This window comes from Nocardia arizonensis (assembly GCF_001310275.1).
Taxonomy (GTDB): domain Bacteria; phylum Actinomycetota; class Actinomycetes; order Mycobacteriales; family Mycobacteriaceae; genus Nocardia; species Nocardia arizonensis.
The window spans coordinates 57,207-108,327 of the sequence record NZ_LGYZ01000123.1; the positions used below are offsets into that span (position 1 = coordinate 57,207).

The following is a 51,121-nucleotide window of genomic DNA, read 5'->3' on the forward strand; positions in this document are numbered from 1 at the left end:
CGCACAGGGTGGGTAACGGCGCCGCGGTGGAGCTGAACATGTCACCGACTGTACCGACACGTGTACCGATCGAGTCGGGTGCGCCGAACTACGTCGTCGGCGACCGCGCGCGACTCAGCGATGAATGGGCCCGTCGAGGCCGTCCAGCGGTCGCGCCGAACCGCCGTCGCGCACGGCGAGGATCTGCGCGGCGATGGATATCGCGGTCTCCTCGGGGGTGCGGGCGTTCAGGTCGAGGCCGAGCGGACTGCGTAGCCGCCGCAGGGCCGCGTCGTCGACGCCTGCCGCGCGCAGTCTGCCGAGCCGTTCGACATGTGTGCGGCGCGAGCCGAGCGCGCCGACGAAGGCCAGGTCCGCGCCGAGTGCCACCGCCAACGCGGGGACGTCGAATTTGGCGTCGTGGGTCATGACGCACACCACCGTGCCCGCACCGAGTCGGCGGGCGGCGATCTCCGAGGTCAGGTAGCGATGCGGCCAGTCGACGATCACCTCGTGCGCGGCGGGGAACCGCGCGGCCGTCGCGAAGGTCTCGCGGGCGTCGACCACGGTGACCCGGTAGCCGAGTTGGCGGCCGGTGCGGCTCAGCGCGCGCACGAAGTCGTCGGCGCCCGCCAGGATCATGCGCGGCGGCGCGGCGAAGACATGCACGAAGGTCCGCGGCCGCGCGGCCCGATCCGGGCCGCCGACGAGACCGGAACGGCCGGTGCGCAACCGGGCCGCGGCGTCGCGGTCCACCCCGTGCCACGGTTCGCGCGCGTCGGGGCGCAGCAGGGTCCAGTCGCCGTAGTCGGTCAGCGTGGCGGCCAGTGCGATCGGTTCGCCCGCGTCGATCGCCCGGCGCAGGGCTCGCAGGATGGGCAGTCGTGCCGTGCCGACTCGTTCGACGAAGATCTCCAACTCGCCACCGCAGGGCAGGCCGATCTCGAAGTCGTCGAAGTCGGCGCCGGCGGTGTAGCCGAATCGCTCCAGGCTCGTGCGCCCGGTGGCGAGCACACCGCGAGCCGACTCCACCACCGCCGAGTCCACGCAGCCGCCCGATATCGAACCGGCCACCGCGTCCGCGCCGGTGACGACCATGGCCGCGCCCGGCTCCCGCGGACCCGCCCCGGTGGCGTCGACGACGCGGGCCAGGGCGACCGGGCCGTCCGCGAGCAGGTCGATGAGCTGATCCAGTATTGCGCGCACCGCATCCGCCCTTCCCGCGACCCCGCCCGGCACCTGATAGCGGCAATCGGACACTGCCGCACCTCGAGCGTAGTGACCGCCGGGCGAATCGGCGCGGTACGGATCAGTATCCGATGGGCCGGGCGATGCCGCGAGCTCGTGCCGCCTCCGCGGCGTTGCGGGCCCGCGCCGCCGCGGAGGCGGCACGCAGCGAGACCGGCATGGCGACGGCCGCGCGATCGGTGATCGCGTCGATATCCTCCTCCCGGGCCAGTCGGGCCTGGATATCGGCCACGGTCAAATTATTGCCCGTACCCGGCCTGCGCATCGTGCCGACGAGTACGCCCGTGAAGACCGAAACGAAGACGACCGCACCGATAACGACGATGAGGTTCACACTGCCTCCCCTGACACGCCAATAGTTATCGACTAGCAATCTATACAGCTACGGCGGTTCGCTAACACGGGGGTAGGCCGTGAGCTGCGACACATTCGTGTTCGCCGACCGTCCCGGTGTGGGATCGAGGTTCTACCCGCGGTCCCCGCTATCGGCGCGCATCCGTTGCCGGCGCGGGTATCGCCTTGTCGCAGGGGGTGATTCGCGGTCCGCGCGGCGTGGTCAACGTCGGGTGCGCTGCGCCGGACGCGGGTCGCCCGCGTCGTGCCGGTATACGGGAGTGAGCAGATCCGCGTCGACGGGTTCGCCGGTGGCCCGGTCGTAGCGCACCGCGATGAGCACCGAGAACAAGTGGTTCGCCGCGCGCTCGTGCAGGGTGGCCAGCCGGGTGGCGAGCAGCCGGATGGCGCCGAGCGATCCCGGCGGATGCAGGCCATCGATGAGCAGACAGGTACCGCGCCCGTCGGGGCGGGGTAATCGGGCCAGATAGGCGATATCGTGCGGTTCCGTACCGCCGGGGCGGTAGACCCGCCGCGCGGCGCGGTCCTCGATCCCGCGGCGCGCGTCACCCGCCCTGGTCACAGCGCGGCGCAGCCGCGGGTCGGCGGCGATGAGCTGGCGCAGGCTTGGTGACAGTTCGGGGCCGCCGATGACGACGAGGCCGTCGCGGTTCAGGTCGATGGGTCGCCCCGGCAGGAAGGTCTCCACCGACGCGCTGAAGCCGAGTTCGCGCAGCAGTTCGACCAGTCGCGTGCCCGCGCTCGGATCGGGTGCCCCGAGGATGCGTCCAGCGCGGATCTCGGGGACGAGCACCGTGAGTGAACCGTGTCCGAAGAACAGACCCTCCGGCGCAGGCCCCTGTGTGCTCACCTGATGGATGCGCGCGCGGGAAAGCCCCGCGGCGGCACCGATTCTGGCGAACGTCCAGCCCTCGGCGTGTAGTTCCCTGATGACCGCCCTGCGGATCCTGGTTAGTTCGTTGATCGTCTGTTGCGCCGCCGCCACCCCGTCGGTGGCCGCTTTGAGTCTTTCGACTTTGTCCTCGATCGCAAAGACTCGCGCCACGTCATCGGCCGACATGTGCGAAGTCTAGACAGGTGGACAGCCTCAGGTGTCTAGTCTAGTTGACATCGCGAACTTCGCGACGGCCCAGTCTGTTTCGCTTGTCAAGGGGGGCTTCGTCGGCGTTTCCCGAGCTAGTCGAGGCCATCGAGCGCCCGCGGGCGCGATCGGCGGCGGCGCTCATGTCGCGTCGGTATCGATCGGCGGTTGTTCATTGCGCTCCAACGGTTTCTCGAGCTTCGGCATCGGATAGTCCGGCATACCGCTGGCCGTGCCGAACAACTCGTCCTTGCTCGGCACCGCCTTGTCGAGATCGCGGAACAACGAATCATCGCCGTTGAGCAGATGTTTGGTGACCATCGAGCGCGGTGTCATCCCGCGCAACTCGTTGAGATCCGCCAGCGGCTTGCGCAACTCCTCGAACTCGGGCCCGAGTTCCTGCTTGAGTTGCTCCGTCGCGCCACTGGCGTAATCGCGAACCTGGCGGAGGCTGCGCGTGGTCCAGCGCACGGCGCCGGGCAATCGCTCCGGTCCGAGGATGACCAAGGCGGCCACGAGCAAGATCATCATCTCGCCCCACCCGATGTTGCTGAACACCGTCCCAGGCTACCGCAGCCCGACATGGACTTCGCGGCCGTCCGGTCGGTTCGGCACCTTGGTGAACAGCGGCCCAACCGCCGGGAAACCGGTGCCGACGGCATCCGGCAACTATTCGCTGTCCGATTGCCGAGCGGGTCAGTCCGATTCGAACTGCACCGGGATATCCACCCGGCGACCGTCGCGGATCACCTGCACCGTCACGGTCTTGCCGATCTCCTGCAATTGCTCGGCGACCGTGAACTCCTCGGAGCTGGTCACCGGTCGGTCACCGATCTGGACGATGACATCGCCCTCCACGATGCCCGCGCGCGCGGCCGGACCGCCGTCGCGCACATCGGCCACCACCGCGCCGCTCATGACCTCGTTGGCGACGGTCTTGGTGCGCACGCTCAGACCGATGGTCGGGTGGTGCATCTCACCGGAACGGATGAGGGTCTGGGCGACCTGGGTCATCACGTTCACCGGAATGGCGAAACCGAGGCCGACCGATCCGCCGGTCTCGCTGCGGATGGCGCTGTTGATGCCGATCACCCGGCCCCGCATATCGACCAGCGCGCCACCGGAATTACCGGGGTTGATCGATGCGTCGGTCTGCACCGCGTCGATCACCGCGTTGGTGTCGCTGCCCTCGCCCTGGAGTTTCACCGGGCGGTGCAGCGCGCTCACGATGCCGGAGGTGACGGTCTTGCTCAGGCCGAGCGGTGAGCCGATCGCGAGCACGTCGTCACCGACCTGCACGTCCTCGGACTTGCCGAGTTGGGCGACCGTGAGGTTCTTCACATCGACCTTGAGCACCGCGAGGTCGGTCTTGGGGTCGCGGCCGACGATATTCGCGGGCACCCGCGAACCGTCGGAGAAGGTGACCTGGATGGCGGCCCGATTGCTCTTGTCCTGCGCGGCCATCGAGACCACGTGATTGTTGGTGACGACGTAGCCGGAGCCGTCGATCACCACGCCGGACCCGGTCGCCCCGCTGTCGCCGACCGTTACCCGGATCGAAACCACCGACGGCAGTACGGCATTGGCGACCTGCGAGATCGGCCCGTGCGGCCGCTCGGTCTCCCCGGCCTGTTGCAGGGTCACCTTGCGAGAGGTGAGCGTGGTCGTCGCCTCCGCGGTGAGCCTGCCGACCAGGCCGCCGACGAGTCCGATGGCGAGCGCGAGCGCCGCGAGCACGGCCAGCGCCTTCGGGGCCACCCGGGAACCGAAGAGCACCTCGCGGGCGCTCAGCTTGCGCGAGCGGGGCAGCTCGTCCGTGACCGGGGTCGCCACGGCGGGCGCGCCGAGGCGCGCGGCCGAATGCGGATCGCGCCACGGGTCGCCCGGGCCCGCGGGCGCGGTGTCGGGCTCGCCCGCGTCGGGATCGCGCTGGAGCAGTTCGGTCGAACCCGCGGGGCGGCCGAACGCCTCGGCCAGCACGGCATCCGGGGGGCGGTTCACCAGTTCCGTACCGGCCCGTGGGCCGCCGGAGCCCGAAGCGAGTGGGGCGTGCGGGGTGAAGGAGCCGACCTGACCGGCCGGACGCGAGAAGGCGCCGGCGGTGTGTGGATCGACCTCGGGGCGATGGACCGGCCGGGGACCGAGCACGGGTGCGTCCGACGGCCTCAGGTTCCCCCTGTTGGCCGCCGAATCGGGGGTGTCGCCCACCTCGGGCGCGTCAGACACGGGTCCGGTGTTCGGTGATTCGGTGGTCACTCGCCAAACTCTACTTGCGCCACCAGGTGGTCCACCGGGTCGCGGTGAACGAATCGGTCAGAAATCCGAAAACCGCCTCGTTACGAGCGTTCCCGTGCCGTGCGCGATTCGGTGCGCCCGTACCGGGCAACTCCGCCAGCGGGATACGGGTGAGACTGTCGTGCAGGCCGGTGGGAATCGACACCTGACCGGACTGCCGCAGCGCGATGCGGGCCTGCTGCTGGGCCTCGACCTCGCCCGCACATTCGGGACAAAGGGAAAGATGTTGAGCGGCACGCAGGTAGGCGTTCATCCGCAGCTCGCCGTCCACATATGCCGCAACGGCCTCACTGGCCAGATGTTCGGTGGGACGGAACCGCGGCGAACGACCGGACGTGCTGGACTCGCCACTCATGCGGTGCTCACCCTTCCAACGACCGACAACATCCACCGTGTGGGTGCCGCCGATTTCCTATCGGACCGGCGGTGTCACCCGAAATTCGCGTCAGCGGCGAACCGCTGCTGAGATCCATTATGCGCAAGGTAGTCGCGCAGTGCCTGACGCCCACGGTGTATGCGGCTGCGCACCGTGCCGAGTTTGACCCCGAGTGTGGCGCCGATCTCCTCGTAGGACAGACCCTCGATGTCACAGAGTACGACGGCGGCGCGGAATTCAGGAGCCAGCGAATCCAACGCGGATTGCAGGTCGGGATCGAGTCGGGCGTCGTGGTAGACGTCCTCGGGGGTCGGCCCCTCGGCCGCCACCCGCTCGTAGTCCTCCGGCAGCGCCTCCATCCTGATCCGGTTGCGCCTGCGCACCATGTCGAGGAACAGGTTGGTGGTGATGCGGTGCAGCCAGCCCTCGAAGGTGCCGGGCTGGTAGTTCGACAGCGAGCGGAAGACGCGGATGAAGGTCTCCTGGGTGAGATCCTCGGCGTCCTGCGCGTCGCCGGACAGACGGTAGGCCAGTCGGTACACCCGATCGGCGTGTTCGCGCACCAACTCGTCCCAGGAGGGCATGGCGGCGCGGTCGCCGGTGGCGTCGAAGGCGGCGGTACCCGTCAGCGTCTCCGTGGCCGTCTCGGCGTTGTCGGCGATATCGACCTCGTCGAAGGCGACCTCGTCGAAGGACGGGACGCGCTCGGACAGTGTCGCGTATTCGGTCGACTCCGCCGGACGTGATGGCGGCGTCGCAGCCGGGGCTCCCTCGTCCGCGGAGCGCCCCGGTAGTGCCGCAAAGGAACCTTTGACCATGTGGATGGGGCTACCTCCTACTCGGGACCGTAAACAGCTCGGCACGGTCGCGGATATCCGTATCTCGGACCTCCGCTACGGGATACAACCGACACTGTGTATGTCGTTGTTCCCGGGTCCCGCGTATCACGGTCGTATGGTCTTGCGTGCTCATACTCTTTCCTGCCCCGATATGTCACGGGTGTGGAGATCCTGAGGGACACCTGAGAAAGTGCGGGTGGCGCGGTCACGATCGTGTCGCGGTCGCCCGACACCGCCCCCGCTGTCCGGGTCGGTAGCGGGTGCGACGGCGGGGGAGACAGCTAGCCTCATACCGTGGCATCGAACCTGGAGCGAAATCTCTCCTACGTGGAAGAATCCGTCGTGGAGGACGAGATCCTCGTCAGCGCGCGCGAACGGGCCACCGAACTGGGCGCGGCACCCGTGCCGCCGTCGGTCGGTGCGTTGCTCGGCATGTACGCCCAACTGCTCGGCGCGCGGGCGGTGGTCGAGGTCGGCACCGGCGCGGGCATCAGCGGACTGTGGTTGCTGGACGGCATGCGCGAGGACGGCACGCTCACCACGATCGATTCCGAACCCGAGCTCCAGCGCGCCGCCAAGGAGGCGTTCCGCACCGCCGACATCCCGCCCGCCCGCACCAGGCTGATCAACGGCCGGGCGCTGGATGTGCTGCCCCGCCTCGCCGACGGCGCCTACGACCTCGTGTTCATCGATGCCGCCCCGCTCGAGCATCCACAGTACGTCGGACAGGCGGTGCGATTATTGCGCGCGGGTGGGGCGATCCTGCTGCACAACGCCCTGCTCGGCGGTCGCGTGCCCGATCCGTCGCAGCGTGATCCGGCCACCCAGGCTGTGCGCGCGGCCACCAGGGCCATCGCCGAGGACCCCGAACTGACCTGCGTGCTCATCCCCGTCGGAGACGGATTGCTCTGCGCCTCGCGCGGCTGAACGGATACGCCGTCGACCGAATCGGCCGTGACAGGGAGAGTGCGGCGGGCGAGAATATGCGTCAGGTCCGCGCGCGCGGGTATGCGACAGCCAACCGAGAGTCAGAGGTACGACAATGGTTTGGCAACGTAGTTCCGAAGTCACCGAGACCGCCCACATCGGCCACATCGTCACCGAGCGTTCGGCGACGGGATGGCTGATGCTGATCCTGGGTGTGCTCGGCGCCGTGGTCGCGGTGGCGCTGATCGTCATGCTGCTGGTCAGCAATGCCGATTTCGACACCGGCCCGCCCAAGCAGCCGCCCGCGTCGGGTAGCTGCGAACCCTTCTGCGGCGCCGTCCCACCGCAGCCCGCTCCGGCTCCGGCGCCGTAGTCGCGGCCGTCGCGGTCCGAGGTTCGGAGACCGCCTTGCCGGGACGGTCGCGATGGTGAAGGGTGACGGCGGTGTTCCGCAACGACAAGGACCAAGACCGGGAGGAATGGGCGGGGGCGGGCATCGTCTTCGTGGTGATAGTTCTCGCCGCCGTCGCGGTGATGCTCTTGGTGAGCACCGCCGACTTCGGCGACCGCGACCGCCCCGCCACCCCGCGGACCCCGGGCCCCTGCGAACCCTTCTGCCCGAAACCCACGGCCACCGGGCAGCCGTAGCGGCGGATCCCGGGTGCGGGCCTCAGACCCAGACGCCCTTGCCGACGGTGACCACGCCGCCGTTGCTCAGCGCGAACCGGTCGCGATCCCGGTCGAGATCGACCCCGATGATCTCGCCCTCGCCGACGACCACGTTCTTGTCGAGTATGGCCCGCCGCACCACCGCGCCGCGCCCGATACGCACGCCGGGCATGAGCACGCTGCCCTCCACCGTCGCGCCGTCGTCGATGACCACATTGGAACTCAGCACCGAATTGCGGACCGTCGCCGCGGACAGGATGCTGCCCGCGCCGACAATGGATTCCTGGGCCAGTCCACCCTGGGCGAATTTGGCGGGCGGCAGGTTCTCCGCGGCCCCGCGGATCGGCCAGCGCTTGTTGTAGAGGTTGAACACCGGGTGCACCGAGACCAGGTCCATATGGGCCTCGTAGAAGGCGTCGATGGTGCCGACATCGCGCCAGTAGCCCCGGTCGCGTTCGGTGGCGCCCGGCACCTCGTTGTCGGCGAAATCGTAGACGGCGGCCTCGCCCGCGGCGACCAGCGCCGGAATGATGTCACCGCCCATGTCGTGGTCGGAATCGGAATTCTCGGCGTCGGCGCGAATGGAGTCGACGAGCACCTTGGTGGTGAAGACGTAGTTTCCCATCGACGCGAAGGTCACATTCGGATCGTCCGGCGTGCCCGGCGGATGGGCGGGTTTCTCCAGGAATTGCGTGATCCGGCCGTCGTCGTCGGAATCGATGCAGCCGAAGGCGCTCGCCTCGCTGCGCGGTACCCGGATACCGGCCACGGTCACGCCCGCGCCGGATTCGATATGACGCGAGACCATCTGCTCGGGATCCATCCGGTACACGTGGTCGGCGCCGAAGACCACGATGTAGTCGGGGTCCTCGTCGTAGATCAGGTTCAGCGACTGCATGATCGCGTCGGCGCTGCCGGTGTACCAGCGCGGGCCGAGGCGCTGCTGTGCGGGCACCGGGGTGATGTACTCACCCGCGAATCCTGACAGTCGCCAGGTCTGGGAAATATGGCGGTCAAGGGAATGCGACTTGTACTGGGTGAGCACGCATAGCCGTAGATAGCCCGCGTTCACCAAGTTGCTCAGGACGAAGTCGATCAGGCGATAGGCGCCCCCGAAGGGCACCGCAGGCTTTGCGCGATCCGCCGTGAGTGGAAACAGGCGCTTGCCCTCGCCACCGGCGAGCACGATCCCGAGTACGTGCGGCTGGCTCCTCACACGTGCCAAACTACCGTGAAGCGCGGGTGTGAGTGGCCCCTGCGGACCCGAGCGTCTACTTTGAAGCCGTGAGTTTCGGCACGGACGGCGGGCGTTCGGCGGCAGGATCCGGTGTGACGGCGGGATCCGGCGGGACCGGGCTGGGACGCGAACATGGGGCGCGGGACGCGGAAGCGGCTCCGGCGCACGAGCGGCTTCGGGTCGCGATGCTGACGCGGGAGTATCCACCCGAGGTGTACGGCGGGGCCGGTGTGCACGTGACCCAATTGGTGGCCCACCTGCGCCACCTGTCGGAGGTCACCGTGCACTGCATGGGCGCGCCGCGCGCGGATGCCGTCGTGCACCAACCCGATCCGATGCTCTACGCCGCCAATGCCGCCCTCCAGATGATGTCGGCCCAGTTGCGCATGGCCGATGCCGCCGGACACGTCGACGTGGTGCACTCGCATACCTGGTACACCGGTCTCGCTGGTCATCTGGCCGCGACGCTCTACGGCGTACCGCATGTGCTCACCGCGCATTCGCTCGAGCCGCGGCGGCCGTGGAAGGCCGAGCAACTCGGCGGCGGATACCGGTTGTCGTCGTGGTCGGAACGTAACGCGGTCGAGCACGCCGACGCGGTCATCGCGGTCAGCGAGGGGATGCGCCACGACGTGCTCGACGCCTATCCCGCGCTGGACGCGGATCGGGTCCACGTGGTGCACAACGGGATCGACGCGACCCTGTGGCATCCCGGGGAGCCCGAACCCGGTGCGCGGCCCGTGCTCGAGGAGCTCGGGGTGCGCCGGGACCTGCCGATCGCGGCCTTCGTCGGCCGGATCACTCGGCAGAAGGGCGTCGGGCATCTGCTCGCCGCGGCCCGCGATTTCGATCCCGATATCCAGCTGGTGCTGTGCGCGGGTGCGCCCGACACCCGGGAACTCGAGGTGGAGACGGCCGCGGCGGTGGATGAGCTCCGGCAGCGGCGCGGCGGCGTCTTCTGGGTCAGGGAGATGTTGCCCACCGATCAGATCCGCCAGATTCTCGCGGCGGCCACCGTTTTCGTCTGCCCGTCGGTGTACGAACCGCTCGGTATCGTCAATCTGGAGGCGATGGCCTGCGGTACCGCGGTCGTGGCCTCCGATGTGGGTGGAATTCCCGAGGTGGTGGTGGCGGACGATACCGGCCGCCTGGTGCACTACGATCCTTCGGCCGCGGCCGAGTACGAGCGGGGTCTGGCCGAAGCGGTCAACGAGGTGGCCGCCGACCCGGAACTGGCGAGTCGGTACGGCCGGGCCGGGCGGGCAAGGGCCATCGCCGAATTCGACTGGGACGCCATCGCGGCCCGCACGGTCGAGGTATACGACCGGGTCCGCAAGTACTGATTCGCTAGGCCCGAACGGCGTATTCGGCCACCACGACCGAGGCGGTGACCTCGGTGGTCGCGGGCAGCGCCGCGATGGCGCCGAGTGCGGAATCGTCGGCGTGGAATGCCGAGGGGCCCATGCCGACGACATGGGCGATATCGGCGTGCGACAGCGACATCGGATAGTCGACTACCGAGCGCCGCACCGGGTCGAATAGGCCCGCAAGGGATTCGCCGAGGCGGCGGTCCTTGTCCGGGTCCACCGTAACCATATTCAGCGGACCGACCAGTTCGGCGAGATGTCGCGTGGTGGGGCCGACGACGAGAAAACGCCCGTCGGGGCGCAGTATCCGGGCGACCTCGGCGGGATTGCGCGGAGCGAAGACGGCCAGCACCGTATCGAGGACGCCCTCGCGGATCGGCAGACCGCGCCAGGCATCGGCGAGTACGGATGCCGCGCGGGGATGGGCACGGGCACAACGCCGGGCCGCCGGTTTTGCCACATCCAGGGCGATACCGCGGGCCGTGGACAGCGCGCCGAGTACCTCGCTCAGGTAGTAGCCGGTGCCCGCGCCGATCTCGAGAACCGCCTCGACCGAGCCCCGCGCCATGACGGCCGTCACCACCGCCCGCGCGATGGGGTCGAAGAAGCCCGCGCTCTGAAAGGCCGCGCGGGCATCCAACATGGCCGCGGTATCGCCGCTCATCTTGGTGGACGCACCCGTCAGCAGGCTGACATAACCCTGTCTGGCGACGTCGAAGCTGTGTCCGCGCCCGCATCGCAACGCCCGGTCGCCCGCGTCCAGCGCGAGACCGCATTCCGGGCAAGCCAGCAGGGCGGCCACGTCGGCGAGGGCCCGATGCATGGGCAGCCTCATGCGCCCGGCGCGTACGGACTAGCTGGTGACACTCTTCAGTTCGTCGCCGAGCGCCGCTGCCTCGTCCGGCGTGAGTTCGACGACCAGACGCCCGCCACCCTCGAGTGGAACCCGCATGACGATTCCACGCCCTTCTTTGGTTGCCTCGAGGGGACCGTCCCCGGTGCGGGGCTTCATGGCCGCCATCCTCTGCTCCCTCCAGATCTGCGCGGTTTTCAGCGCACTTTCTTGGAACTCCAGTTGTCACCAACCAGTGAGCTCACCGGCATTTGGCGAGCTACACCGGTACCATTCTTCCCTATTGCCGTTGGGGACGGATACCTGAGTTCGAAATGTGACCCCCAGGTCGAGACTTCACCGGTCGGACGGCACCCAGCAATCACTCAGGTGGTCATCGACCATTCCCACGGCCTGCATCAATGCGTACGCCGTCGTCGGGCCGACGAAACGGAATCCGCGTTTCTTCAATTCTTTTGCCAGAGCGATGGATTCGGGACTGGTCGCCGGGACCTCGGCCGTCGAGCGCGGTCGCGGGCGCGACGGTGGCGCGAAGGACCATATCAGCTCGTCCAGACCGGACCGCAGACCGGCGGCAACTCTGGCGTTGGCGATGGCCGACTCGATTTTGGCCCGGTTTCGCACGATGCCGGTATCGGCGAGCAATCGATCCACATCCGCGTCGCCGAACTCGGCCACCCGTTCGATGGAGAATCCGGCAAATGCGATACGGAACGCGGGCCGCTTACGCAGGATGGTGATCCACGCCAAGCCGGACTGGAATGCCTCCAGACACATTCGTTCGAACATGGCGTCGTCACCGTGCAGTCGGCGGCCCCACTCGTGGTCGTGGTAGTCGCGGTAGAGCTGCGAACCCTCCGACCAGGGGCACCGGATTCGGCCGTCGGAGACGGGTGCGGGTGCGGCGGCGGTCACCGCGGATCGACCGTCGGTCCGGGCGTGTCCTCGGACAGGGGGCCGACGCGCGGGGCGCCCGGGGCCGGGATGTCCGGGGGCGCCGCCGGTTGCACGCCGGTGAGTCCCGCCAGCGGCGACGGCGTCTCGGCGGTCTCGCGGCCCGTTTCGGCTCCGCGGGCGGGCCGCGGCGGCAGCGGCGGCTGAGCGGGGAACGGCGACACGCCGCGCGGGGCGCCCGAGCTCACCGCGCCGCGGGTATGCGCCAGCTCCGACTGCAATTCATCGATCCGCGCGGCCAGCCGGGCCAGCGCCCAGTCGACCTCACCGGCCTTGTAGCCGCGCACCACCTGCTGGAAGCGCAGCGCGCGCACGTCGGCGCCGCTGATCCCCTCGGCGGGCAGCACCGTGGCCGTGGTGCCCTCGGGCAGCGGGCCCAATTCCTCCCCCCGGCCGAATACCGCACTCGCGAGCAGGAACAGCACGACGGCCACCAGGCCGACGAACAGCACGTAGACAAGCAGCGTGAGCATGCGGACGAGCTTATTGGCACGCGCCGACAAGCGACACGGGTGTCCTGCCCCTAGAGGTGGCGGGTGGTGTCGATACCCAGCGACATGCCCGCCAGGCCGCGCCTGCGCACGGCGAGTTTGTCGGCGACCTCTACCAGTGCGATGGCCGCGGGACTCATCGGATCGCGCAGCACGAGGGGGGTGCCCTCGTCGCCCGCTTCGCGCAGCGCCTGTTCGACCGGGATCTGTCCCAGCAGTGGCACATTCGCGCCGACCGCACGGCTGAGACTGTCGGCCACCGTCTGCCCGCCGCCGGAGCCGTACAGCTCCATCCGGGTACCATCGGGCAGGTCGAGCCAGGACATGTTCTCCACCACGCCCGCGATCCGCTGCCGGGTCTGCAATGCGATCGACCCCGCGCGCTCGGCCACCTCGGCCGCGGCGACCTGCGGTGTGGTGACCACCAGGATCTCGGCGTTCGGGATGAGCTGGGCGATGGAGATCGCCACGTCGCCGGTGCCCGGCGGCAGATCGAGCAGCAGGATGTCCAGATCGCCCCAGAACACGTCGGCGAGGAACTGTTGCAGTGCCCGGTGCAGCATGGGACCGCGCCACACCACGGGGGTATTGCCCTTGGTGAACTGCGCGATGGAGATGAACTTCACCTCGTGCGCGACGGGCGGCATGATCATGCGTTCGACCTGGGTCGGCCTTGCGTCGGTGCCGAGCATGCGAGGCACCGAATGGCCGTAGATGTCGGCGTCGAGTACGCCGACCGACAGTCCGCGCGCGGCCATCGCGGCGGCCAGATTGACCGTAACGCTGGATTTTCCGACCCCGCCCTTACCGGAGGCCACCGCGTACACCCGCGTCAGCGAGCCGGGCTGGGCGAAGGGGATCACCGGATCGGCCGAATCGCCGCGCAGTTGCTTGCGCAGGGCGGTGCGCTGCTCATCGTCCATGACGTCGAGATCGACCGTGATCGCGCCGACGCCGGGCACATCGGCCACCGCCTTGGTGACGCGCTGGGTGATCTCGGTGCGCAGCGGGCAGCCCGCCGTCGTCAGGTAGACCTCGATGTGGACGTCGCCGTCCGCGCCGATGTCGATGCTCTTGACCATGCCGAGTTCGGTGATCGGCTTGCGGATCTCCGGGTCGTCGACCTTGGCTAGCGCGCCCCGCACATCCGATTCCGTAACCACTGACATGCCGATGATTTTAGTTGTGTCAGATCTTGGGCAACTCTGCGGGCTTGGGTGCGACGCCCGAGTTGTAGGAGTTGGCCCACGCCATGACGTTGGCGACATAGGCCATCGAGTTGTTGTAGCGCAGGATCGCGCGGGTCTGCTGGGCGAGATCACGCATGTTCAGCCCGCCGCTGCACAGGTACTTGCCCGCGGTGAGCGCGGCGTCGAACAGGTTCTGCGGATCGGCGATGCCGTCGCCGTTGCCGTCGGCGGCGAAATGCTTCCAGGTCTCGGGCAGGAACTGCATCGGGCCGATGGCGCGGTCGTAGCCGCCGAGCCCGTCGAGTTCGCCGTCGTCGCTGTCGTGGATGACGTTGTTGCCGTACAGCGATCCGTCGAGGACCGGTCCGTAGACCGGGGTGAGCGGATTACCGTCGGAATCGACCTTGCCGCCGTAGACGTGCGTGGATTCGACTCGCCCGATGCCCGCCAGCGTCGACCAGGACATGTTGCAGTCCGGATTCTCCGCGGCCAGTACGTGTTCGGCGTTCTGGTAGGCGGCGATCGCGACGCCGGGGACGCCGCCCGGTCCGGCGGGCAGCTCCGCGCGTGCCCGATCCGCGGGCAGCGCAACGGTTTTCACGATGGGCGGCGGCGCGACGTGCTGCTTGGCCACGGCGTGCACCGCGGTCTCGTCGAGCGCGGCGGCCAGCCGTGAGCCGAGGGCGTCGTCGCCTTCGCCCGGGGTCTGCTGGATTTCGGCGAGATCGCCCGGATCGAGATCGGAGGCGCCTGCCACGGCGACCAGTCCGGCGGGAAGTAGACCCGAAAGCGCGAGAACTGAACTCCGCCCGATATTTCCGGACGAAGGTTTACGGTGACGCCCCACGACGGGTGCCCTCCTCCGCTGACAACGAAACGAACCGAGGAGAGATTACCGCATCCGAGATTCATTTGTTACTGCTTCGTGATCTGTCGACCGGTTTGGATTCCGCGATCGTGGAATCCTTTCGGCCCTACGGTGCGGGCGGCAGCGGGATGACGATGTTGAACGGCAGGGTGATACCCGGCTGCTGGGTGGGCGGCGCGGGCTGTTCCGGCGCGGTTTCGGCGGCGGGCGGCTCCGGGTCCGGCGTCACGGTCACCTCGGGTTGTTGTTCGGCCTTCGGCGGTTGCGGTGCGGGAACCTGCTGCTCGGCGGCATTGGGCTGCGGGGTGCACACGGGGGCGGGCTGATGCGCCGCCTCGGGCCGGGCCGGGTCGTCCGCGCCGTACTCGCGCTGGGTCGCCACCGGTGGCCGGGCGGGTTCGCCCGGCTTCGGCATGGGCGCGGGCGCCGCCTGCACCAGGCAGGGGTCGGCGGGTGCGGGCGGGGGCGGCGGGCAGAAGATGCCGCACGGGATCGGCGGCAGGCCTGGGATATTGATCATCGCCGGGGCCTGCGTGGTCGGTGTCGGCGCGAAGGTCGACACGGCGTTGGACGGCGGCTGTTGGGCGGGCCGGCTCTGCTGCGTCGGCGCCACGGTGCCGACCGCGAGCACGTCCGGTCCGGTTTGGACCGGCGCCTGACCCGGCGGGATCAGTTCGGGGGAGATGCCGACCTGGGACGGTGTGCCGCCGGTGCGGTAGGCCGCCGACCAGCTGAGCACGTTGGCGGCGTAGGACATCGAGTTGTTGTAGCGCAGCACCGCGCGTAGCTCCTGCGCCGGATCACGCAGGTTAAGCCCGCCCGAGCACAGGTACTTGCCCGCGGCCACGGTGGCGTCGAAGACATTGTGCGGATCGGCGACGCCGTCGCCGTTGCCGTCGGAGGCGTAGTGGCTCCAGGTGCTCGGCAGGAACTGCATCGGGCCGACCGCGCGCACGTAACCGCCGTCGTTGGCCTTGATGACCTCGTTACCCGGCAGGGTGCCGTCGAGCGCCGGGCCGAAGATGGGTGTCACGGTCGTGCCCGCGGCGTCCGTGCGGCCGCCGCCGGCGTGACCCGATTCGATGCGACCGATGCCCGCCAACAGATTCCAGGGCAGGCCGCAGTTCGGCATGGCGGAGGCGAGGGCGAGTTCGGCGTTACGGTAGGCGGCGAGGACGATCTCGGGAATGCCGAGCGCGCCGCCGGTGGCGGGCAGCGCGATGTCACGCAACGGTATCGCTCCCGCGAACGGGGCCGAGCCGTCGGCGGGCGGGGTCATAGCTGTCAGTTTGCGGGGTGACTCCGGTATGACCGAAAGGAGGCCGACTGTCCGGGAAGGCTGCGTGTCGCCATCGGTGTCCGCGGAATTGCCGGTTCCGGTGGCGCCCGAGGCCGCGAGCAGGGCTTCCTGCGCTCTCGGCACGCTCGATTCGTCGGCGGTGTCGGCGGTCGATCCGGTGGCGACGAGACCCGCGACGACTAGTGCCGACACGGTTATCGGGGCGGATATTCGCATGCGGCCACACCAATCTCTACGTCGTGAGAGCTCTACGTCGTGAGAGCGGCTGCCCGGAACATCACAGACCGGACACGCTCGGGACAACGGTGTCCAGGTTACCGATCAGTCAGGTGGTTGTTGGGCATTTCCCGTCAATCCTCAGCTGAGGGCGGGTTCGTCGGCTCGGCGGCGGGCTTCCGCTCGGAGGACGCGGACTGCTTGCGCCGTCCCTTCCCCGACTTGTTCACATCCGGCGCACGGTGCGGTGACGCCGCGGCCTCGATTCGGTCGAGCACTTCACGCATCTCGTCCAATTCGCGACGCAGATAGTCACGGGTCGCGACCTCGCCAACCGCCAAGCGCAGCGAGGCCAACTCGCGGGCAAGGAATTCGGTGTCCGCCTTGGTCTGCGCGGCGCGCGAGCGGTCCTCCTCGAGCGCGACCCGGTCGCGGTTGTCCTGGCGATTCTGCGCGAGCAGGATCAGCGGCGCGGCATAGGCGGCCTGGGTGGAGAAGGCCAGGTTCAGCAGGATGAACGGATACGGATCCCAGCGCAGTGTGACCACGAACACGTTGATCGCGATCCAGATGATCACCGCGACGCTCTGCAACGCCAGATAGCGTCCGGTGCCGAGGAATCGGGCCACCCGCTCGCTGCTGCGCGCCAGCGCCTCGGCATCCCAGTCGAAACGGAACCGCGACCCGACCGGCGTCTCCAGCCGCTGCCTCGCCGAGGACATCTCACTCATGACCGGTGACTCCCCCGTGTGAATCCTCGTGCTCGCGCCAGTCCTCGGGCAGCAGATGGTCGAGCACGTCATCGACGGTGACCGCGCCGAGCAGGTGGTCCTCGCCGTCCACGACCGGCCCGCACACCAGGTTGTAGGTGGCGAAGTAGCGGGTCACCGCGGCAAGCGGCTGCTCGGCGCGCAGCGGCGTCAGGTCGCTGTCGACCACGCCGCCGACCAGATGCGCCGGCGGTTCGCGCAGCAATTGCTGCAAATGGACGCAGCCGAGATAGCGACCGGTCGGGGTCGCGGTGGGCGGGCGCACGACGAAGACCATCGATGCCAGCGCGGGAGTCAGATCGGGATTGCGCACCCGCGCCAGCGCCTCGGCCACCGTGGTCGACGGCGTGAGGATCACCGGCTTCGGGGTCATGAGGCCGCCCGCCGTGTCGGGGGAGTGCTCGAGCAGCCTGCGGACCGGTTCGGACTCCTCGGGATCCATCAGCGCGAGCAGCGATTCCCGCTCGCCGGTGGACAGCTCGCCCAGCAGGTCGGCGGCGTCGTCCGGGTCCATCGCCTCCAGCACGTCGGCCGCGCGGCGGACCTCGAGGTGGGCGAGCAGATCCACCTGGTCGTTCTCCGGCAACTCCTGCACCACGTCGGCGAGGCGTTCGTCATTGAGCGCCTCGACGACCTCGAACCGCCGCTTCTCGGGCAATTCGCGCAGCAGATGGGCGACGTCGGCGGCGCGCAATCCCTCGAACTGTTGGAGCAGGGCGGTCACATCCTGCGCCGGCCTGCCGCTCTCGTAGGGTTCCAGTCCCGACACCCGCGACCAGTCGACCACGTGCACGGTCCGCCTGCGGCCCAGTCGCCGGTGACCGCGCACCGCGACCCGCGAGATCCGCCAATCCCTGGTCCTGGTCTGCTCGATACCGAGATCGACCACGTAGACCTCGACGTCATCGAGATCGGGCAGGTCGGGATCGTCGACCATGACGTTGGAATCCACGATCTGGGCGAGCGCCAGCAACTCGCCCGGTCGTTGTGCGAAGCGCCGCAGGCTCACGGTGCCGGTATTGAGGGTGACCATGCCCGGTTCGATCGCCGTGACCCGCAGCATCGGCACGAATATGCGCCTGCGGCTCGGCAATTCGACAACGAGTCCGTGGACGCGCGGTTGTTGGCGGTCGTACCGGACGGCGACGACCACGTCGCGGACACGGCCGATAGACTCGCCGTCCGGTCCCAGCACCGCCAGGCCCGCCAGCCTGGCGACGTAGACCCTGGTTGCTGCCATGGCTGCCAGGCTAGAGGTTCGCGGGCGGGCGCAGAGCCGCGCCACGGACGACAGGAGTGTTCATGCAGCCACGACGTTCCGTACTCGCTTGTCCCGGTAGCAGCACCAAAATGATCGCGAAGGCCAAGGGTCTACCCGTCGACGAGGTGTTTCTCGACATCGAGGACGCGGTCGCCCCGGTCGCGAAGGCCGACGCACGGGCTAATATCGTCGCCGCGCTCAACGACTCGGGGTGGGGAACGCAACTCCGGGCGGTCCGCGTCAATGACTGGACCACCGAGTGGACCTACGCCGATGTGATCACGGTCGTCGAGGGCGCGGGGGCGGCGTTGGACGCGATCCTGCTGCCCAAGGTCACCGACGGCGGCCAGGTACGCGCCCTTGACCTGTTGCTCACCCAACTCGAGAAGACCTGCGGACTCGAACCGGGCCGCATCGGCATCGAGGCGCAGATCGAGAACGCCATCGGATTGCGCAATATCGATGAGATCGCCACCGCGAGCGCGCGCGTGCGGACCCTGGTGTTCGGCCCGGCCGATTTCATGGCGGGCATCAACATGCGCACGCTCGTGGTCGGCGAACAGCCCGATGGCTACGACACCGGCGACGCCTACCACCACATCCTCATGACCATCCTGCTCGCCGCGCGCGCCCACGGTCTACAGGCCATCGACGGGCCCTACCCGCAGGTACGCGATCCCGAGGGCTTCCGCCGGTCCGCGTCCCGCACGGCGGCGCTCGGCTACGACGGCAAATGGGTGCTGCACCCGAGTCAGATCGACCTCGCCAACGAGATATTCAGCCCGCGCCAGGCCGAATACGACCGCGCCGAGGAGATTCTGGAGGCATACGCCTATCACACCTCCGCCGCGGGCGGCGCCCGCGGCGCGGTGATGCTCGGCGCGGAGATGATCGACGAGGCCAGTGCGAAGATGGCTCAGGTGGTCGCCGACAAGGGCCGCGCGGCGGGCATGACACGGACCACGCGTTCCACGTCGGCGCGAATACGGACGGAATAGCAGAATGGGGACATGACGAATCCATTGGGAGGCTCGAATCGCGCCCGGCAGGGCTTACCGACCCCGCCGTCGGGCTGGCCGGTGGGCTCCTACCCGACATATGTCGAGGCACAGAAGGCCGTCGATTATCTTGCCGACAACCAGTTCCCGGTGGGGGACGTGACGATCGTCGGTGTGGACCTGATGCAGGTCGAGCGGGTGCTCTACCGGCTGACCTGGGGCAAGGTCATCGGCGGCGGCATCGTGAGCGGCGCTTGGCTCGGCCTGTTCCTCGGCCTGCTGCTGAGCCTGTTCACCACCGGCGGCGCCTTCGGACCGCTGCTGGTGGGTCTGGTCGGCGGCATCATCTTCGGCGTGATCACCACCACGATCCCGTACGCGGCGACCAAGGGACAGCGCGATTTCGCCTCGACCATGCAGTTGGTGGCCGGGCGCTACGACGTGCTGTGCGATCCGAAGTCCGCCGAACACGCCCGCGACATGCTCGCGCGGCTGGCGATCTGATCGTGGGTGTGCTCGACACCGTGCGGGCGGGCGTGCTCGGACATTTCGGCATCGCGGCCGACCGGGTGGATTCGGCGTCGGTGACCTTCCTCGGCGTCGAACCCATCGAGATCCTGCGCATCGTGGACGGCCCCTTCGTGCACTACGCCACGCTCGGCGGTTCCCGCCATCCCATGGGTGATCCCGCCGACCCGCTGGCCGATCCGGTGCGCGGGCCGCGCGCCGAACTCGTGCTCACCCTGCGTGCCGTCGCGGGTTCGACGGCGGGTCTGGTTCGCGCGCTCGGCGTACTCGTCGCGACGCCCGCCGTGGAGGGCGTCGTCCTCCAACCGGACGCCCTGCTGGATCTCGGTGGGCCCCTGTTCGCCGCTGCCCCTTTCACCGCGGTGCTGCTCGGCGACAGCGACATTCCCGAGGTGGCGCTGCCCGAGCCCGCCGAACCGGTGCGGTATCTGACGGTGACCCCGGTGACCGCGACCGAGGCGGCCTGGGTCCGGGTTCGGGGCGCGCGTGCGCTGCGCGAGGCATGGGCCGAGGCGGGTATCGATGTGCGCGATCCGGGCCGGTCCGCGGCGAGCCTGTAGCGGCGTCAGAGCCAGTGGTTGCGTCGGAAGGTGACGAACAGCGCGGTGCAGATCAGCGCGATCACGCTCAGCACAAGCGGATAGCCGTAGGTCCACCGAAGTTCCGGCATGTGCTCGAAGTTCATGCCGTAGATGCCCGCACCCATCGTCGGCACGGCGGCGATGGCGACCCAGGCCGAGATCTTGCGCATGTCGGTGTTCTGCTGCACGCCGACCTTGGCCAGCGCGGCGCCGATGAGCGCGCTCAGTGAGCCGTCGAAATCGGTGATGCGTTCGGCGACATTGGTGTGGTGGTCGGCCACGTCGCGCATGTACCGGCGAATCTCCTTGGGCAGCGGCAGATCCGGTTTGTGTCCGAGCAGTTGCAGCGGTATCGCCAGCGGGTTCACCGCCCGGCGCAGCTCAACCACCTCGCGTTTGAGCTGATAGATGGACTCGACGGCGACATGATTGCGCGGGGTGAACACCTCTTCCTCCATCGCGTCGATGTCCTGTTCCACTGAGGCCGCGACCGCGATGTAATCATCGACCACGTGGTCGGCGATGGCGTGCAGCACCGCGCTCGGCCCGTACATGAGCATGGCCGGGTCGGCTTCGAGGCTCTTGCGCACCGAAGCCAGTTCCGAATGTTCGCCGTGGCGCACGGTGACGACGAAATCCGGCGCGCAGAACACTATGATCTCGCCGGTCTCCACGATCTCGCTGACGCTGTGCATTTCGTGTTCGAGGTAGGCGACGGTGCGCATCACCAGCACGAGGGTGTCGTCGTAGCGTTCGAGCTTGGGGCGCTGACGGGCCGTGACGGCGTCCTCGACGGCGAGGGCGTGCAGTCCGAAGGTGTCGGCGATATCGCCCATCTGGCCCTCGTCGGGATCGTGCAGCCCCACCCAGACGAATCCCTCGCCGCGATTGCGCACCTCGGCGAGGGCGTCGTGATGGGTGAACCGGCCCGGCAATCGGCGTCCCTGCACGTAGACGCCGCAGTCGACGATGGCGCGCGCGACGGGGACCGGTATCCGCGGGAGTCGGCGCTTCGCGCGGTCTCCGGCGCGTGCGGAGGCGCGAAACGATGGCATCGGCGGGATGGACGGCACGAGCCGATGCTACGTCGCGCGCGGGGATCGGCCACAGTCCATCATGTGAGCTTCCGGCGGCGCTTCCGTGGACGGTCGGGTGGGGCGAGGGTGGGTGAGCCGGGTCGGGCACGGTATGACTGGAGGCGTGCGTATCGATCTCCACACCCATTCCACCGCCTCCGACGGCACCGACACTCCCGCCGAACTCGTGCGGAACGCGGCGGCGGCCGGACTGGACGTCGTCGCGATCACCGATCACGACACGACCGCCGGATGGGCCGAGGCGGTCGAGGCGCTGCCCGCGGGGATGACGCTGGTGCGCGGCATGGAGATGTCGTGCGTCGGTCTGGACGAGGACGGCCTGCCGGTTCCGGTGCACCTGCTGGCGTACCTGTTCGACGCGAGCGACCAGTGCTTCGCCGACGAGCGCGAACGGCTGCGCGCCGAGCGCATCGAGCGGGTGCGCGCGATGGCCGAGCGCATGCGAGACGACGGGCTGCCGGTCGACCCCGACGTCGTCCTCGCCTCGGCCGGACCTTCGGCGGGCCGTCCGCATCTGGCCCGCGCGCTGGTCGCGGCGGGTGTAGTGCCCAGTGTGGACGCGGCTTTCGTGGAACTGCTCGCGCCGCACGGCCCCTACTACGCGGAGAAGGCCGACACGCCGCTGCGGCGCGCGATCGAGATGATCGCGACCGCGGGCGGGGTGAGTGTGCTGGCGCACATCCGGGCGCGCAAGCGCGGACGGCTGCTCGCGCTGTCGGATGTCCGCGAATTGGCCGCGCTCGGACTCGGCGGACTCGAGATCGACCATCCCGACCATTCCGAGGCCGACCGAGATCTGCTCGGCGAGCTGGCCGACGAACTCGGTTTGCTGACGACCGGTTCCTCGGACTACCACGGCGCCAACAAGACCGTTCGGCTCGGCGAATTCACCACCGATACCGAGCAGTTCGAGCAGATCGTCGGCAAAGCGACCGGTGTGCCGGTGATCGCCCGGTGAAAGTCCTGCGCTGGTTCAGCGGCGTGGCGGCCGCGGGGATCGTGGTGCTCACGCTCGTGGTGATCGGCGCGGCCGTGGTCGCTGGTCGGCGGGGCTTTCCCGGACCGGGCGGCGAGGCGATCGCCTGGCATCTCGCGGCCTCGGTGGCCGCCGTTGCCGCACAGGCTTATTCGGATAGACGTCGGGGTTTTGCGGCCTTTTTCGGATCTGCGGTCGTTTTCCTGAGCGCTGGAATATTGCTTTGGACACAGTGGTGGGGCTGAACTCGACGTAATAGTTGCGGGCGAGTGAATTTTGACCGAACATTTCTGTTTGTGAGTGATCATGAGACGGATGTTCTGGTTATCGGCGGAGGTCCCGCCGGAACTTGGGCCGCTGTCTCGGCCGCCCAAGCCGGGGCCCGGGTGATCCTGGTCGACAAGGCCCGTTGCGGTGCCTCGGGACCGACCGCGTTCGGTCGAACGTCGCTGTGGCACATTCCTCCCGGACCCGTCCGCGAGGAAGCCGTCCGCCGCGCGTACGCCCACGGCGGGCATCTGGGCGATCCCGACCGCATCCACCGCGTCCTCGACGAGACCTACCGCCGCGTCGAGGAGATGCTGCGGCGCGGCTACCGGTTCCGCGGCGAGCACGGTCGCGGCGCGCTGCGGCTCGGCCTCGACGGTGCGAGCTATCTGCGGGCCATGCGGCACCGGCTCACCGCGATCGGCGTGCGCGTCCTCGATCACCATCCGGCGCTGCAACTGCTCACCGACGCCGACGGCGTCGTGGCCGGGGCGACCGGCGTGCGGCAGGGCGATCACTACCGGCCCTGGACCGTCCGCGCGGGCGCGGTCGTCATCGCGACCGGCGGCTGCGCGTTTCTGTCCGGGCGCGCGGGCACCGACGTCGACACCGGCGACGGACTGCTGCTCGCCGTCGAGGCGGGCGCGGAACTGTCCGGTATGGAATTCTCCAGCGCCTACGGTCTGACCCCGGCCGTCACGACCCCCGCCGCGGCGCCGGATCCGGCGCTCGGACTCGCCATGCACGTCAGCACCTTCTACGACGAATCCGGCGCGGAACTCACCGGTCACCGCGCCGAGGCGTTCGCCGCAATCGCGATGGGCCGCCGCGTATACGCCGCGTTGGACGACGCGCCCGAGGGCCTGCGGTGTCGGCTGTCGAGTCAGGGCGTGGTCGACGGCGCCCGCCGGATTCCGCTGCGCGCGGTTCTGGAGGGCACGGTGCGCGGCGCGGGTGGGTTGCGGATCAGCGCCGCCGACTGCGCCACCACGGTGCCCGGACTCTTCGGCGCGGGCGATGCCGCCACCCGGGAGGCCATCATCGGCGCGGTCAGCGGTGTCGGCGGTCAGCGCGGCGGGTGGGCCATCGCCTCGGGGGTCTGGGCGGGCGCGGGCGCGGCCCGATTCGCGCGCACGAGCGGGACGGGTCGGACCGCGGCGCCCGTGCCCGGCGCCGGACTGCGCGACCGGGCGCGCATCGATCCGCGCGCGGTCATCGGCCTGGTCCAGGAGCACACCCTGCCGCTGCGGCGCAGTTACTGGCGCAGCGCGGGCAGCCTGCGCGACAGCATCGCCGAACTCGACGCCATGTGGCCCGCGGCGGAATTCGAATTGGGCGGACGTGGCGCGGACCGCCTGCGCGCCAGGCAGGCCGCCGCCCTGCTCGCGGTGGCGCGCTGGACCAAGTACAGCGCGCTGGCCCGCACCGAGACCCGCGGCATACACCGGCGCACCGATCATCCCGGTGTGGCGGAGAACTGGCGGGTGCGGTTGCGGACCGGCGGACTGGACGAGGTGTGGGTGCGGCAGGAGTCGAGGCCCGCCGATGCTGCGCCGGGTGATCACGACCTCTCACACGCGGGTCGGCGACTCGCCGGACAGGAGTCCGTCCTGGCGATGCCGCCGCGTCCCGCGGTCGACGTGAGCCCGCCCGCGGAGGCGGGCCGCGCACCGGCCGGGCAGGAAGCGGTGCCGTCGGCTCGCGTCGCCGCGAGTTCATCGCTCGAGGGTGCGCGGGCCGATATCGCGCCGGTCGCGGTGGCGGCTTCGGCGGAGGGGATCGAAGACGGCGCGCCGGTCGGATCGGGGGAGTGCCACGGATCGGCCGATCCCGTGCCGCTGTAGGATTCCCTGTGCGGCTGGTGACCACGGCATTCCCCGCGACCTCACAGTGTGAGAGAGCCCCAGTTGTGTTCTCTCACACGGACTGTTCGCTCCTTTGCGAGTTTCCGCTTACCTCGAGGTAATTCCCGGGTTCTACGCTCGGAATATGACGCGCGACCGGGAAACACGCCACCGGTTTGGCAAGTCGTCATGGTATGCGGCAGAATGTTGCGGATTCCCGACCTTCGCCACCGCCGGGTCCGGGGATGTCGACGATCTCCGCCGCGCGACGCACCGTCGCCCTGAGGATCGCCCCGCAACGTTCCGCCCGGACCACCCTCCGGCTCTCCGCTCAGCGGATCAGTGCCGCGCCACGATTTTCGATATCGGCCCGCTAATAGCACGAGCCCGATCGGAAGATGAATCGGATCGGTCAGCGCACTCGATGAGCGTTCCGAATGGATCAGTATCCAAGTACCCGGCGGTAACCGTCCCCCGGTTTAGCCCGACCCGAGCAGGAGTGAAATCGTGTCACCTGTGACTGACGCACCGAATGCCACCGCGGATCCAGCCTCTCTCGCCTCGATCTCCTCGGACGAGATCTTCGCGGGTCACCTCGGCGGCAAACTGTCGGTCGAACTGTCGGCCCCGCTCGAGACCCAGCGCGATCTGTCGATCGCCTACACGCCGGGCGTCGCGCAGGTCAGCCGGGCTATCGCCGCGGACGAGTCGATGGCCAAGCAATACACCTGGACCGACCGGCTCGTCGTGGTCGTCAGCGACGGCACCGCGGTCCTCGGACTCGGCGATATCGGTCCGCGCGCCTCGCTGCCGGTGATGGAGGGCAAGGCGGCGCTGTTCAAGAAGTTCGCCGGCCTCAACTCCATTCCGATCGTGCTCGACACCAAGGACGTCGACGAGATCGTCGAGACCCTGATCCGGCTGCGTCCCAGCTTCGGCGCGGTCAACCTCGAGGACATCTCGGCCCCGCGCTGCTTCGAGATCGAGAAGCGGGTCATCGAGGCGCTGGACTGCCCCGTCATGCACGACGATCAGCACGGCACGGCCATCGTCGTGCTCGCCGCGCTCAACGGCGCGGCCAAGGTGCAGGGTCGCGGCATCGACGGTCTGAAGGTCGTCGTGTCCGGCGCAGGCGCGGCGGGTGTCGCGTGCACCAACATCCTGCTCGCCGCGGGCGTCCGGGACGTGACCGTGCTCGACTCGCGCGGCATCGTCGCCCGCGAGCGCACCGACCTCAACGAGGTGAAAGCCGAACTGGCCAAGCGCACCAACCCGCGCGGTCTCCAGGGCGGCGCGGCCGAGGCGCTTGCGGGCGCCGATGTCTTCCTCGGTCTGTCCGCCGGCCTCATCGCCGAGGAGTTCATCGCCTCGATGGCTCCCGAGTCGATCGTGTTCGCCATGTCCAACCCGGACCCTGAGATCCATCCCGACGTGGCACGCAAGTACGCCGCGATCGTGGCGACCGGTCGCAGCGACTTCCCGAACCAGATCAACAACGTCCTCGCCTTTCCCGGCATCTTCAAGGGGGCGCTGGACGCGGGCGCCCGCCGCATCACCGAGGGCATGAAGATCGCCGCCGCCAACGCCATCCTCAGCGTCGTCGCCGAAGAACTGGGCCCCGAAAGGATCGTCCCGAGCCCGCTCGACCCCCGCGTCGCTCCCGCCGTCGCCGAAGCCGTCGCGGCCGCCGCCCGCGCCGAGGGCGTCGCCTGACGTGAACCACCCGCGACGGGGCCGCGCACCAACGGTGCGCGGCCCCGTTGTGCTGTCAGGACATCCGTCCCCGCCCGGTGATTCGTCGCAGGCGACCGGTGGCGGGAGTAGTGAGCCAACCGAGGAGGGCGAGCAGGGTGTCGAGGAGGATGGCCAGGGCGGCGACGAGGAGCGCGCCCACCAGGACCCGGTCGTAGCGGTAGAGACCTATGCCGTCGAAGATGTAGCGACCGAGGCCGCCTAGGTTGACGTAGGCGGCGATGGTGGCGGTGGCGACCACCTGGAGGACGGCGCCGCGCAGCCCGGTCAGGAGGATGGGCATGGCGTTGGGTATCTCGACTCGGAACAGGATCTGGGATTCGGTCATGCCCATCGCTCGGGAGGCGTCGACGACGTCGTCGTCGACATTGGCGATGCCCGCGTAGGCGCCGGCGAGCAGCGGAGGGATGCCGACGGTGACGAGGGCCAACAGGGGCGGGACGAGACCGAGGCCGAGCAGCAGGACCAGGAAGGTGAGCAGGCCTAGGGTGGGCAGGGCGCGCACGGCGTTGGCGAAGCCGACGACCACGGCGGCGCCGCGGCGGGTGTGGCCGATGACCAGTCCGAGCGGCACCGCGACCGCGGCCGAGACGGTCACGGCCAGGAAGCTGTACCAGAGGTGCTGGGTGAGGCGGGCGGCGATGCCGGTGGGCCCACCCCAGTTCGCGCCGTCGGTGAGGTAGTGCAGGGCGTCCAGGAACAGGTTCATCGGGACCCGCCGGTGACTCGGGCGTCGGCGCGGGTCCACGGGGTGGCCCAGCGTCCGAGGAGATAGACCAGGCGGTCGGAGATCAGGGCGAGCGCGAGCATGACGATGACCCCCGCGACGATCTCGTCGGGGTAGTCGCGCTGGTATCCCTGGGTGAACAAGGTGCCGAGTCCGCCGACCCCGATGACCGCGCCCACCGACACCGCGGCGATATCGGTGACCACCACCACGCGCAGACTCGACACGAATACCGGTATCGCCAAAGGCATTTCGACGGTGAGGGTGCGGCGCAGCGGACCGTAGCCGATCGCCTCGGCCGCGTCGAGCACATTCGCGGGCACCGCGTCGAGCGCGGCGGGCACGGCGATGACCAGCAGTGCCGTGGAATAGATCGTCAGGACGATGATCACGTTCAGCGGATCGATGGTCGAGATGCCCACCAGCGGCGGGATGATCACGAACAGCGCCAATGACGGAATCGTATAGGCCAGTTCAGCGGTGGTTACGGTGACTCGGCGCAGCCAGGGGATCCGGCGCACAAGCGCGCCAACCGGAATCGCGATGGCCGCGCCGAGCAGCAGGGGCGTGAGCGCGAGATACAGGTGGGTCGCGGTGAGATCCATGACGGCGGAGAAGTTGTCGATCAGATAGCGCACGTCTCATCTCCCGAATACGCCGGTCACGGCCGGGGTCTTTCCGACCGGTCCTCGGCACGGTGGGCGGCGAGCAGTTCGAGTACGTCGGAGGCGAGCACCCCGCCGCGAACCGCACCCGAATCATCGACCGCCACACCGATTCCCGAAGGCGAGGAAATGGCCGCGTCGAGGGCTTGGCGCAGATCGCCGCCGGGTTCGAACAGCGACCCGCCGGCCGAGACGTCCTCGGCGCGCGCGCCTGCCCGCACCGCCGCGACGCCCGCGTCATCGAGCCACCCGCTCGGGCGTCCGTCGGAATCCACCAGCAGCACCCAATCCGATTCACCGGCCGTGGATTTCGCCACATCGCCGGCGCCTGCGGTGCGAATGGGGTGTATGGGCAGGGCGGTGGCGCTGCGGAAGGACAGGCCGCGGTAACCGCGGTCTCGGCCGACGAAACCGGCCACGAAATCGGTGGCGGGCCGGGCCAGCACCCGCCGCGGGGGGTCGTACTGTTGCAGCACGCCGCCGCGCCCGAAGACGGCGAGCCGGTCGCCGAGGGTGACGGCCTCATCGATATCGTGGGTCACGAAGACGATGGTCTTGTGCAATTCGGCTTGCAGCCGCCGCATTTCGGTCTGCAATTCGGCGCGCACCACCGGGTCGACCGCGCTGAACGGTTCGTCCATCAGCAGCACCGGCGGATCGGCGGCCAACGCCCGCGCCACGCCGACCCGCTGTTGCTGCCCGCCCGACAGTTGCGACGGATACCGTTGCGCGAGAGCGCGGTCCAGCCCCACCCGATCCAGCACCGCCATCGCCGCCGAGCGTGCCGCCCGGCGGGTGGCCCCGCGCAGCACCGGCACCGTCGCCACATTGTCGAGGACCGTGCGATGCGGCAGCAGTCCGCCGCTCTGGATCACGTAGCCGATGCCGAGCCGCAATCGCACCGGATCGGCGGCCGCGATATCCGCGCCGTCGATGGTGATCGTGCCCGCGGTGGGGGTGATCATTCGGTTGATCATGCGCATCGATGTCGTCTTACCGCAGCCGGAAGGACCGACGAAGACGGTGAACGAACCGGATTCGATGCGCAGATCGAGATCGGTGACGGCCCGCGTGCCGTCGGGATAGGTCTTGGCTACGCCGCGGAATTCGATGTCGGACACGCGCTCACCTCATCCGACGGGCGTGTTCAGCCCCTTGGCGGCGAGCCACGCCGTCGCCGCCGCCCTCGGCTCGGTCTTGCTCGCGCCCGAGACGGCCTGGTTGAGCGCGATCAATTCCGCCGTGGTCAATTTCGCGGATACCGCGTCGAGCGCCGCGAGCGCCTTATCGGATTTCTTGGCGGCGTTGAACAGCGGTACCACGTTCTGCGCCGGGAAATTGTTCTTCGGATCCTGGAGCACCACCAGGTCGTGCTGCGCGATGGCGGGCGAGGTGGTGAAGACATCGGCCGCGACGACCTGCCCGTCGACCAGTGCGCGCACGGTGGCGGGACCGCCGCCGTCGGCGATCGGGACGAAGTTGTTCGCCGTGATTTCGAGGCCGTAGTTCTTCTTCAGGCCGGGCAGTCCGCCCGCTCGCTCCTGGAATTCGGCCGGTGCGCCGAAGGTCACCTCGGCCGAATGCGGGGCCAGATCGGCGATGGTGCGCAGATTCCAGCGGTCGGCGGTCGCCTTGGTGACCACGACGGCGTCGGAATCCTGGCCCGGCGCGGGCGTGCCGATAGCCAGTTCCGAACCCAGCGCCGCGCCGAGTGCGGACACGACATCGGCGCTCGCGGTGGCGGTCGCGTTCTTGTCCAGATATTGCAGCAGGTTGCCGGTGTATTCCGGAATGACGGAGATCGCGCACTGGCGCAGCGCGGGCACATAGGCCTCGCGACTGCCGATATTCAGTTTGGTGTCGACGGTGAAACCGTTGACCCGCAGCGCTTCCGCGTAGATCTCGGCGATGGTCTCCGATTCGGGGAAGTTCGCCGATCCGACGACGATGGTGTCGCCCGAACAGTTGCCGCCGGTCGCCAGTGGATCCGAGTCACCGCAGGCGGACAGGATCATGGCGGCGGCCAGCGCGGCGGCGGTGACGAGCAGCCGGGTGGCGCGCAGCGCCAAGCGCAGGGCTGAACGCCGGTGCCGGGCGGCATCGGCGTCGAACGTGTTCTTCACGGAGATCCTTCCGCAGTGCGGGCAGTGCGGGCGGTCGCAGCGGCCACCGGTACATTCTGGTTGTCCATACTGCCCGCAAACGAGCCGATCCGTCGGCTCTGTCGACTTCCGAGAGTTGGTGTCGTCGGGATGCTGTTGGCCGCGTCGAGGCGGGTGCTGGCCCGGTTTCTGGTGGTCACGGCCGTCTTCGCGGCCGTATCCTGCGGACGCGACGATACAGGCTCGGCATTCGTTGTCGGCGCGGGCGATTCGGTCGAATCCGGTGTGTTGGCCGAGATTTACGCGGGCGCGCTCGCCCGCACCGGGCTGCGGGTGTCGGTGCTGTCGCATCTGGGTCGGCGCGCCGACTATCTGACCGCCCTGGACGACGGCCGCGTCGAGTTGGTCGGCGAGCACAGCGGCGCACTGCTGACCCATCTGGACACCACCGCGAACGCACGCACCCCGCAGCAGGTCACCGCGGCCCTCAACCGCGCGCTGCCGCCGGGTCTCGTGGTCGCCGATCCCGCCGAATGGACCGATCTGCGGCCCCGGGTCGTGCTGCCGTCCGAGGTCGCGGCCGGGGAGAACGTTCGTTCAGTGGCGCAATTGGGACCGCGCTGCCCGGCGTGGCGGGCCGCCGCGGCGCCGGTGCCGGATGTGCTGCCCGCGGCCTCGCCCGCGCGCGTCGCCGGATGCGATTTCGCGGGCATCCGCCCGCTGCCCGATCCGGCCGTCCTGCGAGATGCCCTGGTGGCCGGGGAATTCCAGGCCGGACTGCTGGAAGGACCGCCTGCGCTGGCCCCCGGCTCCGACGCCGGACTCACGGTGCTGACCGACGAGGATTACGCGCTGCCCGCGCAGAACGTGGTGCCGCTGTTCCGCAAGGGCGTCCTGGACGAGCGGCGGGTCGAGAAGTTGAACTACGTCGCGGGCGAACTCACCACCGACGATCTGGTCGACCTGATCCTGCGCGTGCGCGCCGGGGCCTCGGCCGCCCAGGTGGCCCGCCTCTGGCTCGACGCTCACGCCCTCTGAACCCGTCACGTCCCCCGAATCCGCCGTTCGGTAGTGCCCCGGAGTCCCGTCGCGTCTCGATCCGGTTATCGCCGTGCCCGCTGTCCGGTGTCGGTGATCACAGACGCGGGTCGGTCGGTGCTCGGCACTTGTCCGCGCATTGCTCCGGGTCGTATATTCCGTGCGGAGTATTTCTGTTGGAATAGGCCGAACCGGGACCCGCTGGGTACGGGCGCGGCGTGCGTGCGCGTGAGCGTGCGACCGACGATCGAGAGGTGTCGACATGGGGCAGCGGGGACGTCCGCAGGTGACCGCGCTCGCGGTGGCCGTGCTGGCGCTACTCGCCGAGCGGCCCATGCACCCCTACGAGATGTACCAATTGCTGATCAGCCGAGGTGAGGACCTGCTGGTCAAGGTCAGGCCGGGGTCGCTCTACCACACGGTGGCGCGGTTGGCCGATCAGGAACTGGTGCGCGCCGATGGGGTGGACCGCGCGGGCAACCGGCCCGAGCGCACCATCTATCGCATCACCGAACGTGGACACCAGACCTTGCGGGCCAGGGTCGCCGACGCCCTGCGATTCCCGCACGCCGAATACCCGATGTTTCCGCTGGCGCTGGCCGAGGCGCACAATCTGCCCCGCGACGAGGTACTCGCCCTGCTGCGGGAACGGCTGCGCTGCCTGGAAGCCGATATCGACGATCTCGGCCGGATGGCCGAATGGGCGAGCACCCATATGGTGCCGCGCCGCTACTGGGCCGTGGTCCCGTATCTGCGCGCGACGATCGGTTCCGAAGTGACCTGGATCAAGGGTTTCCTGGCCGAACTGGAGAGCGGCGAGATCGAATGGGAGGAGTTCGATCCCGTCACCGGCGTCAGGGTCGCCGGGCCGGAACATCCTTGGGCCGAAGGCGAACTCGCCGATCGCCCGCCCGCCCCGCGGCGAACCGCGGCGCATCGTGACCTGTCGGCACGATGACCCCCTCGTCCCCGACCGGTCGGCGGAACCTCGAAATCCGCCGGCCTCGAACGCGGAGTTTCCGAGTTAGGAACGAAATCAATGCCCACCCAACGCAATCCGTGGCCCGCGCTCATAGCGCTGGTCGTCGGCTTCTTCATGATCCTGCTGGACATGACGATCGTCGCCGTCGCCAATCCGGCGATCATGGAGGATCTGCGAGCCGATATCTCCAATGTCATCTGGGTCACCAGCGCCTACCTGCTGACCTACGCGGTGCCGCTGCTGGTCACCGGCAGGCTCGGTGATCGGTTCGGACCCAAGAACATCTACCTCGGCGGCCTTGCCGTGTTCACCCTCGCCTCGCTGTGGTGCGGGCTGTCCGGCAGCATCGAGACGCTCATCGCGGCGCGCGCCGTGCAGGGCCTCGGCGCGGCGCTGATGACACCGCAGACCATGGCGGTCATCACCCGCACGTTCCCGCCGGACAAGCGCGGCGCGGCGATGGGCCTGTGGGGCGGCGTCGCCGGTCTGGCCACACTGATCGGCCCGATCCTGGGCGGTGTCCTGGTCGACGGACTCGGCTGGCAGTGGATCTTCTTCGTCAACATCCCGGTCGGCATCGTGGCCTTCGGACTGGCGATGTGGCTGGTGCCCTCGCTGCCGACCCACGAGCACAAGTTCGACATCGTGGGCGTCGTGCTCAGCGGCGTCGGCTTGTTCCTGCTGGTCTTCGGCATTCAGGAGGGCAATACCTACGACTGGTCGGCGCGCATCTGGCTGATGATCGCCGCGGGCCTGGTGGTATTGGCGATCTTCGTTTGGAACCAGAGCCGCAATACCGGTGAGCCGCTGGTGCCCCTGGGTCTGTTCGGCGACCGCAACTTCTCGATGTCGAATCTCGCCATCGCGGCCATGGGCGCCGCGGTCACCTCGCTCATGGTGCCCGTCTACTTCTATCTCCAAGCGGTGCGGGAGATGTCGCCCACCAGGTCGGCGCTGGTCTTCGCGCCGATGGCCATCGTGACCGGGCTCTTCGCCCCGTTCGTCGGCAAATTCTCCGACCGGCTGCATCCGCGGCTGGTGCCGACGGTGGGCTTCACCCTGTTCGCCGCTTCGGTGTTCTGGTTCTCCGCGGTGATGAAGCCGGACTCCTCGATCGCCTGGTTCCTGATCGCGGGCGCCGTCGCGGGTTTGGCGAACTCCTGCATCTGGGCGCCGCTGGCCTCGACCGCGACCCACAACCTGCCGGTGCAGCAGGCGGGCGCGGGCGCCGGAATCTACAACACCACCCGCCAGGTGGGTTCGGTGCTCGGCAGCGCGGCGATCAGCGCACTGATCGCGGCGCGGATGAGCGCGAACGGCCTGCCCGGCGGCGGTTTCGGCGAGGCGGGCGGGCGCGGTCCGATACCGGAGTTCGTCAAGGACTCGTTCAGCACCGCGCTTGCCCAGTCCATGCTGCTGCCCGCGGGCATCCTGCTGATCGGCGTGGTCGCCTCGGCGCTGTTCATCCGCTTTGCCGAGCCGGGTGAGGATCCGGCCGCGGGGCAGCGGGCCGAGGCCGACACCGTCGCGGCCTGATCGTCTCGACCGTCGTGCGCCCCGCGAATCGTCGCGGGGCGCACGCGCGCGTTCAGGCGACCTGCACGGTGACCGACGGATAACCGGTCGCGCCGTCGGGAACCACATCGCGGTACGCCGAGGTCTGGACCCGGCCCGCGCCATCGGTGGCCCTGGCGCGGATCGTGTGCGCGCCCGGTGTCGCGTTCCACTCGTAGACCCACTGCCGCCACGTGTCCACCGACTGCTCGGCCGACAGCCGCGCCTGCTGCCACGGACCGTCGTCGACCTGCACCTCCACCGCGGCGATTCCCACATGCTGCGCCCAGGCCACACCCGCGACCGCGGTCTTGCCGGACGAGACCCGGCCGCGCGCCCGCGGCGTGTCGATGCGGGTTCCGGTCTTGATCGGCCCCTGCGCCGACCAGCCGCGCCGCGTCCAGTAGGCCGTGGCCCGGTCGAATCGCGTGACCTCCATCTCGGTAACCCATTTGGTGGCCGAGACGTAGCCGTAGAGTCCGGGTACGACCAAACGCGCCGGATATCCGTGCGAGACCGGCAGCGGTTCACCGTTCATACCGATGGCGAGCAGGGCGTCGCGGCCGTCGGTGAGCGCCGCCAGCGGACTGCCTGCGGTCCAGCCGTCCTTGCTGGTTGACAGCACCATGTCGGCGTCGGCATGCGGGCCCGCCTCGGCGAGCAGTTCATCGAGGCGGTAGCCGCGCCACAGCGCGTTGCCGATGAGGTCGCCGCCCACCGGATTCGAGACGCAGGTCAGGGTCATCAGCTTCTCCACCGCCTGCCGCGCGGCGAGATCCTCCCAGCGCAACACTATTTCGCGATCGACCATGCCGTGGATGCGCAGCGACCAGTCCTCGATGGACACCTGCGGCACGATGAGCGCGGTGTCGATGCGGTAGAAGTCCTCGGAGGGCGTGAGGTACGGGGTGAGTCCGGGGATACGAAGGTCCGCCTCGGGGGCGAGCGCGACCGGTGGACCGCCGGGCGCGGGCAGCCGCACGGCGGCCCGTTCGCCCGAGACGTCGGCCCGCCGCGCGCCGACGAGGCTGCCGCCGACGCCGGTGAGTACGGCGAGTCCGCCGGTGAGCGCCAGTCCGCGCAGGACCTCCCGCCGCTGCGGACGTGCGGGCGCGTCGGGTGCGGGGGTGGCGTCCGGCCGTGCCGAGGTGACCTGCGAAGCGCTCGAATCCGGCCCCGGCGCGCCCGTCGAAGCCGCGACGGCGGCATCGATGCGGCGCGTGAGCAGCCGCAGCACGTAGACGCCCGCCGCGACCCCGAGCAATGTCGGCAGCGCGCCCGATACCCCGTACCGGCCGAGCGCGATCACCGATGTCACGGCGCCGAATATCGCCAACAGGATCGAACCGGCCGGGCGCGACGTGCGTTCGATCGCCCCCGCGACGGCCGCGGACAGCACCGCGACCACCCCGGCGCACACGTAGAGCACGGACTTGTCGGAGGTGCCGAAGGTGCGGATCGCCCATTCGCGCACCCCGTCCGGGGTGTGGTCGACCGCCATCGAGCCGAGCACCTGCATGGGTGTGGTCTCGGAGCCGGTGAACACCGCCACGACCTCCGCGACCCCGAGCGCGAGCCCGGCCGAGACGATGCCCGCCGCCACCCGAAACCGCTGTTCAGCCATGAGCCGAGCGTACTGCGGCGCGGGCCCGGGTAACGGTGACGATTCCCTGACATCGCCACCGGAGACGGCGAAGGCGCCGACGGGGACGAATCCACCGGCGGCGCCTTCGATTTCGCGATCAGCTGTAGATCTTCTCCACCTCGGCGGCGTACTGCTTCATGACCACCGCGCGCTTGAGTGACATCTTCGGGGTCAATTCGCCGGTCTCCTGGGTCCAGTCGACGGGCAGGATGCGGATCTTCTTGATGGCCTCGGCATGGGAGACCTTCTTGTTGGTCTCCGCCACGGCGGCGTCGATCTCGGCGACGAGATGCTTGTTCCCGATCAGGGTCTCGATCGGGGTGTCGGCGGGCAGACCGTTGCGCTCCTTCCAGCCCGGCAGCGCCTCCGGGTCGAGGGTGATGAGCGCGCCGACGAAGGGCTGCCCGTCGCCGACCACCATGACCTGGCTGATCAGCGGATGCGCCCGCAGCGAGTCCTCGAGCAGCGCGGGGGAGACGTTCTTGCCGCCCGCGGTGACGATGATCTCCTTCTTGCGGCCGGTGATGGTGACGAAGCCGTCGGCGTCGATGGCGCCGAGATCGCCGGTCTTGAACCAGCCGTCGGCGAAGGCGTCCTCGGTCGCCTCGGCATTGCCCCAGTAGCCGTTGAAGATGACCGATCCGTGCAGCAGCAGCTCGCCGTCCTCGGCGATCTTGACCGCGTGGCCCTCGATCGGGCGCCCGACCGAGCCGACCCGCAGGTGCTCCGGGGTGTTCACGGTGACGGCGGCGGTGGATTCGGTCAGGCCGTAGCCCTCGTAGATGGTGACGCCGACGCCGCGGAAGAAGTGGCCGAGCCGCGCGCCGAGCGGACCGCCGCCGGAGACCGCCGCCTCGCACTGACCGCCGAGGGCGACCCGGAGCTTGCTGTAGACCAGCTTGTCGAACAGGCCGTGCTTGAGCTTGAGCACCAGGCCGGGACCGCCGTTGTCGAGCGATTCGCTCCACGCGATCGCGGTGGCCGCGGCGGCGTCGAAGATCTTGCCCTTGCCGCCGTCGTGTGCCTTCTGCTTGGCGCTGTTGAACACCTTCTCGAATACGCGCGGCACGGCGAGAATGAAGTGCGGCCGGTAGCTGCCGAACTGGTCGACCAGGGTGCTCCAGTCCGAACTGAAGGCCACGATGACCTTGGCGTCGAAGGCGGCCAGGGTGACCGCGCGGGCGAAGACGTGCGCCAGCGGCAGGAACATCAGCGTCTTCTTGCCCTCGGCCACGTAATCGCCGAGGGCGATGCGGTCCGAGCGGGATTCGGCGTAGAGGTTGGCGTGCGTGAGCATCACGCCCTTGGGGCGGCCGGTGGTGCCCGAGGTGTAGATGAGGGTCGCGGGCGACTTGGCGACGACCTGTGCGCGGCGCTCGTACACCACGCTGTCGTCCAGTTCGGCGCCGCGCCCGATCAGGGTCTCGATCGCGCCCTTGTCGATCTGGAGGGTCTCGGCGAGATCCGGCAGCGCGCCCGCCTCGATCTCGTCGATGGTGGCGCGGTGCTTGTCGTTGTCGAGGACGAGCAGCTTGGTCGCCGAGTCCTGGAGGATCCACTTGGCCTGCTCGGCCGCGGAGCTGTCGTAGATGGCCACGGTGCAGCCCCCCGCCGCCCAGATGGCGAAGTCGAGCACGACCCATTCGTAGCGGGTCGGGGCCATGATGGCGACGCGGTCGCCGAGTTCGATGCCGGCCGCGACCAGGCCCTTGGCCACACCGGTCACGGTCTTCGCGAACTCCGCGGCCGTGACGTTCTTCCAACCGTCCCCGTCCGCCAGGTTGAACATCACCGCGTTCGGCGACTGTTCGGCGTGCTTGAAGACGTTGTCGGAATTGTTCGCGTCTTCCGGGATGGTGTAGGAAGCCGGAACTTCGAACTCGCGCATCACTGCCCTTCCACGTGGTTTACTCGCCAGTAATTTACGACACGTCAGCACGCGCCGTCTCGTCGACCACCGGAAAATTGTCCGAATCCCGGTTCTGGGGCGGGGCGGCCCGCCGGTGGAGACTGCCTGGTACTCATCCTAGGTCCCGGGTTGATGCCGGCAGCACCGCTTCGCGCAGGAAGCCTGCCATATCCCGCAGCTCGGCCGCCGCCGGGCCGATCAGCCCGGCCTGCAATTGGGCGACGTGCCAGAGTCCGCGCGTCTCGCTGAACCGCACCCGCACGCCCGCGGCGCGCAGTGCCGCGACCAGCTCCACGCACTGTTCGTGCAGCAGTTCGCCGACATCGGCATGGACGTAGACGGGCGGAAGGCCGTGCAGTACGCCGCGCAACGGGGCGTAGCCCGGGTGGTCGCGGTCGCCGTCGCCGAGGTAGGCCGCGGCGCAGGCGCGCGACCACAGCGTGTTGATCACCAGATCGCGCTGCCGAGTCGGCACGGCGTTCGGATCGGTCCACGGCGCGATCAACCCGAGCGCGGCGGGCGTGTGTCCGTGCTCGGCGACGAGCCGCTGCGCGGTGGCCAGCGACAGACCGCCGCCCGCGGAGTCGCCCGCGATGGCGATGCGGTCGGGACGGTAGCCCAACTCGCGGACGAGGGCGAGGAAGGCGGATTCGGCGTCGTCCAGTGCGGCCGGGAAGGGATGTTCCGGCGCGAGACGGTAGTCGAGCAGGTACACCGCGCAGCCGGTGACGTGCGCGAGGGTGGCCGCCAGCGAGCGGTGGGTGGCCATCGACCCGACGGCGTACCCGCCGCCGTGCAGATAGAGCACGGCGGCGGTGTCCGACGGTGACCGGTCCGGCTGCCCGTTCACCGGCCCGGTCAGGCGTTCGGCGGGACGGCCGGCCAGCCGCAGCGGGTGTACGGTCGTGCCCGATGGCATCGGCTGGGCCCGGGACATGGCGTCCATCAGCGCCCGCTGCGTGCGAAACGGCAGCCGGGCGTGCAGCATCACACGGAAGGCAGGCCCCAGCGCGGCTCGGGCCAGCGGCAGGGGAATGTCGAACTCGCGCATGGACTACGGCAGGAAGGGTCGGTTGACGATGGACGCGATGCGCTGGTAGCCCGAGGCGGTGATGCGCACGAAGGCGTCGAGAAGCTTTGCCTCCCAGCCGATCAGCACCCGGCCCTGGCCCTTGCGCACACCCTCGGTGATAGTCTGCGCGGCCATCTCGGGGGTGTGGATGGCCAGTTTGGCGTCGAACATCGAGGCGGCCGACTCGGCGTCGATTCCCTCGGCGTAGGTGGCGTTGCGCGCGACGGCGGTCTTGATACCGCCCGGGTGCACACAGGTCACCTTGACCGGATGCTTGCCGACCAGCATCTCCTGGCGCAGCGCCTCGGTGAAGCCGCGCACCGCGAATTTCGCGGAGTTGTAGGCACTCTGGCCGGGCACGGCGATGAGGCCGAACAGACTCGACACGTTCACGACGTGACCCGCGCCCGATTCCATCAACAGGGGTAGGAATGCCTTCGTGCCGTTGACCACGCCCCAGAAGTCCACGTCCATGATCCGCTCGATGTCCTTGAACTCGGACTTGATCACGTCGCCGTGGTAGGCGATGCCCGCGTTGTTGTATATCTGGTGCACGATACCGAAATGCGCCTTCACCGCGTCGGCGTAGAGCAGCACGGCCTCGCGTTCGGCCACGTTCAGCCGATCGGATTTCACTTCGGCGCCGAGTTGCTCGCAGCGGCGCACGGTCTCGGCGAGTCCGTCGGTGTCGATGTCGGACAGCGCCAATTTGGCGCCGCGCCTGGCGAGATTCTCCGCCAGCGCCCGGCCGATGCCGGACCCCGCGCCCGTGATCACACAGACTTTGCCCTGGAAGTAAGCGTTGTCGCTCACGGTGCCGCCACCACTTTCCGGTCGATCGGGGACGCGGCCGTCGTCGTCTCGTACGCGGCCACGTCGAATTTCCTCGTCAGCCTTCGGAATTCGAAGGTGAAGTCGGGCCACAACGTCGTGTTGTTGCCGTGCTTGTCCAGATACCAACTGGCGCACCCGCCGGTGTTCCAGACGCTCTTGGCCAGCTTCGTCCGCAGTTCCCCGTTGTAGGCGTCCTGCGCGTCCCTGCGCACCTCGACCGTACGCAGGCCGAGTCGGTCGACGGTGGCCAAAGCGTCTGCGATGTAGTTGATCTGCGATTCGATCATGAACACCATCGAGGTGTGGCCGAGGCCGACATTCGGGCCGAGCAGGAAGAACATATTGGGGAAGTTCGCGATCGCCGAACCCTTGTAACCCTGCTGGCCGATGTCGTCGAATACCTCGCTCAGCGTGCGGCCGTCCTTGCCGGTGATGGTGTTGTAGGTCGGCGAATCGGTGACGTGGAAGCCCGTGGCCACGATCAGCGCGTCGATCTCGCGTTCGGTGCCGTCCTTGGTGACGATCGAATTCGCGCGCACCTCCGCGATGCCGTCGGTGACGACCTCGACGTTCGGACGGCTCAGCGCCGGGTAGTAGTCGTTGGAGATCAGCATGCGCTTGCAGCCGATGCGGAAGTTCGGGGTGACCTTGGCGCGCAGTCGCGGATCACGGATCTCCCACTGCAACTTGGCCTTCGCGAGTAGTTCGAATCCCAGCATGAGCGCGGGCGCCTTGGCCAGGCCGACCACCTGGGTCTCGCGGGCGGCGTAGATGGCCGCGCGGGAAAGGCGCTGGAGACCGGGCACGTGGCGGAAGGCGAGCCGCTCGGGCAGCGTGTAGGGCCGGTCAAGGCGGGGCAGCAGCCAGGGCGCGGTGCGCTGGTAGACGTCGAGATGGGCGACCTTCGGCGCGATGGCGGGCACGATCTGGATGGCCGAGGCGCCGGTGCCGATCACGGCGACGCGCTTGCCGGTGAGGTCGGCGTCGTGGTTCCAGCGCGCGGAGTGGAAGATCTCGCCTTCGAAACCATTGATGCCCTTGATATCCGGCAGTGCGGGCTCGCACAGCGCGCCGACCGCGGAGACGAGCGTGTCGGCGGTGAAATCGCCCTTGCTCGAGGTGATCTCCCACCGCGCGGTCTCGGCGTTCCAGCGGGCGGCGGTGACGTCGCAGTCGAAGATGTGCCGGTCGAGCACGTTGTAGCGTTCGGCGACTTCGCGGATGTAGCCCTGGATCTCACCCTGGCGGGAGAACGAGCGCGACCAGTTCGGGTTGAGCGCGAAGGAGTACGAGTACAGGTGCGAGGGCACATCGCAGGCGGCGCCCGGATAGGTGTTGTCGCGCCAGGTGCCGCCGACGTCGCTGCCGCGTTCGAGTACCAGGTAGTCGTCGCGGCCCTGTTGATCGAGGCGAATGGCCAGGCCGAGTCCCGCGAATCCGCTGCCGATGATGATCGTCTTGGCATGGCGCGGGGGCCGGTCGGCGACGGCTTTGTCTGTAACCTTGCGACTCATGTAATCCAGCCTACGGTCTTATTGAGTGGCAGTCAACAGTTATTGAATGACGTTCAGTAGGATGGCCGGGTGGCCAAGGATCAAGGAGACCCCAAGCGCGTGCGGCTCAGTCCGGACGAGCGGCGTCTGCAACTGATCACCCTCGGGGTGAAGATGCTGGGCGAACGCGCGATCGAGGACATATCCATTACCGAGATCGCCGAACAGGCCGGTATCTCGCGCGGACTGCTGTTCCACTACTTCCCGACCAAACAGGACTTCCAGCGGGCCGTGGTCGGCCACGCGAACGCCGAACTGCTCGACCGCGTCACCCCCGATCGCAGCCTCGCCGTCCTCGACATGCTGCGCGATTCCATCGGCCGATACGTCGACTACGTCTGCGAGAATCGCACCTCGTACCTGGCACTGCTGCGCGGCCCGGCGAGCAGCAGCCCCGATCTGCTGCCCTTGGTCGACAGCACCCGCGACGCCATCATCGGCATCGTCCTCGCCGAGGCCCCCGCTCCCATAGACGACCGCCGCCGCCCCCGCCTGCTGCTCGGCATGCGCGGCTGGATCGCCTTCGTCGAGGAGACCACCCTCACCTGGTTGCGCGACGAACCCATTCCGCGCGAAGACCTGGTGGACCTACTGGTCGAATCCCTGGTAGCGCTGGCCCGCACCCTCGACCCCGCGCTGGCCGACGCGCTCAGCGGCCTCCAAGCGGGCATCGGCTGACCGGACTCGATGTGGCCGTGCGGAGTTCCGTCGTAACCGGAATCCGCGTACGGCTACCAGGTTCCGGCGTCGGCTTCCGACAGGCGTTGCCAAGCGCGGTCGAGCCAGCCGGTGAACAGCGCGCTCAGCTCGGCGAAGGTGGTCGGACGGACCGCGATGTGGGTGGTGCGGAGTTCGGTGTAGCGGCCGTCGTCGGTGATGTCGTGCCACTGGGCCACCTCGACCGGGGCCGACGCGTTGTGGGTGGGGCCGGTGAGCAGCACGGCCGTGCCGCCGCCGTCGGCGGGGCCGCCGAGCAGGCGGCGATACCGTTCGCGCGGGGTATTGCGGGCGTTGTCGCGCAGGTAGCGGTCGCGGGGCGGGTCGAGGTCGGCGGGGTGGAAGATCTCGGGGGCGGCGGAACCCGGCGCGCACGGCGGGATGTCGGCGGCCACGCGGGCGGGCAGGTGTTCGGGCCTCGACAGCCGGACCCGGATGGGTCCGTGATCGTGTTCGGTGCCGGACTGCATGAGGGTCACCGCGTGAAAAGTGTTCCGCGCGCCGATGATCCGATATTCGCGCAGATCCTCGCGGCCGGTGCTGCGCTTGTGTCGACAGGTGCCGCCCAGTATCTCGATACGGACCTCGCTGGTGCCGAGGGTGTGCAACGCGAGCCGAATCTCCTCGAGTTCGTCGGCGTCGTAACGCGCTCGCACCGCGGCTCGGTGGGCGCGGAATTCGTCACGGTAGGCGAAACGGCTGGTGTAGCGCAGCGGGCCGGGGAACCGGTCGTGGGCGTCGCCGTACCACAATGCCGCGAAATCATCCGGCTCCCAAAGCCATTCCGTCATCGGCTACGGCTGTTCCGGGTCGCCGCCGATGACGCCGCCCGCGATCGTCGGGGGGATCTCGCCGAGCAGTTCATCGGTATTCTCCTGGGTGATCAGGTAATCCGGTACGCCGTGGGTCGAGTCGTCGTCCTTGCCGTTGCCCCGGCCCGCCATACCGGGCATGCCGGACATGCCCGAGGCCGCGCGGGTGGCGGACGCCGCCGCCGCCGACGACGTACCCGAGGCGCCCGCGCCGGAGCCGATCGGGTTCGAGACGCTTCGCCCCTGACCCTGATTCGAGCCGTTGCCGGATCGGCCCGCACCGGACCCGCCACCCGCGCCCACACCCGATCCGCCCGAACCGCGGCCCGCGGAGCCCGGTACACCCGCACCCGTGCCGGGGGCATTGGCCGCCGCACTCGGCGTGGTCTTGGCCGAGTCGGACGACGGTGTATTCGACGTGTTCGAGGAATTGGCGTCGGAGTTCGAACCGGAAGGGGTGGTCTGGGTACCCGACCCGGTCGAATCGGTGTCGGTCGGCGTCGTGCGCTGTTCGGAAGACGGGGTCTCCGGGTTGTTCGGTCCGCCGGTCCCGGAATCACCGGGGTTCGGGGTTCCGCCGCTCGGTGAACCACCCGGTGTACCGGAGCCGTTCGGGGAGTTACCGGGGCCGTCGATCGTCGGGGTGGGGATGTCGACCGAATGTGTTGGGCTCACGGGCACTTGGAGCACCGGAATTTTCGCATCTATCTCGCCGAACGGTGTGACATAGTGTTCAGCCATCACCGTCTGAGCTTCTTCTTCTCTCGCGGCTTGCTCTCGGTTCAGATCCCAGCGGTGTGGCGGCCACGCCCACGACGTCCATGTCACCACCACCGGATCTGGCAGTGCGTTCTTCGTATTGGTGATGGCCGTCGCCGCTTCGCTGACGCGACAATACAACTCCGTCAATCCCGATGTCAGCGGACGGGCTTGCTTGTCGACATACTCTTGAATAGCCGCTTTCGAAGCCTCCGCCGCCACCCCGGTCCAAGCTTGGGAGATCGAATTCTGAATGGAGCGAGCGAAGGTCTCCACTCCTTGCTCCCATACCGTGGACATCTTCCAATACTTGTTCGCCTGCTCTACGGCATCGGCCACATGCAACGGTGAGAAGGCGTCGTTGATATCGGGATGATTCCAGCTCTTAGGATTCTCCCCGCCGTTCGGGATGGTCTGCTTCTCGTATTCGGTCATCGGGTGGTTCCGTCGGGGAGAAGATACGGGCCGGTCTTCGGTGCGACCGGAGGGCGTTCAGGCAACTCGGTGTTCAAGCGTGTGAACTCGGCGGCGAATTCACTGTCCGCCTGAATCATTCGATCACGGATTATGCGGTGAACTTCCTGAATGTCTTCGACGATTCGGTAGTGCTGCTGCATGATCTCGTGCACGGTGTTGCCGTCGAGTGCTCCGCTGGCCTTCACCTTGAACCGTCCGACGACAGTGCGGGCGGAGGTCATAGCATCATTCGCCTCGCCGAGTCCCCAGGCGCTCTGCTCCGACACCTGGTCCGCCAAGCCCTGGATCTGCCGAATAGCAGTTTTGAAGTACTCGCAGTCGCGGTCGAGATAGACGAAGTCCTCCGGTGTCATGCTGACCGAGATCTGGCCCTCGCTGGCGGCAGTGATCATATTCGCCATCGGCCGTGGCTGAACTGATTGGTCATCACCCATTATTCGATCCCTCCCCGGTATCCCTCGCCGATCGCCGGACTATGCGTTGGCCGGAATCGCGGGCACGACCTTTTCTGCCAGCTGCCGGACGAGATCACACGAGTCGAGGTGCCCGGTCGCCTTGTTGTCGGGTTCATTACTCAGCGCGAACTCGAGACTGCCACCCTTCATTTCCACGTCGAGAGTGCATCGACGTTCGGGATGGTCTTGCAGTTGTCGCGACGTAACGGCCCGTCGGCCACCGATGATGTATTCGGTGGTATCGGGAAAACCTTTGGCCTTGACCATGCCAATGGTGATGTTGGTGGTTCGAATGCTGACGGCATAGCCGTCGGGCTTCGCCCACATGCAGCCGCGCCATTTGATCCCACCGGAGGCGTTGGAATCGTCATCGATCCGCTGGCGCAGCTTCTCCGAATCCAGCGCGCTTTGCGGGACATCCGTACAGGGAGCGAAGCCTGCGGGCACGTCGGCGGCGATACTCGTCGCGGCCGACGTCGGTGTCGCGCCATCTCCCGTACTCGAATCACACCCCGCGAGAACGATCACCGCGCCGAGGGCGAAAACGGCGGGCCCCCATGAAGTCGATCTCATCGTCGCCCCTGCCGCCGGTGTGCGTACTCGCCAATCGGGAGCGGACCGGCATCTCCACCCCCTGGCCGACCCACCAGACGCTACCGGTGGGTCGTATCCAGGTGCAACCCATTCGGCGTTCGATCCCGGAACCGGGTCGGGATCTATGGGGAGTCGGCCGGGGCGGGGGTCACGCGCCGTATTGCCTCGCGAGGCGCTGGAGGAGGGCGCGGCTTTGGCTCTCGTCCAGTACCGAGCGCTCGATGTCGGCGTATGCCTGACGGTATTGGCGGATCTCCTCGGTCTTCTCGAGGTACAGGTCGCCGGTGAGGCCCTGGATGTGCACGATCGGTGGGTCGGACAGGTGGGGGGTGGGATGCTTGGGGAATTCGAGGATGGCGAACGGGCCCGCGCGAAGTCCGCTGTGCGCTTCGACTTCCAGTGGGATCACGCGGATCGAGACGTTCTTGCGTTCACCGAGCGCGACGAGGTGGATCAGTTGGTCGGCCATGACGGAGGGACCGCCGATGGCGCGGCGTAGTGCGCATTCGTCGATGACCGCCTCGACGGAGAATGTGGCGGGGTCGTTGTCGAGGCGGACCTTGCGCCTGCCGAATACGCTGATGCGCCGTTCGACCTCGGCGCCGGGCATGGTCGGGTAGTCGTTCCAGATCAGCGCGCGCCGGTATTCGTCGGTCTGCAACAGTGCGGGCAGCAGTGTCGGCTGGTAGGAGATCAGGCGTTTGGCGGTGGATTCGAGTCCGGCGAACAGGCAGAAATCGCGCGGGACGGTGTCGTCGAGCGCGTGCCACCATCCGGTTTTGCGGGTCTCGTTGGTCAGTTCGAGCAGGGTCTGGGTGACATGCTCCGACGCGCCGTACACCTCGCACAGTTTCTCGATGAACAGCGGGTTCAAGCGCATGGGCTGGCCGGTTTCCATCCGCCACAGCGTCTGTTTCCCGACGCCGATCACATCCCTGGCGAATTCCGCGCTGACGCCCGACCTCTCGCGGAGCTCGCGCAGGTGGCGGCCCAGCATGCGGCGGGGCAGGGATGATCCGGTGGGGGTCACGGCTGATCCTTTCGTAGGCGAACTATCGGTTTGGGTGGCAACAGGAACCGCTGTGGCGGGGCTCCTCGGAACTTCGGCAGATTTCCGCCGGTTCCGCATTCGAACCCATTCCCCGCCGCTGAATCCCGGTGCTCTACTGATCGCGCGCCGGTCCGTGACATAGAAGTGCTGAAACCTTAACCGCTCCAAAGGCTTCAGGTCATATCGACCGGAAAAATCCCCGGAAACCCGCCGGTGAGGGAGCCGTGAACCCACGAACGAAAGACCGATGAACACAGAGCATTCGACAAGAACGGGCGGACCACGCCTTCGTGACGAACGATTCGAAGGCCGAAGACCGCGCCGATCAGCCGAGTTCCCTTGCGGCCGAAGCAGTGTCGCCGCCGATCCGCCGGGCTTCGGCGACGGCCCCGCGATGCCGCACGGGTATGGCGCGACCGCTCACCCGTGCGGTCGCGGCCACCAGATCGTGCACGCTGACTCCGATTCCGATCCTCAGAGTCGTTGCGGTGCCGCGATGCCCAGCAGATTCAGGCCGCGCGCGAGGGTGTCGCCGGTCAGGGCGCACAGGGCGAGTCGGTTGGCGCGCAGGGCGGGGTCGGGTGCCTTCAGCACCGGGCAGTTCTCGTAGAACTCGGTGTAGGTGCGGGCGAGGGTGAACAGGTATCCGGCCAACCGGTGCGGTTCGTAGGCGCGCGCGGTGTCGGCGAGCACATGGGTGAAATCGTCGAGCAGCAGTGCCAGCGCGCGTTCGGAACGGTACAGCGGCAGTGTGGTGTCGATGGGTGCGCGCAGGTCGGCCGGTGCGGCATTGCGCAGGATCGAGTGGATGCGGGCGTGCGCGTATTGCAGGTAGACGCCGGTGTCGCCGCGCAATGCCACCATGCGGTCGAGGTCGAAGACATAGTCCTTGACCCGCGACGCGGACAGATCCGCGTACTTCACGGCCCCGATGCCCGCGGCCTCGGCGACCGCCGCCAACGCCGCCTCATCGAGGGTCGGGTCCTTGTCGGCCACCACCGCCCGTGCCCGCGCCACCGCCGAATCGAGCAGTCGCGACAGCGGCACGTTCGCCCCGGAACGGGTCTTGAAGGGGGTGCCGTCGGGGCCGAGCACGGTGCCGAAGCAGATGTGCACGGTACGGACCGAGTCGTCGAGCCAGCCCGCCCGCCGCGCGGTGGCGAACACCATGTCGAAATGCCTGGCCTGCCGTGCGTCGACCACGTACAGGATGGTGTCGGCGCGCAGGGTGCGGACCCGGTGCCGGATGGTCGCCAGATCCGTTGCCGCGTAGCCGTATCCGCCGTCGGCCTTGCGCACGATCAGCGGCGCGCGGCTCTCGGGACCGGACTGCTCGGGGTCGAAGACGCACAGCGCGCCCTCGCTGTGCACGAGTATGCCCGCGCGGGTCAGATCCTCGACAACGGCGTCGAGATCGCCGTTGTAGGCGGACTCGGCCGCGTCGTCGCCGGGTTCGAGCAGCACGCCGAGCCGCTCGTAGAGGCTGCGGAAGGACCGCCGTGACTCCTCGACCAGATCCCGCCACACGCGCACCGTCTCCGCGTCGCCCCCTTGCAGGGCGACCACCCGTGCCCTGGCACGATGGGCGAAGTCGGCATCGGCGTCGAAGGCCGCCCGCGCCCGGCGGTACAGCGTGTCGAGTTCGGTGATCGTGGTGTCGGGATCGTCGTGGCGCCAGCGGGTCTCGGGATGCTCGTCGAGGTACTGGATGAGCATGCCGAACTGGGTTCCCCAGTCGCCCAGGTGATTCTGGCGGATGACCGTCGCGCCGAGGAATGCGAGCAGCCGCGCCAGCGCGTCCCCGATCACGGTGGTGCGCAGATGCCCGACGTGCATCTGCTTGGCGATATTCGGCGAGGAGTAGTCGACCACGATCCGGCGACCCGCCAGCGGGAGGCCGACCCCGAGCCGCGCGTCGGCCCGCCGCGCGGCGATACGCGACCACACGACCGCGTCGGGCACCGTGATGTTCACGAATCCCGGTCCCGACACCGCGCAGCGGGCGATCACCGGATCCTTCGCCGCGGCCAGCGCGTCGGCGACGAGTCCACCGATATCGCGCGACGGCCGCCCCAGCGTCTTGGCCAGCGACAGCGCGACATTCGACTGGTAGTCGGCGTGATCGGAACGGCGGACGAGCGGATCGCGGTCGCGCACCTGCGGCGGCAATGCCGTGCTCATGGCCTCGGTGACCGCCTGTGCCACCGAATCGGACAGCGAACGCGTGCTCCGCACTCTCCCCAACCCCTTCTCATCCAATAGCCATGGTCCTGGAAACGACGCGAGCCCGCATCGAAGGATGCGGGCTCGCGTGTCGAGTGGGGATCAGGAGGTGGGCCGGAAGGCTTCCTCGATGATCTCGGCCTGCTCGACCGCGTGCACCTTCGACGAACCCGACGACGGGGCCGACATGGCGCGTCGCGAGATCCGGCGCAGCGGACCGAGCTGCCGCGGCAGCGATTCCGGCAGGTTCAGGCCGAAGAACGGCCACGCGCCCTGGTTGGCGGGCTCCTCCTGGACCCAGAAGATCTCCGCGGCGTTCGGGTAGCCCGCCAGCGCCTCGTTGAGGCGGCGGATCGGCAGCGGGTACAGCTGCTCGATACGTACGATGGCGACGTCCTCGCGCTTGTGCTTGGCTTTCTCCGCGGCCAGCTCGTAGTACAGCTTGCCGCTGGTCATGAGGATGCGCTTGACCTTGCCGCGATCACCGATGCCCTGTTCGTAGGCGGGCTCGTCGAAGACCGAGCGGAACTTGGACTCGGTGAAGTCCTTCAGATCCGAGACCACGGCCTTGTTGCGCAGCATCGACTTCGGGGTGAAGACGATCAGCGGACGGCGGATGCCGTCGAGGGCGTGGCGGCGCAGCAGGTGGAAGTAGTTCGCCGGCGTGGACGGCACCGCGACCGTCATCGAACCCTCCGCGCACAGTTGCAGGAAGCGCTCGATACGGCCGGAGGTGTGGTCGGGACCCTGGCCCTCGTGACCGTGCGGCAGCAGCAGCACGACATCGGAGAGCTGACCCCACTTGGCCTCACCGGAGGAGATGAACTCGTCGATGATGGACTGCGCGCCGTTGACGAAGTCGCCGAACTGCGCCTCCCACAGCACCAGCGCGTCGGGATTGCCCAGCGAGTAGCCGTATTCGAAGCCGACGGCGGCGTATTCGCTCAGCGCCGAGTCGTGCACGGCGAACCAGCCCGGCTTGGCCGAGCCGATGTTGTGCAGCGGGGTGTACTCCTCGGCCGTCTTGCGGTCGATGATCACCGAATGCCGCTGGGTGAAGGTGCCGCGCCGGGAGTCCTGACCGGTCAGGCGGACCGCGGTGCCCTCGTCGATGAGCGTGCCGAAGGCCAGCAGCTCGGCGAAGGCCCAGTCGACCTTGCCCTCGTAGGCCATCTCGCGGCGCTTCTCCAGCACCGGCTTGACGCGCGGGTGCACGTTGAACCCGTCCGGGACGTTCAGGAAGGCGTCGCCGATGCGCTGCAACACCGTCTTGTCGACGGCGGTCTGCACGGTGGTCGGGACCGTCTGGTCGCCCTCGACCGACTCGCTCGGCTCCGGCGTGTACTTCTCCAGCTCTCTGACCTCGTTGAACACCCGCTCCAGCTGGCCCTGGTAGTCGCGCAGCGCGTCCTCGGCCTCTTTCAGCGAGATGTCGCCGCGGCCGATCAGGCTCTCGGTGTACGCCTTGCGGACCGAGCGCTTGGTGTCGATGACGTCGTACATGTACGGCTGGGTCATCGACGGGTCGTCGCCCTCGTTGTGGCCGCGACGGCGGTAGCAGATCATATCGATGACGACGTCCTTGCGGAACTTCTGCCGGAAGTCGACCGCGAGACGCGCCACCCAGTCGCACGCCTCCGGGTCGTCGCCGTTGACGTGGAAGATGGGCGCGCCGATGAATTTCGCGATATCGGTGGAGTATTCGGTGGAGCGGCTGTTCTCCGGCGCGGTGGTGAAGCCGATCTGGTTGTTCACCACGATGTGGATGGTGCCGCCGACCCGGTAGCCGCGCAGACCCGACAGGTTCAGCGTCTCGGCGACCACGCCCTGACCGGCGAACGCGGCGTCACCGTGCAGCATGAGCGGCATGACCGAGAAGCCGTCGGGACCGTCGCCCTTGTCGAGCAGGTCCTGCTTGGCGCGCACCAGACCCTCGAGCACCGGGTCGACCGCCTCCAGATGCGAGGGGTTGGCGGTCAGCGAGACCTGGATCTCGTTGTCGCCGAACATCTGCAAGTAGGTGCCCTGCGCGCCGAGGTGGTACTTCACGTCGCCGGAGCCGTGGGTGGCCGCCGGGTTCATATTGCCCTCGAACTCGGTGAAGATCTTCGAGTAGGGCTTGCCGACGATATTGGCCAGCACGTTCAGGCGACCGCGGTGCGGCATGCCGATGACGACCTCGTCGAGGGAGTGCTCGGCGCACTGGTCGATGACCGCGTCCATCATCGGGATGACGGCCTCGGCGCCCTCCAGCGAGAACCGCTTCTGGCCGACGTACTTGGTCTGGAGGAAGGTCTCGAAAGCCTCGGCCGCGTTGAGCCGGTTCAGGATGTACTTCTGCTGCGCGACGGTCGGTTTCGCGTGCTTCTGCTCGGTGCGCTCCTGGAGCCACTCCAACTGCTCGGTCTCCAGGATGTGGGTGTACTCGACACCCACGTGGCGGCAATAGGCATCGCGCAGGATCGACAGCACGTCGCGCAGCTTCATGCGCTCCTGGCCGTGGAAGCCGGCGACGTTGAATTCCCGGTCCAGATCCCACAGCGTCAACCCGTGCTGGGTGACGTCGAGATCCGGGTGGCTGCGGAACTTGTCCTTGACCAGCCGCAGCGGGTCGGTGTCGGCCATGAGGTGGCCGCGGTTGCGGTAGGCCGCGATCATCTCCAGCACGCGCGCGCTCTTGTCGACGCCGCGCTCGCGAACGTCCTTGCGCCAGCGCACCGGCTCGTAGGGCACGCCGAGGCCGTGGAAGATCTCGTCGAAGAACTCGTCGGAGATCAGCAGGTTGTGGATGGTGCGCAGGAAGTCGCCGGACTCCGCGCCCTGGATGATGCGGTGGTCGTAGGTAGAGGTGAGCGTCATCAGTTTGCCGACGCCGAGATCGGCGATGCGCTCGTCGCTCATGCCCTGGAACTCGGCCGGGTACTCCATGGCGCCCGCGCCGATGATCGCGCCCTGACCGTTCATCAGGCGCGGCACCGAGTGCACGGTGCCGATGGTGCCCGGATTGGTCAGCGAGATGGTGACGCCGGAGAAGTCCTCGGCGGTCAGCTTCCCGTCGCGCGCCCGCCGCACGATGTCCTCGTAGGCCGTGTGGAACTGCGCGAAGGTCATCTCCTCGGTGCCCTTGATGGCGGCGACGACCAGCGAGCGGCTGCCGTCCTTGCCGGGCAGGTCGATCGCCAGACCGAGGTTGGTGTGCGCGGGGGTGACCGCGTTGGGCTTGCCGTCGACCTCGACGAAGTGCCGGTTCATGTTCGGGAACTTCTTGACCGCCTGCACGATCGCGTAGCCGAGCAGGTGGGTGAAGGAGATCTTGCCGCCTCTGGTGCGGGCGAGATGGTTGTTGATGACCAGGCGGTTGTCGATCATCAGCTTCGCCGGAATGGCCCGCACGCTCGTCGCGGTCGGGATCGCCAGCGAGGCGGACATGTTCTTGACGACCGCGGCGGCGGCGCCGCGTAGCACCTTCGACTCGTCGGCCGTTTCGGCCGGTCTCGGCCCGCCGGAGGTCGGCGCCGCGTTCGAGAGGGGCGCCGGGGTGGTCCGTGGGGCGCGCGCCGCGGACTTGGCGGGCGCGGCGGCCTGCGGCAGGACGAAAAGACCCCGGGACCTTCACTATAGCTTGGTATTGGTG

Annotated in this window: 49 protein-coding genes and 2 pseudogenes (1 of these 51 running past the window's edge); 15 read left to right on the forward strand and 36 right to left on the reverse strand. The window is 68.5% G+C overall.

What is annotated here, in order from left to right; genetic code table 11:
- The 8 genes from folP to sigE form a co-directional block, all read right to left on the reverse strand.
- Window positions 1-40, reverse strand: partial view of a dihydropteroate synthase gene (folP, locus tag APZ21_RS28405; RefSeq protein WP_054816348.1) — the start only. 845 nt of this gene lie to the left of the window's left edge; 40 of the gene's 885 nt are visible here — the first part of the coding sequence; the start codon lies at window positions 38-40; its stop codon lies off the left edge, out of view.
- A gap of 74 nt (window positions 41-114) precedes the next feature.
- Window positions 115-1,185 (reverse strand): XdhC family protein, encoded by a 1,071-nt coding sequence (locus APZ21_RS28410; protein ID WP_054816395.1) that lies wholly within the window; start codon window positions 1,183-1,185, stop codon window positions 115-117.
- 103 nt (window positions 1,186-1,288) lie between these two features.
- A complete protein-coding gene (locus APZ21_RS28415; protein WP_054816349.1) occupies window positions 1,289-1,561 on the reverse strand; it encodes a hypothetical protein in 273 nt (90 codons plus the stop codon).
- 222 nt (window positions 1,562-1,783) lie between these two features.
- Window positions 1,784-2,641: a hypothetical protein gene (locus APZ21_RS28420; protein ID WP_054816350.1), complete on the reverse strand. Its 858-nt coding sequence runs from the start codon at window positions 2,639-2,641 to the stop codon at window positions 1,784-1,786.
- A 162-nt stretch (window positions 2,642-2,803) separates the two neighbouring features.
- Window positions 2,804-3,220, reverse strand: coding sequence for a Sec-independent protein translocase protein TatB (tatB, locus tag APZ21_RS28425; RefSeq protein WP_054816351.1), 417 nt, complete (start codon window positions 3,218-3,220; stop codon window positions 2,804-2,806).
- 138 nt (window positions 3,221-3,358) lie between these two features.
- Window positions 3,359-4,918, reverse strand: coding sequence for a S1C family serine protease (locus APZ21_RS28430; RefSeq protein ID WP_082393525.1), 1,560 nt, complete (start codon window positions 4,916-4,918; stop codon window positions 3,359-3,361).
- Between the two features lie 10 nt (window positions 4,919-4,928).
- A complete protein-coding gene (locus APZ21_RS28435) occupies window positions 4,929-5,312 on the reverse strand; it encodes a hypothetical protein (protein ID WP_054816352.1) in 384 nt (127 codons plus the stop codon).
- Between the two features lie 74 nt (window positions 5,313-5,386).
- Window positions 5,387-6,151 carry an RNA polymerase sigma factor SigE gene (gene sigE / locus APZ21_RS28440; RefSeq protein ID WP_239476864.1) on the reverse strand — a complete coding sequence of 255 codons (765 nt, stop codon included), beginning with the start codon at window positions 6,149-6,151 and terminating at the stop codon, window positions 5,387-5,389.
- A gap of 315 nt (window positions 6,152-6,466) precedes the next feature.
- Here sigE and APZ21_RS28445 point away from each other — a divergent pair, with 315 nt between their 5' ends.
- The 3 genes from APZ21_RS28445 (at window position 6,467) to APZ21_RS28455 (ending at window position 7,747) form a co-directional block, all read left to right on the forward strand.
- Entirely contained in the window at window positions 6,467-7,099 is a 633-nt protein-coding gene (locus APZ21_RS28445) for an O-methyltransferase (RefSeq protein ID WP_054816353.1), read from the forward strand.
- A gap of 115 nt (window positions 7,100-7,214) precedes the next feature.
- Complete coding sequence (locus APZ21_RS28450; protein WP_054816354.1) at window positions 7,215-7,472, forward strand: hypothetical protein; 258 nt, start codon at window positions 7,215-7,217, stop codon at window positions 7,470-7,472.
- Between the two features lie 62 nt (window positions 7,473-7,534).
- Entirely contained in the window at window positions 7,535-7,747 is a 213-nt protein-coding gene (locus tag APZ21_RS28455; RefSeq protein WP_054816355.1) for a hypothetical protein, read from the forward strand.
- Window positions 7,748-7,769: 22 nt separating this feature from the next.
- Here the strand turns inward: APZ21_RS28455 and glgC are convergent, their stop codons facing one another.
- Window positions 7,770-8,984, reverse strand: a complete 1,215-nt coding sequence (gene glgC / locus APZ21_RS28460) for a glucose-1-phosphate adenylyltransferase (protein ID WP_054816356.1) — start codon at window positions 8,982-8,984, stop codon at window positions 7,770-7,772.
- Between the two features lie 206 nt (window positions 8,985-9,190).
- On the opposite strand from glgC, the gene glgA reads away from it, so the two are divergent.
- Window positions 9,191-10,348 (forward strand): glycogen synthase, encoded by a 1,158-nt coding sequence (gene glgA, locus APZ21_RS28465; RefSeq protein WP_054816398.1) that lies wholly within the window; start codon window positions 9,191-9,193, stop codon window positions 10,346-10,348.
- A 4-nt stretch (window positions 10,349-10,352) separates the two neighbouring features.
- Here glgA and APZ21_RS28470 read toward each other — a convergent pair whose 3' ends face one another.
- The 9 genes and pseudogenes from APZ21_RS28470 to APZ21_RS28505 all read right to left on the reverse strand — a co-directional run bounded on the left by APZ21_RS28470 (window position 10,353) and on the right by APZ21_RS28505 (window position 18,254).
- A complete protein-coding gene (locus tag APZ21_RS28470; protein WP_054816357.1) occupies window positions 10,353-11,195 on the reverse strand; it encodes a putative RNA methyltransferase in 843 nt (280 codons plus the stop codon).
- Between the two features lie 30 nt (window positions 11,196-11,225).
- Window positions 11,226-11,393, reverse strand: coding sequence for a DUF3117 domain-containing protein (locus APZ21_RS33410; protein WP_011211259.1), 168 nt, complete (start codon window positions 11,391-11,393; stop codon window positions 11,226-11,228).
- Between the two features lie 168 nt (window positions 11,394-11,561).
- Window positions 11,562-12,140: a DNA-3-methyladenine glycosylase I gene (locus APZ21_RS28475; protein WP_054816358.1), complete on the reverse strand. Its 579-nt coding sequence runs from the start codon at window positions 12,138-12,140 to the stop codon at window positions 11,562-11,564.
- A 227-nt stretch (window positions 12,141-12,367) separates the two neighbouring features.
- Window positions 12,368-12,652 (reverse strand): annotated as a pseudogene (locus APZ21_RS28480) (DivIVA domain-containing protein); the annotation flags it as partial.
- Window positions 12,653-12,702: 50 nt separating this feature from the next.
- On the reverse strand, window positions 12,703-13,839 hold the full coding sequence (locus APZ21_RS28485; RefSeq protein WP_054816359.1) for an Mrp/NBP35 family ATP-binding protein: 1,137 nt from the start codon (window positions 13,837-13,839) through the stop codon (window positions 12,703-12,705).
- A gap of 19 nt (window positions 13,840-13,858) precedes the next feature.
- Entirely contained in the window at window positions 13,859-14,707 is an 849-nt protein-coding gene (locus APZ21_RS28490; protein WP_054816360.1) for a lytic transglycosylase domain-containing protein, read from the reverse strand.
- A gap of 127 nt (window positions 14,708-14,834) precedes the next feature.
- On the reverse strand, window positions 14,835-16,220 hold the full coding sequence (locus APZ21_RS28495) for a lytic murein transglycosylase (RefSeq protein ID WP_420845279.1): 1,386 nt from the start codon (window positions 16,218-16,220) through the stop codon (window positions 14,835-14,837).
- Between the two features lie 158 nt (window positions 16,221-16,378).
- Window positions 16,379-16,975 (reverse strand): DUF1003 domain-containing protein, encoded by a 597-nt coding sequence (locus APZ21_RS28500; RefSeq protein ID WP_054816362.1) that lies wholly within the window; start codon window positions 16,973-16,975, stop codon window positions 16,379-16,381.
- On the reverse strand, window positions 16,968-18,254 hold the full coding sequence (locus APZ21_RS28505) for a magnesium transporter MgtE N-terminal domain-containing protein (protein WP_054816363.1): 1,287 nt from the start codon (window positions 18,252-18,254) through the stop codon (window positions 16,968-16,970). Before APZ21_RS28505 ends, APZ21_RS28500 begins: the two co-directional genes overlap by 8 nt.
- Before the next feature lie 62 nt (window positions 18,255-18,316).
- Here APZ21_RS28505 and APZ21_RS28510 point away from each other — a divergent pair, with 62 nt between their 5' ends.
- The 3 genes from APZ21_RS28510 to APZ21_RS28520 are packed head-to-tail and all read left to right on the forward strand — an operon-like array spanning window position 18,317 to window position 20,361.
- Complete coding sequence (locus APZ21_RS28510) at window positions 18,317-19,273, forward strand: HpcH/HpaI aldolase/citrate lyase family protein (protein ID WP_054816399.1); 957 nt, start codon at window positions 18,317-18,319, stop codon at window positions 19,271-19,273.
- A 12-nt stretch (window positions 19,274-19,285) separates the two neighbouring features.
- On the forward strand, window positions 19,286-19,777 hold the full coding sequence (locus APZ21_RS28515) for a YflT domain-containing protein (RefSeq protein WP_054816364.1): 492 nt from the start codon (window positions 19,286-19,288) through the stop codon (window positions 19,775-19,777).
- A 2-nt stretch (window positions 19,778-19,779) separates the two neighbouring features.
- Window positions 19,780-20,361 carry a suppressor of fused domain protein gene (locus APZ21_RS28520; RefSeq protein ID WP_054816365.1) on the forward strand — a complete coding sequence of 194 codons (582 nt, stop codon included), beginning with the start codon at window positions 19,780-19,782 and terminating at the stop codon, window positions 20,359-20,361.
- Between the two features lie 5 nt (window positions 20,362-20,366).
- Here APZ21_RS28520 and APZ21_RS28525 read toward each other — a convergent pair whose 3' ends face one another.
- Entirely contained in the window at window positions 20,367-21,455 is a 1,089-nt protein-coding gene (locus tag APZ21_RS28525; protein WP_054816366.1) for a magnesium and cobalt transport protein CorA, read from the reverse strand.
- Between the two features lie 127 nt (window positions 21,456-21,582).
- Between APZ21_RS28525 and APZ21_RS28530 the strand changes: the two genes are divergently transcribed.
- The 4 genes from APZ21_RS28530 (at window position 21,583) to APZ21_RS28545 (ending at window position 26,279) form a co-directional block, all read left to right on the forward strand.
- Entirely contained in the window at window positions 21,583-22,437 is an 855-nt protein-coding gene (locus APZ21_RS28530) for a PHP domain-containing protein (protein ID WP_054816367.1), read from the forward strand.
- Window positions 22,434-22,700: a hypothetical protein gene (locus APZ21_RS28535; RefSeq protein WP_054816368.1), complete on the forward strand. Its 267-nt coding sequence runs from the start codon at window positions 22,434-22,436 to the stop codon at window positions 22,698-22,700. The genes APZ21_RS28530 and APZ21_RS28535 overlap by 4 nt, the downstream gene beginning before the upstream one ends.
- A gap of 51 nt (window positions 22,701-22,751) precedes the next feature.
- Complete coding sequence (locus APZ21_RS28540) at window positions 22,752-24,566, forward strand: FAD-dependent oxidoreductase (protein ID WP_082393527.1); 1,815 nt, start codon at window positions 22,752-22,754, stop codon at window positions 24,564-24,566.
- A 507-nt stretch (window positions 24,567-25,073) separates the two neighbouring features.
- On the forward strand, window positions 25,074-26,279 hold the full coding sequence (locus APZ21_RS28545) for an NAD(P)-dependent malic enzyme (protein WP_339375000.1): 1,206 nt from the start codon (window positions 25,074-25,076) through the stop codon (window positions 26,277-26,279).
- Window positions 26,280-26,334: 55 nt separating this feature from the next.
- On the opposite strand, the gene APZ21_RS28550 is transcribed toward APZ21_RS28545, so the two are convergent.
- The 4 genes from APZ21_RS28550 to APZ21_RS28565 are packed head-to-tail and all read right to left on the reverse strand — an operon-like array spanning window position 26,335 to window position 29,725.
- Window positions 26,335-27,027 carry an ABC transporter permease gene (locus APZ21_RS28550; RefSeq protein WP_054816370.1) on the reverse strand — a complete coding sequence of 231 codons (693 nt, stop codon included), beginning with the start codon at window positions 27,025-27,027 and terminating at the stop codon, window positions 26,335-26,337.
- Window positions 27,024-27,683, reverse strand: a complete 660-nt coding sequence (locus tag APZ21_RS28555) for an ABC transporter permease (RefSeq protein WP_054816371.1) — start codon at window positions 27,681-27,683, stop codon at window positions 27,024-27,026. Before APZ21_RS28555 ends, APZ21_RS28550 begins: the two co-directional genes overlap by 4 nt.
- 23 nt (window positions 27,684-27,706) lie before the next feature.
- A complete protein-coding gene (locus APZ21_RS28560; RefSeq protein WP_054816372.1) occupies window positions 27,707-28,831 on the reverse strand; it encodes an ABC transporter ATP-binding protein in 1,125 nt (374 codons plus the stop codon).
- A 9-nt stretch (window positions 28,832-28,840) separates the two neighbouring features.
- On the reverse strand, window positions 28,841-29,725 hold the full coding sequence (locus APZ21_RS28565) for an ABC transporter substrate-binding protein (RefSeq protein WP_082393532.1): 885 nt from the start codon (window positions 29,723-29,725) through the stop codon (window positions 28,841-28,843).
- Between the two features lie 237 nt (window positions 29,726-29,962).
- On the opposite strand from APZ21_RS28565, the gene APZ21_RS28570 reads away from it, so the two are divergent.
- From APZ21_RS28570 to APZ21_RS28580, 3 genes are all read left to right on the forward strand, one after another.
- Window positions 29,963-30,850 carry a glycine betaine ABC transporter substrate-binding protein gene (locus APZ21_RS28570; RefSeq protein ID WP_054816373.1) on the forward strand — a complete coding sequence of 296 codons (888 nt, stop codon included), beginning with the start codon at window positions 29,963-29,965 and terminating at the stop codon, window positions 30,848-30,850.
- A gap of 262 nt (window positions 30,851-31,112) precedes the next feature.
- Window positions 31,113-31,808, forward strand: a complete 696-nt coding sequence (locus APZ21_RS28575; RefSeq protein ID WP_054816374.1) for a PadR family transcriptional regulator — start codon at window positions 31,113-31,115, stop codon at window positions 31,806-31,808.
- A gap of 81 nt (window positions 31,809-31,889) precedes the next feature.
- Complete coding sequence (locus tag APZ21_RS28580; RefSeq protein ID WP_054816375.1) at window positions 31,890-33,368, forward strand: DHA2 family efflux MFS transporter permease subunit; 1,479 nt, start codon at window positions 31,890-31,892, stop codon at window positions 33,366-33,368.
- Window positions 33,369-33,420: 52 nt separating this feature from the next.
- On the opposite strand, the gene APZ21_RS28585 is transcribed toward APZ21_RS28580, so the two are convergent.
- The 5 genes from APZ21_RS28585 to APZ21_RS28605 form a co-directional block, all read right to left on the reverse strand.
- Entirely contained in the window at window positions 33,421-35,010 is a 1,590-nt protein-coding gene (locus APZ21_RS28585) for a molybdopterin-dependent oxidoreductase (RefSeq protein ID WP_054816376.1), read from the reverse strand.
- 118 nt (window positions 35,011-35,128) lie between these two features.
- Complete coding sequence (locus APZ21_RS28590; RefSeq protein ID WP_054816401.1) at window positions 35,129-36,919, reverse strand: AMP-dependent synthetase/ligase; 1,791 nt, start codon at window positions 36,917-36,919, stop codon at window positions 35,129-35,131.
- A 133-nt stretch (window positions 36,920-37,052) separates the two neighbouring features.
- Window positions 37,053-37,991 carry an alpha/beta hydrolase gene (locus APZ21_RS28595; protein WP_054816377.1) on the reverse strand — a complete coding sequence of 313 codons (939 nt, stop codon included), beginning with the start codon at window positions 37,989-37,991 and terminating at the stop codon, window positions 37,053-37,055.
- A 3-nt stretch (window positions 37,992-37,994) separates the two neighbouring features.
- Window positions 37,995-38,825: an SDR family NAD(P)-dependent oxidoreductase gene (locus APZ21_RS28600; protein ID WP_054816378.1), complete on the reverse strand. Its 831-nt coding sequence runs from the start codon at window positions 38,823-38,825 to the stop codon at window positions 37,995-37,997.
- Window positions 38,822-40,360 (reverse strand): flavin-containing monooxygenase, encoded by a 1,539-nt coding sequence (locus APZ21_RS28605; RefSeq protein WP_054816379.1) that lies wholly within the window; start codon window positions 40,358-40,360, stop codon window positions 38,822-38,824. Before APZ21_RS28605 ends, APZ21_RS28600 begins: the two co-directional genes overlap by 4 nt.
- Before the next feature lie 69 nt (window positions 40,361-40,429).
- On the opposite strand from APZ21_RS28605, the gene APZ21_RS28610 reads away from it, so the two are divergent.
- The gene (locus APZ21_RS28610; protein ID WP_054816380.1) at window positions 40,430-41,077 is read left to right on the forward strand and encodes a TetR/AcrR family transcriptional regulator; all 648 of its coding nucleotides are present in this window, start codon (window positions 40,430-40,432) and stop codon (window positions 41,075-41,077) included.
- Window positions 41,078-41,130: 53 nt separating this feature from the next.
- Here the strand turns inward: APZ21_RS28610 and APZ21_RS28615 are convergent, their stop codons facing one another.
- The 8 genes and pseudogenes from APZ21_RS28615 to APZ21_RS28645 all read right to left on the reverse strand — a co-directional run.
- Window positions 41,131-41,907: an ESX secretion-associated protein EspG gene (locus tag APZ21_RS28615; RefSeq protein ID WP_054816381.1), complete on the reverse strand. Its 777-nt coding sequence runs from the start codon at window positions 41,905-41,907 to the stop codon at window positions 41,131-41,133.
- Between the two features lie 3 nt (window positions 41,908-41,910).
- On the reverse strand, window positions 41,911-43,122 hold the full coding sequence (locus APZ21_RS28620; protein ID WP_054816382.1) for a hypothetical protein: 1,212 nt from the start codon (window positions 43,120-43,122) through the stop codon (window positions 41,911-41,913).
- Window positions 43,119-43,598, reverse strand: coding sequence for a hypothetical protein (locus APZ21_RS28625; RefSeq protein ID WP_239476866.1), 480 nt, complete (start codon window positions 43,596-43,598; stop codon window positions 43,119-43,121). Before APZ21_RS28625 ends, APZ21_RS28620 begins: the two co-directional genes overlap by 4 nt.
- Before the next feature lie 39 nt (window positions 43,599-43,637).
- A complete protein-coding gene (locus APZ21_RS28630) occupies window positions 43,638-44,147 on the reverse strand; it encodes a DUF3558 domain-containing protein (RefSeq protein WP_239476868.1) in 510 nt (169 codons plus the stop codon).
- A gap of 214 nt (window positions 44,148-44,361) precedes the next feature.
- Window positions 44,362-45,243, reverse strand: a complete 882-nt coding sequence (locus tag APZ21_RS28635) for a helix-turn-helix domain-containing protein (RefSeq protein WP_054816384.1) — start codon at window positions 45,241-45,243, stop codon at window positions 44,362-44,364.
- 346 nt (window positions 45,244-45,589) lie between these two features.
- On the reverse strand, window positions 45,590-45,718 hold the full coding sequence (locus tag APZ21_RS36090) for a hypothetical protein (protein WP_275426232.1): 129 nt from the start codon (window positions 45,716-45,718) through the stop codon (window positions 45,590-45,592).
- Window positions 45,719-45,738: 20 nt separating this feature from the next.
- Window positions 45,739-47,499, reverse strand: a complete 1,761-nt coding sequence (gene argS / locus APZ21_RS28640) for an arginine--tRNA ligase (RefSeq protein ID WP_082393528.1) — start codon at window positions 47,497-47,499, stop codon at window positions 45,739-45,741.
- A 90-nt stretch (window positions 47,500-47,589) separates the two neighbouring features.
- A pseudogene (locus APZ21_RS28645) lies at window positions 47,590-51,072 on the reverse strand (multifunctional oxoglutarate decarboxylase/oxoglutarate dehydrogenase thiamine pyrophosphate-binding subunit/dihydrolipoyllysine-residue succinyltransferase subunit); the annotation flags it as partial.
- Between the last annotated feature and the right edge of the window lie 49 nt (window positions 51,073-51,121).

Bases quoted from the DNA above. Each gene is read 5' to 3' on its own strand.
- sigE (WP_239476864.1), bottom strand. From the start codon at position 6,151: ATGGTCAAAGGTTCCTTTGCGGCACTACCGGGGCGCTCCGCGGACGAG.
- APZ21_RS28505 (WP_054816363.1), bottom strand. From the start codon at position 18,254: ATGGCAGCAACCAGGGTCTACGTCGCCAGGCTGGCGGGCCTGGCGGTG.
- glgA (WP_054816398.1), top strand. From the start codon at position 9,191: ATGCTGACGCGGGAGTATCCACCCGAGGTGTACGGCGGGGCCGGTGTG.
- APZ21_RS28615 (WP_054816381.1), bottom strand. From the start codon at position 41,907: ATGACGGAATGGCTTTGGGAGCCGGATGATTTCGCGGCATTGTGGTAC.
- APZ21_RS28580 (WP_054816375.1), top strand. From the start codon at position 31,890: ATGCCCACCCAACGCAATCCGTGGCCCGCGCTCATAGCGCTGGTCGTC.
- APZ21_RS28625 (WP_239476866.1), bottom strand. From the start codon at position 43,598: ATGGGTGATGACCAATCAGTTCAGCCACGGCCGATGGCGAATATGATC.
- APZ21_RS28595 (WP_054816377.1), bottom strand. From the start codon at position 37,991: ATGCGCGAGTTCGACATTCCCCTGCCGCTGGCCCGAGCCGCGCTGGGG.
- APZ21_RS28450 (WP_054816354.1), top strand. From the start codon at position 7,215: ATGGTTTGGCAACGTAGTTCCGAAGTCACCGAGACCGCCCACATCGGC.
- APZ21_RS33410 (WP_011211259.1), bottom strand. From the start codon at position 11,393: ATGGCGGCCATGAAGCCCCGCACCGGGGACGGTCCCCTCGAGGCAACC.
- APZ21_RS28435 (WP_054816352.1), bottom strand. From the start codon at position 5,312: ATGAGTGGCGAGTCCAGCACGTCCGGTCGTTCGCCGCGGTTCCGTCCC.
- APZ21_RS28420 (WP_054816350.1), bottom strand. From the start codon at position 2,641: ATGTCGGCCGATGACGTGGCGCGAGTCTTTGCGATCGAGGACAAAGTC.
- APZ21_RS28500 (WP_054816362.1), bottom strand. From the start codon at position 16,975: ATGAGTGAGATGTCCTCGGCGAGGCAGCGGCTGGAGACGCCGGTCGGG.
- APZ21_RS28585 (WP_054816376.1), bottom strand. From the start codon at position 35,010: ATGGCTGAACAGCGGTTTCGGGTGGCGGCGGGCATCGTCTCGGCCGGG.
- APZ21_RS28485 (WP_054816359.1), bottom strand. From the start codon at position 13,839: ATGTCAGTGGTTACGGAATCGGATGTGCGGGGCGCGCTAGCCAAGGTC.
- APZ21_RS28470 (WP_054816357.1), bottom strand. From the start codon at position 11,195: ATGCATCGGGCCCTCGCCGACGTGGCCGCCCTGCTGGCTTGCCCGGAA.
- APZ21_RS28550 (WP_054816370.1), bottom strand. From the start codon at position 27,027: ATGAACCTGTTCCTGGACGCCCTGCACTACCTCACCGACGGCGCGAAC.
- APZ21_RS28515 (WP_054816364.1), top strand. From the start codon at position 19,286: ATGACGAATCCATTGGGAGGCTCGAATCGCGCCCGGCAGGGCTTACCG.
- APZ21_RS28570 (WP_054816373.1), top strand. From the start codon at position 29,963: ATGCTGTTGGCCGCGTCGAGGCGGGTGCTGGCCCGGTTTCTGGTGGTC.
- APZ21_RS28590 (WP_054816401.1), bottom strand. From the start codon at position 36,919: ATGCGCGAGTTCGAAGTTCCGGCTTCCTACACCATCCCGGAAGACGCG.
- APZ21_RS28565 (WP_082393532.1), bottom strand. From the start codon at position 29,725: ATGATCCTGTCCGCCTGCGGTGACTCGGATCCACTGGCGACCGGCGGC.
- APZ21_RS28620 (WP_054816382.1), bottom strand. From the start codon at position 43,122: ATGACCGAATACGAGAAGCAGACCATCCCGAACGGCGGGGAGAATCCT.
- APZ21_RS28575 (WP_054816374.1), top strand. From the start codon at position 31,113: ATGGGGCAGCGGGGACGTCCGCAGGTGACCGCGCTCGCGGTGGCCGTG.
- APZ21_RS28605 (WP_054816379.1), bottom strand. From the start codon at position 40,360: ATGAGTCGCAAGGTTACAGACAAAGCCGTCGCCGACCGGCCCCCGCGC.
- APZ21_RS28510 (WP_054816399.1), top strand. From the start codon at position 18,317: ATGCAGCCACGACGTTCCGTACTCGCTTGTCCCGGTAGCAGCACCAAA.